This window comes from Streptomyces sp. NPDC016845, assembly GCF_044332585.1.
Lineage (GTDB): Bacteria > Actinomycetota > Actinomycetes > Streptomycetales > Streptomycetaceae > Streptomyces.
In genome coordinates this window covers 1-56651 of record NZ_JBIRPI010000004.1, presented here as the reverse complement: position 1 = coordinate 56651, position 56651 = coordinate 1, and the positions used below count along the sequence as shown (strand labels likewise).

Genomic DNA, 56651 nt, shown 5'->3' with positions numbered 1-56651 from the left:
TGCGCTGAGGGTCATGGCTGAGGGTCCTTTCGGGTGGGGTCGGCCGTGCCGGACGCGTAGGCGGTGCGGATGGCCGGTTTGACGAGCTTGCCGGACGCGGTGCGGGGCAGGCGCCGGGTGAAGATCACGGACTTGGGGATCTTGTACTTGGCGAGTCTGCTGCGCAGATGTGCGAGGAGTTCCGCCTCGTCGGTCTGGTGATCCGGTCGCAGGACGACGACGGCACGTCCTGCCTCGCCCCACGTGGCGTCCGGGACGCCGATGACCGCGCACTCGGCGACGGCGGGGTGCCCCAGGATCGCGTCCTCGACCTCGGCGGGATAGACGTTCTCACCGCCGGAGATGAACATGTCCTTCACCCGGTCGACGATGTAGGCGTACCCGTCCTCGTCCAGCCGGGCGATGTCACCCGTGCGCAGCCACCGGCCGTCCGGGGTGAAGGCGTCCGCCGTCGGTCCTGGCAGGTGCCAGTAGCCCGTCATCACGTGGGGCCCGGTGACGAGGATCTCGCCCTTCTCTCCGGCGTCCGCGTCCCCGCCGTCGGGCCGGACGACGCGGATGTCGGTGAAGAAGTGCGGTACTCCCGCGGAGCCGGCTCTGGCCGTGGTCTGTTCCCGGTCGAGGTAGAGGATGCCGGGAGAGGCCTCGGTCATGCCGTAGCCCTGGCCGAAGGCGAGGCCGCGGGCGAGGTAGGCGGCGATGGTGCGTTCGGGGACGGGTGCGCCGCCGCAGTTGAGGGTGCGCAGACTGGAGAGGTCCGCGCTCGCCCAGGCCGGTCGGGCGGACATGGCGTCGTACATGGTGGGGACGGCGAACATGTACGTCACACGGTGGACCGCGATGAGTTCGAGGACGCGGTCGGGGTCGAAGGCGCGCAGGAGGACGACGCGGCCGCCCTTGAGGAGGGTGGGCAGGCAGGTCATGTTCAGGCCCGCGGTGTGGAAGAGCGGCGCGGTCACCAACGTCACCTCGTCCGAGGCCAGATCGACGTCGATCAGGACGTTGACGCTGTTCCAGGTGATGTTCGCGTGGGTGAGGACGGCGCCCTTGGCGCGGCCCGTGGTCCCCGAGGTGTACATGATCATGCAGGGGTCGTCGGGAGACACCGGTTCGTCGAGGGGCGCGGCGTCCTCGGCGGCGAGGAGTGTCTCGTAGTCCGGAGCATCGTCCACGGGGGAGGTGAGTGGGATGCGGGCCACGGTGGGTTCCGGGGCGGCCGCGGCGGCGACTTCGGACAGTTCGCGGGCGTGGATCAGGACGGTGCTGCCGGAGTCGGCGAGCTGGTGGGCGAGTTCGGCCGCGGCGAGGCGGGTGTTGAGAGGGACGAAGACCGCACCGAGCGTTCCGGCGGCGAACAGCGTCTCCAGGAAGGTCGGATGGTTGGGGCCCAGATAGGCGACGCGGTCACCCCTGCCGATGCCCAGCGCGCGCAGGGCGTGGGCGAGTCGCAGCACTCTTGCGTGCAGCTCCCGGTAGGTCCACTGGCGGTCGTCGTGGACGACCGCGACGCGGTCCGGTGTCTTACGGGCCCGGCGGGCGGGCCAGGATCCGATGCCTTGGTCGCGCACGGTGGACCTCTCAATCCTTGGTGAGGCCGAGCAGGCGGGCCGCGTTCTCCTTGAGGATCTTCGGGCGGACCTCCGTCTTGATGTCGAGGGCGGCGAAGTCCGCGAGCCAGCGGTCCGGGGTGATCACGGGGTAGTCGGAGCCGAAGAGGACCTTGTCCTGGAGCAGCGAGTTCGCGTAGCGCACGAGCTGGGGCGGGAAGTACTTCGGCGACCAGCCCGACAGGTCGATGTGGACATGGGGTTTGTGCGTGGCCACCGCGAGAGCCTCGTCCTGCCAGGGGAAGGACGGGTGAGCCAGGATGATGCGCAGCTGGGGGAAGTCGGTGGCGACGTCGTCGACCAGCATGGGGTTGGAGTACTTCAGCCGGATTCCGCCTCCTCCCGGGACACCGGCGCCGATCCCGGTCTGGCCCGTGTGGAACAGGGCGGGCACCCCGAGCTCCTCGATGGCCTCGTAGAGCGGATAGGCGAGCCGGTCGTCGGGGGAGAAAGCCTGGATGCTGGGGTGGAACTTGAAACCGCGCACGCCGTGTTCGGTGACCAGACGGCGTGCCTCGCGGACGCCTGCGCGCCCTTTGTGGGGGTCGACGGAGGCGAACGGGATCAGGGCGTCGGCATGGGCGGCGCAGCTCTCGGCGATCTCTTCGTTGGAGATGCGCGGGTGTCCCGTGGCGTGTTCGGCGTCGACCGTGAACACGACGGCGGCCATGCGGCGTTCGCGGTAGTGGTCGGCCATCTCGTCGATGGTCGGGCGGCGGTGGCCGTGCGCCTTGAAGTACTTCTCGGAGGCGCCGAACAGTTCGGGGCTGAGCGAGCCGTGTCCGTCCTTGGAGATTTCGGCGTGCGTGTGCACGTCGATCGCCGTCAGCTTGTCCATGTCGAGCGCGCGGTCGGCCATGTCAGGCTCCCGGCGCGGTGGGGGCGGGGATGCCGTAGGTCTCGGGCTCCGCGCCGACCTCGCCGTGCCAGCGTTCGGCGATGCTCTCGGCGCTCCAGCCGCCGTCGGCGAACGCGACGGCCTTCTCCGTGGGATGCGCCCACAGGGCGAGGCGGTCGCCACCGATGCCGATGGCCTGTCCGGTGATGTCGCCGGAGACGTCGGAGGCGAGGAAGGTGATCAGGCCCGCGACGTCCTCGACCGTGCCCAGCCCTTCGTCCTTGCGCATCCACGCGGGAAGCGGGGAGCCGGTGCGTTCGGCGGCCTCGATGGCCGGGGCGAACGCCGGGATGGTCTTGGTCATCTCGGTGGCCGCGACGGGTACCACCGCGTTGACGGTGATGGCGGACCTGGCGAGTTCCATGGCCCAGGTGCGGGACATGGCCGCGATCCCGGCCTTGGCGGCGGCGTAGTTGGTCTGCCCGAAGTTGCCGCGCTGGCCGGCCGGTGAGGCGATGAGGACCAGCCGGCCGCCCTCGCCCTGTGCCCGCATCTGTACGGCGGCCGCGCGAGCGCAGGTGAAGGTGGCGCGCAGATGCACCTTGATGACTGCGTCGAAGTCGTCGTCGGTCATCTTCCACAGCACGCGGTCGCGGAGGATGCCGGCGTTGGTGACCATGACGTCCAGTCGGCCGAAGCTCTCCACCGCCCGGGAGACCAGGAGTTCGGCGGTGTCCGTCTCGCCGACGGCGGCGGTCACGCCGATCGCGCGGCCGCCGGTCTCCGTGATCGCGGCCACCGCCTGGTCCACCGCCCCAGGGTCGACGTCGTTGACGACCACGGCGGCTCCGGCCGCGGCCAGGGCGCGGACGTAGGCGAGTCCGAGCCCGCGCCCGCTGCCGGTGACGACAGCCACTTTGCCGCTCAGTTCCACGCGGTTGGACAGATTCATGGTGCTGGGTCCTTGTCTCGGGGTGTGGTGATTCCGCATGACGTTAGGCACTGTTGTGGCGGCGGTCAAGAAGTTGCCGAACATTGATGGCTGTCTAGACTGAGCGGCGTGACCAGCGCGCAAGCAGTGCCCGAGGAGGACGAGGAGAGCGGTACGTCGGCGCCGCGACCGCAGTCGCTGATGCTGAGCTTTCTTGGGCTGTACGTCCTCAAGGGCGGCGGCGCGGTGTACTCGGGCAGCGTCATCGACGTGTTCTCGCGCGTCGGTGTCTCCGAGGACGCGGTGCGCTCCACCCTGGCCCGGATGGTCAAACGCGATCTGCTGGCCCGGCACCGTGGCGGCCGGCGCATGTACTTCGCGCTGACCGAGCGGTCGTACGCCGTGCTGCGCGACGGGCATGAGCGTGTGTGGCGCGAGGGCGCGGTCAACCGCGCGTGGGACGGCTCGTGGACGTGGGTGGGCTTCTCGCTGCCCGAGGCATGGCGCAGCCGTCGCCACGAGTTGCGCTCCCGGCTGGAGTGGGCCGGGTTCGGCCCGCTCCACAACGGTCTGTGGATCGCGCCGGGGCGCGTCGACGTGAGCGCCGTGATCGACGGCCTGGATCTGGACGACTGCGTCAGCGTGCTGTGCGGACGCACGGCGGAACCCACCGAAGCGGGCCAGCTCGTGCGGCGGGCCTTCGACACGGAGGGGATCGCCGCGCGCTACCGCGTGTTCCTGGACCGGTGGGACCACCCGGATCCGCTGCCGGAGGCCGTGGACGACCTTGCGAGACAACTGCTCCTGCACACCGACTGGCTGCGGTCCGTGCGGTCGGATCCCCGGCTGCCGGCGGAGCAGTTGCCCGCCGAATGGCCCGCCATCCGGGCTGAGCAGGTCTTCCGGACACTGTCGGCCCGCTTCGACGCCCCGGCCCGGCGCCTTGTGGACGAGGTACTGGAGACCATCCCGGTCAACGCGGCGCGTTGACTCTCGGGTTCACATTTTGCGGCCGGCGGCCGGTCACAGAGAGGGGGCGAGCCGCGGCGCGCCGTCCTCCACGACCTGCGCCGCATCCAGGGCCAGCTCCTCGGCGAACCGTCCGGCGATGAGCTGGACACCGACCGGCAGCCCGTCCGCGTGCACGGCGGGCACGCTCACGGCGGGGAAGCCGAGAATCGGCACCGCGGCCATGGGCCACATCGCGGCGAGCATCTCGGATGCGCGCTCGGCTCCCTTGAGGTCGGCGTCCTGCTCGAAGGGCAGTTCGGCGGCGATGGGAGTGAGCAGGACCCGGTCGGTGCCGAGCAGCTCCTGGAGCCGGCCGATCAGTGAGCCGCGCCGGGCCCAGCCCTGGATGTAGGCGTCCAGGGTCGGGCGTTCACCCCAGACGTCGGCGGCGGCGGCGAAGGAGTACCTGAGCGAGGTGCGGATGCCCTCGTCGCCGACCTGCTCCACCAGGGGCACCACGGCGCGGAAGTCCTCGTAGATCAGCAAGGACCACAGACGGGCGGCCTCGGCGAGCACGGAAGCCGCCTCGAACTCCTCGACCTCGTACCCGGCCGCGGACAGGCGGGTGGCGGCGGCGTCCAGCGCGGCGTCGACGGCGGAGTGGTTGCGGACGGTGCCGATGTCGCGCACCAGGCCGACGCGGGGCTTCGCGCCGCCTGCCGGGCGGCCGGGTGCGACGGGGATGCCGAAGGGGTCGCGCAGATCGGGTGAGGTCATGACGTCGAGCGCCAGCCGGGCATCGGCCACGGTTCGTGCCAACGGGCCCTCGACGGCGCAGGCTTGGGCGGTGAGCGGGAAGTCGAGCCGGGCCGGGCCGTCCGGGGTCTCGATGTGCACGGGCGGCATCCATCCGGAGACCCGGCCCACAGTGGGGCGGACACCGACCACGCCGCAGCAGGCGGCCGGGTAGCGGATCGAACCGCCGATGTCGTTGCCCTGGGCGAGCGGCGTCATGCCCGCGGCGAGACTGCTGGACGCGCCGCCGCTGGAGCCGCCCGGCGTACGGTCGGCGTCCCAGGGGTTGAGGGTGCGCCCGTGCAGGTCGTTCGTGGAGAACCAACGGTAGGAGAAGGCAGGGGAGTTGCTGCGGCCGAGCAGGACGGCACCGGCCGTGCGCAGGGCCGCGACACACGCGGCGTCCTCCTTCGCCGGCGGTCCGGCGAGAGCCGCGACGCCATTGCTGGTGACGTGACCCCGCTGATCGGTATTGATCTTGGTGGAGACGGGGACTCCGTGCAGGGGGCCGAGCCGTTCGCCGGCGGCCACGGCCGCGTCGGCGCGGCGTGCGTCGGCCAGCGCCTCGTCGGGACGGAGGTCGACGAGGGCGTTCAGCCGCGGGTTCGTCTCTTCGATGCGGCCGAGACAGGACCGCACGACCTCGACGGACGAGACGTCGCCCGTGCGGATGGCGGCGGCCAGTTCGACGGCGGAGCGCTGCCACAGCGGGGCAGCGGGCTTCTGGGTTTCCATGATCGCCTCTGGGGATGGGGTGCCGGGGGCGCGGGACGGTGCCGCGGCGGCACGGACGCAGACATGACGGACACGGGCATGGAGAGGTGCTGGGGCCGAGGAGCCGCCAAGGGCGGCGAACGCTGTGATGAAACAGCGTTTTATTTCCGCTCACCCTGATGTCCGTGCCACGGCTTGTCAAGGGTCGAGGGGCGGTCTCAGGTCGTCGTCGGCAGGTCCGGTAGGCCCCGGCGGAGCATCTCCAGGACGGTCAGGGCGATGTGGGTGCCGCGTTCGGCGGGCCAGCTCTGCGGGTCCTCGAGGGTGGACAGCCAGTACCCGCGCAGCAGCAGGTGGAGAATGTCGCCCGCCTCCGCGGCGGACGGGAGGCCCGCCTCGGTCGCGAGCTCCCGGAAGCCCTCGCGATGGGCGCGCGCGGTCGAGTCGCGGACCTGCTCGACCTCCTTTCCGGCGGCCGGCCCCTCGCTGATGATTTCGAACAGCAGCCGGCGCATGACTTCGTCGTCGGCTGTCGTGGTGCACATCCAGCGCAGCAGCGCGGGCAGTCGATCGTCGTCGGCGGTGCCCTTGAGCGCCTCCTCCTCCTGGTGCCCCCATTCCTTGTCCGCCCGGCGCAGCGCGTTGGCCATGAGGGCCGACCGGCTGGGGATGTAGTTCGTGACCATCGCCGTGGATCCGCCGAGCCGTTGGGCGACGGCGCGGATGGTCACGGCCCGGACCCCGCGCTCGCGGGCGACCTCGATGGTGGCGGCGGCGATCTCGTCGAGCCGCTGGACCTCGTCTACCTCGATCGGCATGTCCTCGACCTTAAGGGGTGTTGACCTGATGGCGAACGGGTGTCATCTTGTCACGCAACAGCGTTATGCAACGCTGTTGTATCTCATCTGGCTGGAGACGCCACCATGCCCTTCATGTTCGAAAGGGTCGGCGCGGCGCCGCTCTCCGAGAACGCCCGGCAGTACATGGTCCGCATGCGCGACGGCGTGCGGCTCGCCACCGACGTCTACCTCCCCGCGCACCACCCCGCGGAGCAGAGGGACGCCGAAGCGGTGTTCCCGGCGGTGCTCGTCCGCCTCCCGTACGACAAGAACAGCCGGTACGTGTACTTCGACCGGATCGCCCGGCTGTTCACCACCCGCGGCTACGCCGTGGTGGTCCAGGACGTCCGCGGCAAGTTCCGCTCGGGCGGCCGGACCCTGCCCTTCCTGCGCGAGCCGCAGGACGGCTACGACTCCATCGACTGGATCGTCCACCAGCCCTGGTCCGACGGCCGGGTCGGCATGTTCGGTGACTCCTACTACGGCTTCACCCAATGGGCCGCCGTAGCCTCGGAACACCCGGCATTGCGGGCCATCGTGCCGCGGGTCACCGCCGCCGACTTCAGCACCATCTGGCGGCCCGACGAGCAGCCCGCGCCCGTCTGGCTGGAGGGCATCGAGTACTTCGCCCACCACTGGGTCGACCACGACACCTACGAGTACGAGGTCGACCGCCGCGCCCGCCCGCTCCTCGACCAGTTCGAGCAGGTCTTCGACGCCATCGGCGCCCGCTCCGCCTGGTTCGACCTCATGGCCCCCCGCCAGGCCGACCTGCCGACCCAGCCCGGCCTGCACCCCTTCGACGCCCGCCCCGTACCGGTGCTCCACTGCGTCGGCTGGTTCGACAACATCGGCGCCGCCCACATGCGGGACTACGCCGAACTGGCCTCCCGGCCCGGCTGGAACGCCCTGCAATACCTGTGGGCCGGAGCCATCGACCACGAGAACTACCGCCTGTCCGACGCCCCCGTCGCACCCGAGAACGACCACGGCCTCGACGAGAACGCCCTCGCCCGGATGCTGCCGGAATACGTCGGCCCGGCCCTCGACTTCTTCGACGTCTTCCTGAAGGGCGTGCGCCCGGCCGGCTCGCTGGCGAAGGTGAGCTGGGAACTCGGCCACGCGCAATGGCGGACCGCGTCGACATGGCCGCCGCCCGGCAGCACCACTCGCACCTACTGGCTCGACGAACCGGACCACGCGACCGGCGCCCTGCCCGGCGGTCTCCTCGCCGACGCGCCCACGGCCCGGGCAGCCGACGCGCACTGGATCCACGACCCGGACAGCCCCGTGCCCTCCCTGGTCGACGACTCGTTCGCCGTTCTGCACAGCCACCCCGACTTCGCGCCCGTCGCCGCCCGCCCGGACGTCCTCGCGTTCTCCGGCCCGGTACTCGACGAACCGCTGGACCTGGCCGGACCGATCGGCCTGCACCTGATGGTCACCGGCACCGCCCCCGCCTTCGACGTCTTCGCCAAACTCCTCGACCTGAACCCGGAAGGCGAGGCCCGGCTGATCGCCCGCGGACAGCATCACGTCACCACAGCCACAGCATCCGGCGAGATCGGCATCGACCTCGGACACACCGGATACCGGCTGCGCCGCGGACACCGTCTCGCGCTCATCGTGGCCGGCAGCGACCACCCGCTGTTCCTGCCCACCACCGGCACCGGCGAGAACCCCTGGACGGCCGTGGTCACCAAACCCGGCACGCAAGGGCTGCGCACCGGCGGCGGCCACGCGTCCCGGCTGACCGTCACGGTCGCACCGCCGGATGCCTCCTGACCTACCGGCCACGCCTCACACTCGTACGCCTTCCATCTCCTTCCACGCCCCGTCCATCCTCGCGAGGAGCTCCCTCATGACGGCTCCAAGAACCACCGCCCGCATCGGCGGCGCCCTGTGCGTCCTGCTGACGGCCGCCGCCTGTACGTCGGGCTCCGGCACCGCCCCGACGGCGCCGCGCGCCCCCCAGCTGTCCACCACGACGCCCAAGGCGACCGGCCCCGTGGACCAGGTCGACTGGAACCTGCCCATGGGCGAACCGACGACCCTGGACCCGGCCAAGGTCGGCGACTACTCGCCCAGCACGGTCGAGGCCAATCTCTGCGACCCCCTGCTGCGGCTCAACGCCGACTACTCCGTGGCACCGGGACTGGCCACCTCCTGGAAGCAGCGGAACCCCACGACCCTGGTGCTCGGCCTCCGCCGGGGCGTCCGCTTCTGGAACGGCCACACGATGACCTCCAAGGACGTGGTCGCCAGCCTGAAGCGCCAGGGCGAGCGGGCCACCCAGAGCGTCAACGCCTCGCTCCTGGCCAACGTGAAGTCCATCGAAGCCACCGGAAGCCACCAGGTCACGGTCGTCTTCAGAGCTCCTGACGAGCTGTTCCTCAAGGCGCTGGTCAACGGGTTCGGCGCGGTCAGCGAAGCCGCGTACCTCGACAAGGCCAAGACCTCGTACGGAACCGCCAAGGGCGGTCTCATGTGCACCGGCCCGTTCGAGCTGACCCGATGGAAGCCCGGCGACTCCATCACCGCCGAACGCAACCCCGACTACTGGGACAGCGCACTGAAGCCGAAGGTCAAGTCCCTGAACTTCAGGTTCATCACGGACACCTCCACGCTCACCAGCGCGCTGCTCTCCGGCCAGATCGACGGCAGCTACGAGATCAGCACCTCCACCGCGAAAGCCGCCGCCGACTCCGACACCGGAACCGTCTACTACGGCCCCTCGGCCCAGACCAACTTCCTCACCGCCACCCACCCCGCCTCCCCGCTCGCCGACGCCCACATCGCGAAGGCGCTCTCCCTCGTCCTGGACCGCGACGCACTGATCAAGAACGTCTACAACGGCGCGGCACAGAAGCTGAAGACCTTCATACCCCCACTGGTGTGGCAGAACAGCCCCGCCTCTGCCGCCTACGACAAGGCCTACGAGGCGCTCCCCGCCGTCCCCGCTCCCGACGTGAACCGCGCGAAGAAGCTCGTCGCCCAGGCCGACACCACCAAGCGGACACTCACCGTGGCAGCGGCCGCGGGCGACCAACAGTCCCTGCAGATCCTCACGTTCCTGCAAGCGGGCGCGAAGCAGATCGGGCTGAAGATCACCATCCGGCAGCTCCAGCCGACCCAGATGTCAGGGCTCTTCTACGACCCGTCCCTGCGCGAGGGCCTGGACGCGACCATGGTCCTCGGCTACGTCGAGATCCCCGACCCTCTGTCCTACGCGGCCCAGATGATGACGCCCGGATCGCTGTTCAACTGGTCCGAGTACGACAACAAGCAGGTCACCGCCCTGATGAAGAAGGCCCAGGGGACCCTGGACCCGGCCGCGACGGCGTCCCTGTTCAACCAGGCACAGGCGAAGTACGTCAAGGACTACCCCGTCCTTCCCATCGCCTCACCCTACGAGCGGCTGTTCGTGAACAAGCGCCTCAGCGGCCTGCCGGCGTCGTTCGCCTACCTGCACATGCCGTGGGCGGCCTACCTCGGCGGCACCGGCAAGGGGTCCTCGTGATCCTCCGGTTCGTCGCCCGCCGCGCGACCACACTCGCCGTCACCCTGCTGGTCGCGAGTGTCGTCATCTACGGCGCCCTGTTCCTCGCACCCGGCGACCCCGCCACCTTGCTGGTCGGCGGAGGCAAGCCGCCAAGTCCCGCCCTGCTCGCGGAGATTCACCACCAGTACCACCTGGACGAACCCTTCGTGCAGAGCTACTGGCGCTGGCTGGCCGCAATCGCGCACGGCGACGCCGGACAGTCCCTCAGCTACAAGGACTCCGTCACCCACCTGCTCGCCGACCGGGCCCTCAACACACTCTTCCTCATCGCCTACGCCACTGTGCTGATCGTCAGCTGCGGGGTCACCCTCGGCACCCTCGGAGGCCTGCGCGGCCGCTGGGTGGAGCACCTGACCACGGTGGTCACCACCACCCTCATGGCCGTACCCGTGTTCGTCTCCTCCGTCCTGCTGATCTGGTGGATGTCCGTACGCGTGGGCTGGTTCCCGGCCTACGGATCCGGCACCGGATTCACCGGCCGGCTCGCACACCTCACCCTGCCCGCCGTGGCACTCGCCGCCTCATGGATCGCCTACGTCGCCCAGGTCACCCGCTCCGCCGTCCGCGCGGAACTCGCCTCGGAGCACGTGCAGACCGCGCGCGGCCGTGGGATTCCCGAGCGCCTCGTCATCCGTAAGCACATCCTGCGCAACGCGTCCGGACCCGTCGTCTCGGTCTCCGGAGTCGCCGTCGCCGGCCTCATCGCCAGCTGCGCCATCGTCGAGCAGGCCTTCGGAATCAACGGCGTAGGGGCGCTCCTCGTGCAGAGCGCGGCCAAGCAGGACCTGGCCGTGGTCCAGGCCGTGGCGCTTGTGACGGTGGTCGCCTTCGCCGTGGTCAACACCGCGGTCGACCTCGTCACCGCTGCACTGGACCACCGCATCCCGCTGGGGGAGAGGGCATGAGCACCTACCACATCGCGTCAGCGCCCCGCGGCCGCACCGGCCTGGGGCGGCTGCGGACCCTCGCCCGAGGCGAAGCGGTCCACCTCACCGCGGGAACCGTCGTCGTGCTCGTCGTGGCCGCCGCCGTGTGCGCCCCCCTTCTCGCGCCGTACGACCCGAACGCCGTCGACCCCCTCGCCGTCTCACAGGGCAGCTCGGGCGCCCACTGGCTCGGCACCGACGACACCGGGCGGGACATCCTCTCCCGCATCCTGTACGGCGCACGGCCGAGCCTGCTGGCCCCGGCCGTCATCACGGTCGTCGCCGGAGCGGTGGGCACCGGGCTCGCCGTGGCCGCCGCCTGGCTCGGCGGCTGGTGGGACCGGCTGATCTCGGGACTCCTCGACGTCGTCTTCGGCTTTCCCGGCCTCGTCCTCGCGGTGGTCGGAGCAGCGGTGTTCGGGGCCGGACTCGACATCGCCGTCGTGACGCTGTCCCTGGCCTATCTGCCCTACGTCGCCCGCGTCGTCCGGAGCACCGCGATGCGCGAACGCTCCCTGCCCTACATCTCCGCGCTGGAGATGCTCGGCATGTCAGGCCCGCGCATCTGCCTGCGCCACCTGGTCCCCAATCTGCTGCCGCTCGTGCTGGTCCAGGCGACCACCGCCTTCGGCTACACGATGCTCGACGTCGCCGCGTTCTCCTTCATCGGCCTGGGCACCCAGCCGCCCACCGCCGAGTGGGGACTGATGGTGGCGGGCGGCGCCCCGGGCATCCTCGCCGGACGCCCCGAGCAGTCGCTGTACGCCGGTCTCGTGATCGTCGTCTTCGTCGTCGCCTGCAACGTCCTGGGCAGCGGCCTGTCCAGGCGGCTCCTGGGGGAGGACCGATGACCGACCGCCCCCTGCTCCGATTCGACAACCTGCACGTCACCCTGGAGGTGAAGGGCGAACCCCGCACCGTCATCCACCGCGTGGACCTCGACGTCCCGGCCGGCAGCGCGGTCGGCCTGGTGGGGGAGTCCGGCTCCGGCAAGTCCCTCACCGCCCGCTCGGTGCTGCGCCTCCTGCCTCCAGGCGCCCAGGTCAGCGGCGACATCAGTTTCGACGGTGCCTCCGTCCCCGCCATGACCCCGGCCGCGCTGCGCGCTCTGCGCAGCCGTGACGTCGCCATGGTCTTCCAGGACCCCCGGGCCCACATCAACCCCCTGCGTACCATCGGCGACTTTCTCACCGAAGGACTGGTCGCGCTGCAGAAGGTGGACAGAGGCAAGGCGGACACCAGGGCCGCCGCCCTTCTGGAGGAGGTGGGCATCGCCGACGCCGCGCGGCGCCTGCGCCAGCGCCCCGCCGAGCTCTCCGGCGGCCTGCTCCAGCGCGTCATGATCGCGTCGGCGCTGCTCGCGGAACCCAGACTGCTGCTCGCCGACGAGCCCACCACCGCACTCGACGTCACCACCCAGGCCGACGTCATGGCCGTCATCGACGAAGCCCGTACGCAGCGCGGCCTCGCCATGCTGTTCATCACCCACGACCTCGCGCTGGCCGCCGCCGTCTGCGACCGCATCGCCGTGATGTACGCCGGCTCGACCGTCGAGGAACTGCCCGCCGAGCACCTGTACGACGCCCACCACCCCTACACACGAGCCCTGTTGGCGTCCCGGCCCGATGCGGGCGCCGCGACCGAGCCGCTGCGCGCCATCCCCGGCAACCCCCAAGCGGCCTTCGAAGCCGGAGCCGGCTGCGCCTTCGCCCCACGCTGTCCTGAGGTCCAGGAACGCTGCACCAGCGAAGCTCCGGCCATGCGGCTCGTGGGAGACGCGCGTGCGGCCTGCCACTTCCCTCGATCCTTCGCCCCCGCGGACGGTCCTGCAGACAGGAGCAAGGACGATGCCTGACCCCGCAGGACCCGTCCTGGAAGCCGTGGACCTGTGCAAGTCCTTCGGTGACTTCACCGCAGTCGACGGTGTCACCCTGACCTTGGCGGTGGGAGCGTCACTCGCCGTGGTCGGCGAGTCCGGGTCGGGCAAGACCACCACGGCCCGCATGGTCGCCGGACTGGAACGACCCACCTCCGGCACCGTCCGATGGCACGGAGACGATCCCGGCGGTGACGCGGGACCCGTCCCCACACGCGGCGATCGCGCCCGCAACGTACAGATGGTCTTCCAGGACCCCTACTCCTCACTGGACCGGCGGCAACGCGTCGGCGACTGCGTCGCCGAGGCCCTCGCCCTCCACACGGATCTGCGCGCCGGTGCGCTCGACCGGCGGGTGGCCGAACTCCTCGGCCAGGTCGGCCTCGACGCAGGGCAAGCCCGTTCCCTGCCCCGCGCCCTGTCCGGCGGTCAACGCCAACGCGTCGCCATCGCCCGCGCACTGGCCGTCCAGCCTCGCCTTCTGATTCTCGACGAGGCGGTCGCCGCGCTCGATGTCTCCGTCCAGGCGCAGATCATCGCCCTCCTGCGGGACATCCGGCGACGGACGGACATCTCCTATCTGTTCATCACCCACGACCTGGGAATCGTGCGCCACATCTGCGACGACGTGATGGTCATGCACCAGGGGCGGGTCGTGGAGCGAGGGCCGACGGACGCCGTCCTCACCGAGCCTCGCATGCCCTACACGCGCAGTCTGGTCGACTCCGTCCCCCGGCGAGGATGGCGCCCTCGCCGCCGCACCACGTACCACGCCGACGCGGCCGCCCCGCCGTCCGGCTGAGCCCTCTCCCATGCCTTTCCATGCCTTTCGCTCACCAACAAGTCAGCTGACGGGTATCACCCCGAGCCGGCCCAGAGGAGTCACCACCCATGTCCTTCATCCCTGTCCTCACCTTCGCTTTCGAGATCCGGGCCGAGCTCGAACCTTCTCTGCACATCGGCCACGGTGACGGAGAGGCCACCGAGTTCACCCCGATCACCGGCGGCACCGTCGACGGCCCTCTGCTGCGTGGACGGGTCCTGCCCGGCGGCGGGGACTGGAGCAGCATGCGCGGCCGCGTCTGCCAGCTCGACGCGCGCTACCTGATCGAAGCCGAGGGCGGCGCCGTCATCGACATCGTCAATCGTGGCTACTACCACGAGGGTTCCGACAGCCCTGACCAGTACGACGACGGGCTCCAGGTCTCGCACGCGGGCATCTACTACCGGACCTCGCCCGTATTCCGCACGGACGCCCCGGCCCACCGCTGGCTTGCCGAATCCGTGTTCGTCGGACTCGCTCGGTCCGACGACGAGCAGTCCGTGTCCATTCGCATGTACGTCGTGAGGTAGGGCTACGGACGACGAGCGGCTGTGATCAGCAGGCAGCGCGGTTCCACCCTGTTCGGGCCGGTCGAGCCATCGGCGAGGAGCAGCGCCGCCGTGTCGTGAACGGCGCTGCGGACACCTCTTGTCCGTCAGCCCCGCTGCCCGTCGAGGTGGGTGCGGAGGAAGGTCGCGACGTCGTCCAGGGCCCGCGCGCCTTCGGCGAGGACGGCGGCGAAGCCCTGGAAGACGTGGGGTGCGCCCGGGAACGTCTGCAGGGTGACCGCCACGTCGTCGTCGGCGGCCTTGGCGGCCAGCCGGAGCGCGTCGTCGAGGAGGACCTCATGGCTTCCGGCCTGGATGAGCAGCGGAGGCAACCCGCGCAGGTCGGCGAAGAGAGGGCTGGCGAGCGGCGAGCGGGGGTCGGCGCCGGCGAGGTAGTCGTCGGCCCGGGTGGCCAGCGCCTGCCGGGTCAGGGCCGGGTCGAGGAAGGCCTTGGTCTCGTGGCTGCGGCCGGACTGGGTGAGGTCTGCCCAGGGGGAGAGGACGGCGGCTGCCGACGGCTGCGGCAGACCGGCCTCCTCGACCGCGACCAGCAGGGCCAGCGCGAGTCCGCCGCCGGCGGACTCACCGCTCACGGCGATCGCCTCGGCCGGGATACCGCGCTCCAGCAGCCCGCGGTAGGCGGCGACGGCGTCGTCGACGGCCGCCGGGAACCGGTTCTCCGGTGCGAGCCGGTAGTCAACGGTGTGGACGGTGGTGCCGGAGCGGCGGGCGATGTCGGCGGCCAGGCCGACGCTCGCGGTGGCGGAGCCGAGAGCGTAGCCGCCTCCGTGGAAGTACAGCACCGCCCCCGACGGCTCGCTGTCGCCCGCGGTGACCGCGAGGGCGGGGACGCCGCCGAGTCGGGCGGCCGTGGTGCGCACGTCCGCGGGAACGGGGTGGGCGGCGATCATCTCGTCGAAGACGATCCGCATCTTGTGCGGGTCGCCGCCCATGTCGAGCGGAGAGGTGCGCAGCATGTCGACGATGGCGCCGAGCCGGGTCTCAGTCATGGTGGTCTCGCTTTTCGGTGAGTGCGGAGGGGCTGGGCGGGGTCAGGCGCGGCGCAGTTCCAGGACTTCGCCGAATCCCATGCGGCGGACGAAGTCGGTGCGGGCCTCGGTGACGGCGGCGTTGGCCTGCTCGACGGTGGAGTTGGTCAGGTCGACGACGCTGCGGAAGGGGCGCTCGCCGTAGGGGAGGGCGAGGATGCGGGTGATCTCCTCGGCGACGACGACGGGGTCGGCGCTCGTGCCGGGCGTGAACAGGCCCGCGGTCGCCTCCTCGTTGCGGTCGACCAGCGGGTCCAGGCTCTTGTACGCCTCGGCCACGGCGGTGTCGGTGGCCCGGCCCGCCTTGGGGAAGTGGTCGGTGCCCTCGGTGAAGGCCCCCGGCATGACGATCACGGTCTCGATGCCGAACTGGGAGACCTCGTAGGAGGTGACCAGGGCGAGTGAGTCCATCGCGGTCTTGGAGACGACGTAGGGGCCGAGGAAGGGCGGGGTGGTGACGGACGTGGTGCTGCCGACGTAGAGCAGGGTGCCGCGGCCGCGGCCGCGCAGGTGGGGCAGGGCGGCGCGGTTGAGTCGCTGGACGCCGAGGGTGTTCACGTCGATGAGGTGGGCCAGCTCCTCGGCGGTGAACGCCTCCACGTAGCCGACCAGCAGGTGGCCGGCGTTGTGGATGACCACGTCGAGATCACCGCTGTCGGCGATCACCGTGCGGACGGCGGCGTCGGCCGACTCCTGGGAGGCGACGTCGAGTTCGACAATGCGGATGTCGACGTCTCTGGCTGCGGCGAAGTCGCGCAGCTCCTGGGCGCGCGGGGCGTTGCGCCCCGCGGGGACGCGCATCGAGGCGTAGACACGGTGTCCGGCGCGGGCGAGTGCCTTCGCGGTGAGGTTGCCGATCCCGGTGGCGGCGCCGGTGATGAGAACAGTGGACATGGGTTTCCTCCGTCGTGCGGTGGATGGTGCCGATGGTGTGGGTGGTGCCGATGTGAGGGCGGCTGGGTCAGGCGGCGCCACCGTTGGAGAAGAGCAGCTGGCCGTTGATCCAGCGGCCGTCGGGGCCGGCCAGGAAGGCGACCGCGCTCGCGATGTCCTCGGGCGTACCGAGCCGCTCCAGCGGGGCGGCGGCGGCGATCCGCTGGACCAGCTCGGGGCTCTTGCCTTCCAGGAAGAGCGGGGTCGCGGTCGGCCCGGGGGCGACGGCGTTGACGGTGATGTCCCGGCCCCGTAGCTCACGAGCGAGGATCAGGGTCATCGCCTCGACCGCGCCCTTGGTCGCCGCGTAGGCGCCGTAGGTCGGCTGCTGGAGCCGGGTGACGGAGGTGGAGAAGTTGATCAGCGCGCCGCCGGGACGCAGTCGGCGGGCGGCGAGCTGCGAAACGACGAAGGTGCCGCGCACGTTGATCCGGTGCATCCGGTCGAACGCGTCCAGGCCCATCTCCGCCACCGGCGCCAGCAGCATGATCCCGGCGGTGTTCACCACCACGTCCACTCCGCCGAAGCGCTCCTCGGCGGCATCGAACAGCCGCGCCATCTCCTCCGGTTCGGCGACGTCGCCCGGCTCGGCGAACGCCGTGCCGCCGGCCGCGTGGATCGACTCCACGACCTCCGCGGCGCGCGCCGCGGCTCCCGCGTAATGGACAACGACCGCGATGCCCGCATCCGCCAGCCGCCGCGCGACCGCGCCGCCGATTCCACCCGATCCGCCGGTCACCACGGCGACCCTGCGCCCGTCGCGGCTCGCGTTCGCCTGGTACGCCTTGTCCGTCTCGTCCGTCATCTTGTTCCTCCTGCACGCGCTCCGAGGCGTTTCCTCGGTGGCTTCACCCTTCGGCATGCAGGGGTTATATGTCGAATGAATCTTTGGCATTTAGAATATGCGCATGGTGCATATTGAACGGTCGGACCTGAACCTGCTCGGTCCGCTGGCCGCCCTGCTGGCGGAGCGGCACGTCTCCCGGGCCGCCGAGCTGGCCGGGATCAGTCAGCCGGCGATGAGCCGGGCCCTGCAACGGCTGCGGAACACCTTCGGCGACGAATTGCTGGTCCGCACGCCGGCCGGCTACCGACTCACCCCGCGTGCCGAACGCATCCAGCGCCGGCTCGGCGCGGTCATGCCGCAACTGGAGACGCTGTTCGCGCCGGAGACCTTCGAGCCGGCCGAGGCGGCCGAGGCGTTCCGGATCGCCGGGACCGACTACGCCTCGGTCTTCGTCCCCGCTCTCTTCCAGCGCGTCTTCCGGGACTCGCCGCGCTCCACCCTGAACTTCGCCAGTTGGCACGACGGTGTCTTCGAGGACCTCGACCACGGTTTGGTGGACCTTTCGTTCCACGCGACCAGGAAACTCCCCTCCGATCTCTCCGCGGGCTCCACCCCAGGTCTGCGCAACGAGCACCTGTTCGACGACCGGTTCGTGTGCGTCCTGTCGCGGGACCACCCGCTGGCCGACCGGCCGCGACTGACTCTGGACGACTACCTCGACTCCAGGCATGTGATCGTCGGCACCGTCGGCGGCCGGCAGACCGCGATCGACGACCTGCTGGACCAGCTCCGCAGACCGCGCCGGGCCGGGCTGTCCGTGCCCTACCACTCCGTGGCGCCCCTGGCGGTACCGGGCACCGGTCTCATCGCCACCCTTCCCCACCGCATCGCCGTCGAGCACGCGTCGGACCCCGCGCTGCGCACCCTGCCCGCACCGCGGGAGATCCCGCCGCTGCGCTACCACATGACCTGGCACGCCCGCCTCGACGACGACCCGGCCCAGCGCTGGCTGCGCGACACGGTCCGCAGTGTCCTCGCCGGGCCGCCCTCGTGACACCGTCGCGCCGCCGCTGAGACGGCCCCTCTGCCGAACGCCGGCGCGGGCGACCCTGGGGTCGCCCGCGCATGGATCGCGTTCTGCTGGTGACGCCTGCTTTCCGCGCATCGGGGCGCGGAACCGGCTCTCAGGTGACGATCGTGGTGACCGCCTCGAGACCATAGGTGCGGGCGTAGCCGTTCTCAGTGCCGACGAGGAGGTCGACGACGGTGAAGTAGCGGTCCCAGAACGGGGTTTCGCGCAAGACGTCGATGAGGCGGTGGTAGGCCTCGTGGTCGTCGGCTTCCCAGACCCAGATGTCGGTGACGCGGGTGGAGTAGAACTCGGTGTCGTAGAACCGTGAGCGGACGCCGGTGGTTCTGGCCTCGATCGCGGGGACGACCTGGGTGGTGAAGGCGGTGACGCGTTCTTCGGGGGTCATGGCCAGCCACTCGGGGGCGGTTTTGATCAGCATGAACGCGGTGACCGGGGGTGTCGTGGTCTCAGTGGGCATCGTGGGAGCCTCCTGCGAGGACCGCGGGCGCCAGTGTCCGGGCGCACCACTGGTGGAAGGTGGTCGGGGTGCTGGAGGCCGGGGTGCGGGTGACGCCCCCGTCGAGGCCTTCGTTCTTGGCTCGCTTCATGTCGACGATGCCCTGGGCGAATTCCTTGTCGAGGCCATAGCCGACGAGGCTGGCGCCAAGGTCGTCCAGCGGTTGCTGTTCGTAGCGGACGGGGCGGCCGAGGTGTTCGGTCATGATGCGGGCGAGGTCGTTGGGGGAAAGGTCCTCGGGGCCGAGGACCGGGATGTGGTCGTTGCCGGACCAGGTGCGGTGCACCAGGAGGCCGGCGGCGACCGCCGCGATGTCGGCGACGGCGACGAGCGGGGCCTTGTGGTCGGCGTCGACGGCGTCGGTGAACACACCGGTGTCGCGGATGGTGTCGGCGTCTTCGAGGAGGTTCTCGAAGAAGGACGGATTGGCCAGGGCGCGGTAGGACACGCCGGTGGCGGCGATGAGGTCGTCCATGGCGTGGGTGGCGGTGACGAGGCCGGCGCGGTGGGCGACCGGTGTGCCGTGGCCGAGCGCGGAGACGCCGACGACGTGGCCGACGCCGTGGGCGGCGAGCGCCCGCGCGGCGGGGCGGGTGAAGCCGCTGTAGGCGTCCTCGGGGGTCCGGGACGCGTCCGGCGGGACGAGCCAGAACACGGCGTCGGCGCCTGCGAAGGCGCGGTCGACGGTCTCGGCGTCACCGTGTGAGCCGGTGATCACCTCGACGCGGTCGCGCACGGTGTCGGCCAGGCGGGCCGGGTCGCGCACGATGACGCGCACCTGCTCGTGGTGGTCGGAGTCCAGGAGCAGGGGCAGCAGGTGGCTGCCGATGTTTCCGGTGGGGGCAGTGATGACGATCATCGCAACCTTCGGGGTCGTGCCGGATCGGGACACCCCCATCCTGAGAAGAACCGTGGTGTTGCCACAATGGGAAGGTGAGCACGGAGTCATTGCCTGAAATGGAATAACGCCAATGAGCAGTAGTTCTAGCGGTACGGGACCCGTCAACGATGCCAATCTCGCCGTCGCGTTGGACGCTTTGCTGACCGAGCAGAGCGTCACGCGTGCGGCTGCCCGGCTCCATACGTCGCCTGCCGCGATGAGCCGGACGCTGGCCCGGCTGCGGAGGATCCTCCAGGACCCTCTGCTGGTGCGGGCCGGGCAGCGCATGGTGCCTACTCCGCGCGCCCAGGCTCTGCGCGAGGAGACGGCCGAGGTGGTGCGCCGGCTCGGTGCGTTGCTCGCTCCGGGGGCGGGGGTCGATCCGGCCGTCCTGCGCAGTACGTTTACGCTGCAGGCGGCCGACCTTGTGGAAGCGGCGCTGGCGCCGGGGATGTCGCGGCTGGCGCGGGAAGAGGCGCCGGGGATCTCGTTGCGGTTCCGGGCCGAGGATCTGGAGGCCGGCCCGGCGCTGCGCGAGGGCCGGATCGACCTGGAGGTCGGGTCCATCGATCATGTCGACCCCGAGACGCAGGTCGAGGAGCTGGTCACCCTGCGGATGGCGGCGGCCGTCCGGCACGGACACCCCCTGGCTGAAGGGGAGTTGACCGCGGAGCGGTTCGCCAGCGCCGAGCATGTGGTGGTGAGCCGCCGGGGCCGCTTCGCGGGACCGCTGGACGCCGCGCTGGCCGAGAAGGGCCTGCGCCGACGCGTCACGGTCGTGCTGCCCAGCCATATGGCCGCGATGATCCTGTCCGCCCGCAGCGACTACGTGTGCCTGACGCCCACCGCGCTCGTCGGCGCCGCCGCCTCTCCCCTGACCGACGCGGCCACGGCCCTGGGGCTGCGACTCCTCGACATCCCACTGCCGTTGCCACCGCTCACCATCGGTATGGCGTGGCACCCTCGCCACGCCGCCGACGGGGGGCATCGCTGGCTCCGCGAAGCCGTTCGCCGCACCCTTCGCGTGCCCGGTTGAGGCGGTGAGGATGTCCGGTCTCATGTCACCCGGGTGTTCCGGGCATCGAGAACGCGCCAAAACTTCCGGACGGCGGCACTCCGGGTGACGCCCGTCCGTCACTGATTCATCATCTGCCACGCGAGCTCCAACTGCCTTATGTGCAAAGGAGATTCACCGTGGGACTGGACCGGCGAAGATCGGGCGTGCGCCACGCCCTGGGTGCGGCCTGCGCGGCCGCCGCCCTCGCCTTGAGCGGCTTTCAGGCGTTGCCCGCCGTGGGCGCGCCCTCGACGCCCGGAGCGGGGGCCGCGGCGAGCGGGACCGAGGCCCGTACAGCGGCCTGCGCCGACGGTGGTGACTCGGGCCCGCGCTGTGTCGTCGTGAAGACCGCGCTCGACAGGGCTCCCGCCAAGGGCGCGCGGGCGACCTTGACGGTGACCCTCGACGCGCGTATCGACATACCCGGGGCCGAGGTGCAGATCGATCTGCCCTCGGCCCTGCGCTTCACCGAGGCACCGGACGGCTTCGACATCGCCCGTCGCGCCTCCGCGCTCCCGGACAACGGCGGGTCCGTCAACCGGGCCACCCGAACGCTTGACCTGCGGGCCGACCGGACCGCCACCTTCCGCGTCCCCGTCGTCGCGGCCACAACGGGCGACGTGGCCGTGCGTACCCGCGTGCTGCCGCCCGAGGGGTACGGCGCCGGCGTCGAGGATCCGGCCCTGCTCACCGTCGGCGCGGACGCGGCCTCTTCGCGACTCGGCCTCGGCAACGGCCCGTACGCCACCACCCCGGTACCCGCCGCCGCCAAGGCCGCCGAGCCGCTGACGGGCGAGCCCACCGCGCGGATCGCCCCCGAGGGGCTGGCCGAGCCACACAGCGACGACGGTGCGCGGCGCACCGCGCAGTCCGCCGCCGGCCCCCTCACCTGCGTACGCGGCTCCTTCATCTACCACGACGAGGACGGGATATCGCGTCCGTCCGCCAACCTCCAGGTACAGGTCTGGGACGACGATCCGGCCAACAGCGACGACCTGCTGACCGTCGGTCTGACGGACGGCAGCGGCGCGTACCGGCTGTGCTTCGACAACGGTTCCGACGCTCAGGGCGGACAGGACCTCTACCTCAAGTTCGTCACGCAGAACGGCCAGTGGGGCGTGGAGCGGGACGACGACGACGTCTACGAGTTCCGTTCGGCGAACTTCGAGAACCGCGGCGACGGCACCACCACCAGCGTCGGCGCCCTCACGGCCACCGACGAACGGCTGCACGGCGCGCTGCGCGCCTACGACTTCGCCAACACCGCCTCCGAGTGGACCCCCGGCGACTGCTGGGACGAGCGTGACCACGACTGCCGCCGCACCGACATCAACTGGCACCCGGACGACGACCCGGGCGGCGCCTTCTACCGGCCGGGCGAGGACGAGATCTACCTCCCGCCGCAGGACGCCGACGACCGCAACGTCGTGGTCCACGAGATCGGGCACGCGGTCATGGACGACACGTACGAGGAGAACGACTTCGAGAGCCACTGCCCCGACCCGCACAACATCCGGCTCACCAGCCACGTGAACTGCGCCTGGTCCGAAGGGTTCGCCAACTGGTACAGCGTCGCCGTCTTCGGCAACCCGCTCTACGTGGACCGCACGGACACCAACAACGACACCAGCGGGTTCACGGTCGACTTCGAGAAGCACTCCTGGGACACCGGCGGCTGGGACGACGGGGACGCGGTGGAGGGCCGGGTGGCCGGTGCCCTGTGGGACCTGGTCGACACCGGCACGGAAGGCTGGGACCAGTACGGAGCGGGTCTCGCCCCGGTGTGGAACACCTTCCTGGACCACCGGGCGACGACCTTCCGCGCGTACTGGAACGCGTGGGTCGCCGACGGCCGCGAGGCGGGTGCCCCCACGCTCGGCAGCCTCTTCCAGAACACCATCGACTACGGCTTCCGTAACCCGCTTGCCAACCATCAGTCGCAGACCAGGCCGACACCGGAGCCCGCTCACAACTACCGGTTCGACACCACCCGGGTGTTCTGGTCCGTGGTGGCGCTCCGTCCGCCCACGAGCGCCGACTACGACCTGCGGCTCTACGACGACCAGGCGCAGAACAACCTGCTGACCGCGAGCCTGCTCGGCGCGGGCGTCACCGACTTCGTGGCGATCAACTCCAACCGGCGCCCCACAGGCGACTACTACCCGCGGGTGAACGTCGTGTCCGGCACCGGCGACTACCAGATCGAGGCCGACGAGACGGAAGGCGTCTTCAGCGGTTCGCCCACCGTCACCATGGGGGCCGACCGGCTGGCCGCCGTGTGGGACATCTGCCTGTCGGCGGGCGAGAAGGCGACGTACACCGTCACACCCTCGGGTGTCGGCCAGGACGCCGAACTGTTCGTCCTGGGCGCGGACCGGGGCGGCGCCGACCACGTCGTCGGCCGTGGCGGAGCCACCGCGACCGGTGACGCGGGCGGCCCCGGCGCGCCGGAGTCGGTCACCGTCGACCTGCCGGAGGGCTGTCACGGGCTCGTGGTCGTGAACAAGGCCGGCAGCGGTACGTACACGTTGACCAAGTCGTGAACCCCGTCCCGCCGGGAGCCCGGTCCCGTACTGTCGCGGGCCGGGCGACCGGCGGGCGGAACCGCCGCGTGCCGGCGCGACGTTCAAGAGATGTGCGACGTTCAATGGATGTGCGACGTTCAAACGCGGTCCGCCGCCCCTCCGCTCTGGTCGCAGGCCTGGTGGGGCTGCTCATGGCGGGCGGTGTTCCAGGCCTGACGGCGTGCGGTTCGGGCGGTCCGGGCCAGGACGCCGGGGCGCCGCCCCGGCCGACCGGCCGCGGTGAGCTGGCCGCCACTGTCCGGACGATCCCCGGCACCCCGTCCCCGGCCGTGCGTGCGGCGCTGCCCGACCTCGCGCTCTACGGGGAGCGCGACGTCATCGTTCCCGGCCGGCCGGCGGGGTCGCTGCTCAAAGCCACCGTACGGCGAGTCACGGACATGAAGGCCGACACCCTCTACGCCGACATGTACGCGACGGCACACCGCTCGGCACCCGAGCCGGACGTCGTCGACGGAAGCACGCTCGCCGTGACGGTCGCTCGTTCCGGCGCCCCCGGCAGCCGTCTCCATACCTACCGGCTCCCGCTGCCCGACGACGAGTTGGACGCGTTCCGGGACCGGAACGACTCCTCCGGCTGGCCCGCGGACGCGTTCGCGGGCCCGAACCGTCCCTACCGGCCCGCCCGCCTCGCCGTGTTCGCCCGCCCGTGGCCGGACGCCTCCGCCGCAACCCGCCCATGGCCTCTCGGTGACCCGACGACAGGCACCGAGACGCCGGAGGGCACCTGCACGATCCTCACCGGGACTCGTCTCACGCGCGCCGAACGCCTGGCCACCGAAGCCGGACCGGGGGTGGTGTGGACGTATGCCGGCAGGCGCCTCCAGCTCACGTTGCGGCCATTGCTGCCACATGAACGGGGGTGCGGAGACCTGGGGGCGGGACCGCCGCTCTGACTCGACCGGACGGCGAGAACCGCGCCCTCCGCCGCCGCCCAAGAGCGTTGAGGCAGGGGGCGATCCACGTCTAGGAAGGCCGGTGCCGGTGCCGATGGGGGTGCCGGTGCCGGTGGAGGGACAGACAGGCGCGATGTCCACGGCGCTGGAGTCTCCCCGCTCAGCGAAGACCGCGCTCAGCGAAGACCGCGCTTCTCGCGTTCGGCTTCGATCAGCTCCGCCATGAGTTCCTCCGGGTCCACTCTGTACTCGGTGTCATCAAGGGCGTCGTACTCCTGGGTGCTCAGCGGTAGGCCAATCTCGGCGAGTTCGGCGGCCAGTTGTGTGAACGCGATTCGCACGTCGGGCTCATCCTGGTAGCTTGCCCGCTCGGCAGCGGCCCCCTCGGTCAGGGTGAGGCCGACCGGACTCCAGAAGGTGAACTCGGTGTCCAGCCCTGTGAGACGCCAGGCACGGTCCGCGGGTTCGCCGGGGTGCAGCCAGTAGCCGATCCACCCCTTTCCGCCCTTCGCCACGAGCTTGACGTACTTGGCCATCTCCGCGGCTGCGGCGTTGACGGCCTGCATCTCAGGGTCCGCGAGTTCCTTTTCGCTCAGATAGCTGGTGTCCAGCAGCGGGTGGACCTCTCCCGCCTCGAAGAAGTCGAGGTCGAGAAGGCGGGTGAAGTCGGTGCGGCCTTCCCACTGAGCCACCAGCAGAACGCGCAGATCGTCGGGTATCGGACGGCCGTCCAGCCGCTCGCGGGAGAACTCGGCGAGCCGTTCGTCGTACATCCGCCTTCTCCAGAGGTCGAAGCAAGATCCTCACGTCAACGTAACAGCGGTGTCTGACACGAGGCCGGGTATGCCGGCGACTGCCGACCTTCTCAGCAGAGAGGGTGTCACCATCACCCTCACCATCTGTCTCGCCGGCGAGGGCGTCCGCGCTGGAGAGTCGTGAGCGCTGACGTTTCGCTGCTACCACATGCCGTCAACGAACTCCTCGAGCATGATGGTCCATTCCGACTCCTCTTCGCTGAGGGGAAGGGCATCGAAGGCGTTGACCGCACCCTGGAACCGGGTGGCGAGCGCCTCGGTGTCGCCTCCCTGGTCGTATGCGTCCAGAAGCTTGCGCAGTTCCGTGAGGGTGAAGGCCAGTGACTCCACATCGCGGTGCAGAGGAGTGCTGTCGTCCTCCCCTTCGGCATAGCCGTGCACGGTGCCGGTGGCCGGGTCGACGGTGATCAGGGTGGAGCGCAGGTAGCCGAGCACCTGCCAGTGCCGGCGGTCAGCGGGGTACTCGAGTTCGTCGAGGTCGAAGAGGGGGCCCAGCTCCGTGGGGTCGACTTCGTTCTCCTCGATGCCGACATCGGCGCGGGCGCCGAAGAGGCTGTTGTGGGGAAGACCGACGCTGCTCAGGAAGTCGGCCGTCTCGGGCGTGAAGAGGGAGTGCGGAGGCCGGGGGAAGTAGACGACGCCGTCGAGTCCATGGACGCGTACGAGGTCCGCGCTGGTCACGGTGTGCCTCATCGGCGTTTCCTCCGTTTCTTCCCGTGCGCTTCCTGCAAGGCTTCTCGAAATTCCAGGTGCTCGTCGTTCTGGGTCTTCGGCTTGCTCTGATCGTAGGTGGCCGCGTGTGTGACTTCGAGGCTCGGGTTGTGGGGCAGGAAGAAGTGCCCGAGCCAGACATTGCATCTGGGGTTTTTCTGGCACGGCGAGCGTTCGGTGAACACCTCGCTGAGGTTCGCCTGCAGCCCGCGGTGGATCAATGGGCGGCCGATCATGCGCTCGGAGTGGCCGATCTTCGAGCTGCGGCCTGTGAGGATGGACTCGTAGCCGCTCTGCGGGTCGATGTACCGGCCGGCGGCGTAGTTCTGGCCGCCGTAGTGGTTGTGTGCCTTGCGGGCGAGCTGGGTGGCGTGGGCCAGGTCGCTGGTGTCAGGGTCGATCTTCTGGGAGGTGACGACACCTTTCGGTTCGCCCTTGCGTTGCACGCTTCGTTTCTCGGCCCTGGTCTGCGGGCGCCACACCGTCCCGTCGGGCTCCAGGAGGCTGACCAGGCGTATGCGGTCGTCCGCGTCCAAGCCCTTGGCTCCCTTGACCGGTATGGTGCCGTCCGGCATCAGCCGGTCGACGGTGCCGTCGTCGTTCAGTATGTACATCCGGACTTTCTTGCGGACCTTCTTCTTTTTCTTCTTCGCCCCCTCCTGCGCTGGGCCCTCAGCGGTGGAGGCGCCTGCGGTCCCGTCCGCCGTCGGCGGAGTGGACGTGGCGCCTCCGGACCGGCGGCTCCGGAGCCGCGCGATGCCCGATGCGAGGGCTTTGGTGCCCGCACCCGTCACGAAGCCGGTGCCCGCACTTTGCAGCGACGACGACCCCGCGGCCTCCATGATGACCAGCAGGGGGTTCTCGGCGGCCCACGTCCGGTCGTCCAGGATCGCGGACACGACACCCGACGGCAGGCCCTCGATCGCCTCGCCGAGGGCCTCCGCCAGGCCGGCCCCGGCGACCTCCCCGAGCCGGCCGGAGCGGGCTGTTCTGGTCATCGCCTGGATGGCCGACGCCTTGCCGAGGCGCTCCAGCGCCGGTCCGGCGAACTTGGCGCCGGCTGCGGCGATCACTGCTTCCGCCAAACCCTGCGCAAGGTCTGTCCCGGCTTGCTCACCGCCATAGGCGGCGCCCTTCATGCCCCGGTTGAGGGCGATGCTCGCTGCCGTGGTGGCGACCGCGCCGATCACGGCGCTCATGACGGCGGTGCTCGTGCCGAAGTAACCGGCGGCGGCTACGACCACCGCGGGGGCCGCGGCGCCCCCGGTGAAGACGATCGCCGCGGCAGAGGTGACGACCGTACCGATGGTCACGACGGTGTTGATGACGGCGTCTGTGACGGCGTCCTGCTGGGCCCGGCGATGTTCGATGGCCTTGGTGCCGTAGCCGGCCCAGCGTTCGAAGCGTGCCCGCGCCGCCTGAACGCGGTCGTCGGTCGCGCCGGGCTGGACGAGCAGAGCCTCGTACAGGTCGAAGGCGTGCTGAGCCGTGTCGACGGTCGCGATCAGGGCCCGGGTCTCCTCACCGGTCCAGTCGCCCAGTGGGCCGGTGCCGTGCTCGGTCTCCCATGCGCGGCGGGCCCGCAGATAGGCCATCACTTCCTGCGGCGTACCCGACCCGCATTCGAGCAACAGGAGCATGTCGGCCTCGTCGCGGTCGGACAGGTCCCAGGCGAGGTCTACTGCCAGGTGGCTCTTAGTGTTGAGGTGGTACTCCGCGACGATGGCCGCGAGTTCCTGCTTGGTCTTCCCCTGGAGAACCCGGCGGATGGTGTCCTCGTTGGTGCCGGCCCCGTAGATCGCGTACTGGAGCTCCTTGGCGTCGGACGGCTTGCCGCCGGTTTCGACGCGCTCAGCCGCCTCGGCCTGCGAGTTGCCCGCCAGATCCCAGGCGAGCATGAACTGGAACGCGCCCGTGAAACTGGCTGCGTCGTAGGCGGCCCGCAAGTCGGCCATGTTCTTCTTCGCGGCAGCGTGGACGGCGACGGACAGGCCCTGCTCGAGGTGGCGACGCGCCGCCTCACGCTGGTCGGGCGTCATGGCCGCCGTGCGCCGGGCGAAGTCCAGCCTCAAGTCGCGCTCGACCTCCTGCTCGGCGCGCTCGTGCTGCGCCCGCAGAACGGCGTTGATCTTGTCGTCGTCGGCCCAGAGGATCGACTCGTGCTCGATCTGCAGCTTCGCCGCGTCGATCGCGGTGCGGTCGACGGCCTGTTGAGCGAGGACGAGTCCGAGTTCACCGTCCTCGAGGTCGTTCTCGAACCGGGCTCCGAGTGCGGCTTCGCCGCCGCCGTAGTGAGCGCCGTACGCGGTCTGGACGGCAGCGGTCCGGCGCCTGATCTCCGCCTCGATCTCAGCGGTCGTCATGTGCCGGTCCGCGCCCTTCGCCTCGACCTCGTCCCGGATCTGGGTGTAGACCGCATTGATCGCGGGCAGCCGGGTGCCGGGCCCGCTCATCGCCTCGTCGAGCGCGATCGCGTCCGCTCTCGCGATGTCACCTGCCAGCAGCGCCTGGGCCTGGGCAAGGTCGTTGCCCCGCAGCTCCGAGCCGAGCTCCTTCAGCAGGCCGATGCCGTACGTCTTCTCGTAGGCAACGACGATCGCCTCACGCTGGGCGGGCGTGGCGGTGCGCAACGCCTGCGTGATGGTCGCCTCTTCGGTCCCCGGCCCCGCTACCGCGTCGGCGATCGTGGCGACCGCTCCGGCGATGGGGTCGCCGGAGAGCAGCTTGTCGGCCCGGTCCTGCTCGGACCCGGCGACGTCACTGTTGATGTCGTCGTCCATGTCCCGCTCGAAGATGGCGGTGTAGGCCTTGCGCACCGCGGCGATCTGCACGGGGGTCCGTCCACCGATGGCGCTGAAGAGCAGCGGTTCGTCGGTACCCGAGCCTTTCACCGCGCGGCGGATGTCCCAGGTCAGATGGCCCGCCTGGAACGCCGGGTTCTGCTGCCGTCCGAGCGCGTCGAGGTCCTCCCAGGCGAGATCCTTGATCGCCTGGGCCTCGATCCGCCGGGTGAGCTCGGGTACGCGGCGGGCACGGATCCTCGCGACGACTCCAGTGGCGACGGCACCGATCGAGTCCTGGCCGCCGGACGCCAGGTAAGCGACCACGACGGTCCGTTGCTCCTTGTTCAGCCGGGCCATCTCGCCGACCACCGCCTGCCGGTTGCCGGCGGCGATCTGCTCGTGCACCTCGCGCAGCATGTCGAGGTCGGCGGCGACCGTGTCGCGGGTCTCGGCGTCGCGCTGTGCCTCCCACGCCTCGGTGGTGGACCTGGACTGCACGAGCCAGTCGGAGACGAGGTCGAACAGCCGCTCCCACCAGCCACGTTCGCGGCACTCCTGACGGGCGGCCCAGTCGCGGACCTGATCGCGGCTGCTCGTGGCGACGACCCAAGCGGACGCGGTCAGCTTCCTCGTCTCCTCACCGGCTTCCCGGGTGAGGCGCGCGACGACCGCGTCGATCTCCAGGCTCTCCTGCTCGGCCCAGTCACGGGCCGCTCCAGACTCCGTACCGGTGCGCGCCCGGTCATACGCCTTGCGTTGATCGTCCAGCCGGCGCAGCTCGCCGGCCCGGATCTCGTACGCGGCGCGCAGCCGGGCGACGGCAGCCGCAGCGCGGTCGGTGACCCGCCGCAGATAGCGGTCGCGGGTGGCTTCGATACCGGTCGGGTCCGCACCGCCGGTGACCGCCTGCTGTTTGAGGCCGGCCTCCTCGTCGGCGGCGCTGCGGGCCGCGCCGATCCGCGCGCTCTGATCGGCGGAGCGACGGTGCACGTCACCCGTGGCGATGTCGGCCCGCAGACTCAGCTGGTCGGAGATCGCCTCGTCCTGCCGCAGGAGCTGTTCGCGGGCGGCGAGCATCTTCGCGTTGAGCGTGGTCTCCGCGATGCCCGCCGCCGCGGCTGTGCCCCGTAGCTCGATGTCGAGGTTCTCCTGCTCGAGGGCGCGAAGCTGTTGAGCGATCGGCTGTAGCGCGGCCACCTGTCGGCCGGGATCGAGCGTCGAGGTCGCGGCGGTGAGGAACTCCTGGACGTGCTCGGACGAGGACGCGAGGATCCGGGCGACCACGTCACCGACTTCGGCCGCGTCCACTGGCGGCAGCGGCTCCAGGGCGGCGACATCCCGGCTGGTCACCACTGTCGGAGGCAGCGGGCGGATGAAGCCGACGGACACAGGACCGACCGCGGCGATCCTGGCGTCGACGTCATCGGCGTCGGCACCGGTTGCGGGGATGCCGGTGAGCAGGGGGCTCGGGCCGAGTGCCGAGGGCTGGACGGTGACCGGGGTCGGCGAGGCGGGCTCGGCGGGTGCGGGGGAGGGAAGCGGCTTGGGCGGCGGGAACGTCTGGTCGGAAAGGCGAACGTGCCCGGTCGCTTCGACGGCGTGCACGGCGTGGTCGGCGTCGGTGGTGTCGAGGGTGGTGTCCTTGTCGCCGGCCTTGGGGACAGGTGGCATCTGCCGCCGGACCTGTTCGCTGTAGTCCGTCCGGGCGGCCGCTCGTCGCCGCTCCAGAGCCTGCGCTCGCTGGGCGAGTTGCTCGGGGGTGGCGGCGGGGGCATCCAGGTCCGAGGCTCTGACGGCGAGGGTGGCCGCATCGAAGTCGGCTGACCAGGCGACGAGTTCCGCGTCGCCCTCGGCCGCAGGCACAGGCGCGGGTGCGCCGGTACGGAGTTCGCCACGCGTCGGGGAGGGGCCGGGTACGCCAACGGCGGCCTTTGCCGGGGCGGGTTGAGGGGTTTCTGCCGAGGGCACCTCGGCCGTGGCCGTCGCGCCGGGTGCGCCGGCCTCCGGTGTGAGCGACGCACCAGGCGTGGCGTGGGCAACGGCGCGGGGCGGATACGAGGGGTCGGGCAAGGGGGCGGGAACGGAGCCGGGTACGTCGCTGGAAAGCAGGCTCGGAGGGGATGAGAAGTCCGGCGTGCCGGCGTCATCGGCCGGGTGCCGGCCGGGGTCGGCAGGCGCGGGTGGGATTTCGGGGGGCGAGGGCGGCATGCCACCGGGCGCCGCGATGCCTGTCTGCGCGGACAAGGCCGGCGGAGGCGGCTCGGGGGGCTGCATGGCCACCGACACCCCACCGTTGCCGAGACGTCGTTGCAGGTCCGCCGGTGTGCCAGTGGTGATCTGAGCGGGGCCTCGCCGTGCCTCACGCGACCGTGTGGCAGCGCGTGGCACGGGTTTGGGGCGAGCCGAGCCCATCAGGACGGCTACGCTTTGGCCGCGGACCCGGACGGGGACGAAACCGCGGACGCGCGCAGCGGGTTCACCCAAGCCCGGTCGTCGAGGTTCGGCTCCTGGTCCTCCTTGCAGTAGCCCCTTTCGTCCAGACCGACGCTGCCGAGCAGGATCCAGCACTTGCCGCCGTCGCATCCGTGGCAGTCGTCACGCTCCTCGGAGGCCCGGCAGACATCGCCGGGCAGCGCCTCCAGTTCGTCCTGGGTGACGGCCTTCACCATCACGTGCTCCCGGACCCGGCGGCAGTCGGAGTGCTCGTCCTCAGTGGCGCAGTCGCAGGGCTTCTCCTGCGAGGTGGCTCGCCGTAACAGGATGAAGACCTCGTCGGGTGGGGCCCCGTAGCCGCAGGCGTCCGGGGCCAGGTCGAGCTCGACCGGCCTGCACAGTTCCAGCGGATAGCCGTGGCAGTCGATGGCGATGCCCCGGTCGACGACGAGCACTGTGGCCGGCCGATCACCGGCGGGCTTCTTCAGCCGCAGATCCAGGCCGCAGACCACGCCGCAGCCGAAGTACGCCCGCAGTACGGTCTTGAGCAGCGAGGCCGCGTAGCGCTGAGCCGTGTCCAGATCCTCGGCGGTCACGACCATGCCGTCGCGGAACCGGACGCTGTCGGTGCCGGTCGGCCTCGTCCGCTCGGGGAGCGTGCCGCCGCGCTGGTGTTTCCTCATGTCCTTCTTCCGATCATCGGTGATAGGAGCGCCGAGGACTGACCTGGAACGCCGAGACGAAGTCGGCGCCGGGCCGGGCGGACCCGCGGCCGCGAGCGCCGACCGGCCGCGCGTCGAGCATCCGGTCGCATGCGTCGCGCAACAACTGGCCACGCATGGTCAGTTCGAAGTGCGACCCCTCGAACAGGTTGGACCGGCTGCCGGTCACCTCGGCCTGGAGCCAGTCGCGGGTGGGGCGCAGCCGTACCCCCCGGGCCAGCTTTCCGTCGCTGTCGAGCGGTTCGACGCCAGGGAGCCAGTCGCCGGGGTGGCGCTCCCATTCGGTGGGGACCCGGCGCGGCTCGCTGTAATCGACGTCCGGATGCGCGATGACGGCCGTCAGGAAGACGCTCGCCTCGTGCAGGGTCGCCACCTGCACCGGGCGGGTGAAGCGGATCTCGAAGCCTCGGGTCATCTGCTCGCGGAAGTCGTCCCAGGGCACCTTGCCGGACCAGCCCCGGTCGATCCAGTGCTGCCAGGAGATCTGCTCGACCCCGGGCCCAGCGATGTCGCAGTCCTTGGCCAGCTCGTACAGCAGGGGGTTGCGATAGACGAGCGGGCGCACCCGACAGGTTCCGTCCTGTACCGGGCAGAAGCCGTACCGCGGCCGGTGGCCCCGCTCGACCCGATGGCCGGCAGCACCGTGGTCGTGCTCGTCGGCGCGGCGGTTGGCGTGATCGCAGATCCGCAGGCAGGCGATCGGCACGCCGACCTCGGGGTCCGGGTCGTACACCCAGGTGTCGGCGGGGGCCGGTACCAGTCGGCCGGGCCGACGCCGAAGCCAGTCGACATCCTCACTGACCGGCACGGTGTCGTCGACGTCACCGGGCAGCGCGCCGGTCCGGCGGCACAGGTATGCGCTGTGGCTGACGCACCCGCCCAGCGGGTGCTCGGGGCAGCTCTGATCTGCGGCGACGCAGCCACGCCGCAGAGTGAAGACCACGCCTTCCGTATGCCACTGGGACTGTTCGGAGCAGGGCGAGCAGTCGTCGGTCGCCGGTGGCTGAGCGGCGTAATGCACGCTCAGCGTGTGGAAGCCCTCGTGATCCGGGTGACGTCCGGCGAGAGCGTCGAGATGAACGCGGCCGCCGGGCCAGTAGAGCATGCGGCCGTGCCGGTCCAGGGCCAGCCCGGCGGTCACCTCGAGGCAGTCGTGCAGGGGCAGACGGTTGTTGTCGCCGATGACCGGGCCGAGACCGATGACCGCGCCGTAGCCGTGGATTGCCTGATTGAGCAGGCGGCGCCGCCGCGTTTCGTCGTCGAGACCGGCGTTGAGCTGTTCGGCGGTCAGCGACTGCCGGGGTGTGAAGTGCGGCCGATGAGACCATGCGGTCTGGTCCACGGGACTACTCCTTTGCGCGAAGGGGCGGCGGTCAGTCAGGCCGGGGTCCGGCGTCGAGCCGGGCGCCGCGGTCGAGGACGGCGGCTCGCGGGGCGGGCACGGCCAGCGGCCAGCGGCCGAGCCGGGTGGTGGACCCGAGCCGTCGGTCGAGGTCGCTGTGCAGGCGCGGGCCGAACCCGGGGCCGTCGGTGGTGGGCAGCAGCCGGACCCGGCAGTGGGCGGGGACGAACGTGGGCAGCAGCCGGTCGATGAGCGACGCCAGTTCCGGCGCCTGACGCAGCTCGATGGTGAGGAGCGAAGCGTGCTGGGCGAGCAGCAGCCGGGGATCGGGGCAGCAGGGGCGCAGGGCGGCGGTGCCGGCGACCATCCGTCCGGCTCGGGCGGGCTCCGGCCGCTGGGCAAGGGCGACCGTGTCGTGACCCAGCCGCGCCGGTGACGCTCCGGCTGCCTCGGCGCGCGTGGGACCGAGGACCCAGCCGGCCGCGCTGTCGGCGGAGTCGTGCACCGTGGCGCGACCGTCGGTGACCAGGTCCAGCAGTAGCTGTAGCCCGTTGCGGGTGCCGCGCTGGGCGAGCAGGGTCCCGGCTTCGCTCAGCAGGGCGCGGCGGACCGGCGCGGGCAGATCGCCGAGCGGGGGGAAGCCCAGTTGGCTCAGCAGGTAGGCGGTCCAGTCATCGGCGGCGGTCAGCGGGTCGAGGCGGTCCGCCAGCGTCGCCAGCACCTCGTCGAGGCCGTCGAGGAGGACCTCGTAGGGCGCCAGGATCCGGCGCAGCTGCGGGGTCGATCGCGGGTTGTCGCGATACAGCGCCGGCAGGCTCTCCAGGTAGCCGGGCGTGGAGTGCCCGACACGCAGGCGGGTCAGGCTCGGCGGGGTGCGTCCCGGCGGCGTCCGCAGACGGATCCGCAGCCAGAGAGTGTCGTGTTCGACCTCGTCGAGCAGGGCGGCGAGGCGCTCTTCGGCGCCGTCCTCCGTGCCGGGGTAGAGGACGGGTCCTGGTTGCCACGGCAGTAGGCGCTCCAGGTCGGCGACGACGGTCGAGGCCATCGGCCTGTCGAGCAGCCGGCCGGCCCGCCGGACGATGACCGGGTCGTCGGTGGACGCCCAGCTCAGTTCCATCGCGGTCCCGGCGGGCAGGGTGACGTCGGCCTCGGCCCGGTTCCAACCGCCCGGTGGGCCGGGCGGAGCGAGCAGGGCGGGGGTGATGAAAGTGGAGTGCCGGTCGCCGGGGGTCGTGCCGTGCGGCACGATGCGGCCGATGCCCCGGCTGCAGGCGAGCACCAGCGTCGAGGTGAGCGCCTGCGGTCGGCCCAGCGAGGCCGGGAGCCGCAGTTGCTGGTGGTCGTCGATCTCGCCGTCGGTCAGGCTGATCGCCTGGTGGACGACGGTTCCGGCCGGATCGAGGCGGGTCACCAGATGGATGTGGTCGTCGGCGGCGAGCAGGGTGGGCCGCTCCTTGTGCACCGGGTCGAGGGCGAGGCGGGTCACGGTGTCCGCGCGGGGGTCGACGATGAGAGCGGTGACGGTTTCGAGGGGGTCGATCAGTATGAGCCGGGTCCGGTCGCCGTTCGCGGCGAGGCGTAGGTTCCGGCTGGTGGCGTCGATGTCGATCGGGTTGCGGCAGGGGCGGCCCCACCGGTCCAGGTGGCGCAGCTGCCAGTGGCCCGCGGCGTCGGTGGCGGTGAGCCACAGGTCGTCGTCGACGGCTGTGATGTCGGAGATCCACCAGTCGTCGTCCACGGCCGCCGGGCTGAGCCGCTGGAGGGTGACGCTGTCGTAGCGGTCGAGGCGCGACCCGGCGAGGACCCATAGGACGGTGCGGCCGGCGGTGAACCGGCGGGGCGGGCGGCGGCCGGGCAGGGTGCCGCGGTCGATCAACGCCCACGGCGTCCGGTGGATCAGCTCGCGGGTGTGCGGCCGCAGCCAGAGTTCGCCGTGGGTGGTGGCGGCGGGCAGGACGCCGGTGTCGGCGGTGCCGGCCCCGGGCAGCGGTGCGACAGCCAGTGGTGCCGGGACCTGGAGCCGGTTGTCGCGCACGGTGAGGCTGTGCCGGGCGCCGGCGGCCCACTGCGCGGTCGTGTGGAAGTCGACGAGCATGGCCTCAGCCCCCGCCCGGCTCGACGGTTATCTGGATGGCGGCGGCGGTGATCACACCGTCACGGGGCGTCGGCACCGGGGCGTCGCCGGCAGCCGTACCAGCGGGCGCGAGGCGGGTCAGCGGGATGTCGGCGACTCCGGGGACGCCGGCCGCGACGGTGGTGACCTCGATGGCGGTCAGCTCCCGGCCGAGCGGTCGTTCGTCCGGAGACAGCCGCGCGCGCAGGGCTTGTTCGACGGCTGTACGGACTGTCGCGCCGGCCGCGCCCGGCTGCGGGACGATGGTCAGCCACAGGTCCGCCGGGATCTGGATGGGCTGCTGGACCAGGAGGCGTTCGCCGAGCAGCCGCCGAGGAGCCAGCCGGGCCCTGATCTCGGCGAGATGGCGGCCGGGGTGCGGTGCCGGCGCTGCCCGCTCGCTGTGGTGGGGTACGACGACGAGGGCCCGCACGCCATCGACGCGGATCCCGGGAAGCCGCGGGTCGTGTCCGGCGAGGACCTCGGCCCGGCGTACGGCCATGCCGGGCAAGGTGAGCGCGGCTTTGATGAGCTCGTCGTCGGTGAGCAGGGCGGTGCGGTGGGCGGCTGCGGCGCGAGCGGCGCGGGCGGTCTCGTCGAGGGCGGTGACGTCTTGCCCTCCGGTGAGGGCGTGCCGGTTGCGGGCGAACCGGGTGCCGTCCGCGTCGAGGGCCGGTACCGACCAGATCAGGCCGGGGCGCAGATTTCCGGCCGGTCCGGCGGTGAGGGCGAGTTCGGTGTGGCTGATCTGTGCGCCGGCGGCGGGCCGGCGGCCGTTGATCCCGTTGCCGAACAGGATCGAGCCCGGCCGCACCACGTAATGGGGGTCGGTGGGCCCGGACCGGGAGAGGTCGGTGGTCTGCGCCCAGCGTTCGCCGTCGATGTCGATCTCCAGGGCGGGGCCGTCCGCCCGGCCGCGCGGGAAGACGAGTCCGGTGGTGTCGAACGCGATCCGCTGGTCCGGCAGCCCGGTCCCGCGCTCCTCGAAGGGCGCTTCGTCCAGACGAGCGCGTTGTGCCACCGGCAGGACGTTGATCTGGACCTCGCGGAGCTGAGGGGGGACCGGGAAGAAGCCTTGGGCGAGGGAGAGCTGTAGTCGGCTGCCGCCCGCCGCGGGCTGCCGGGGGATCGCCAGGACGACCACGCCGGTGCGGGAGAGGCCGGTGGTGCCGTCGTGCAGCACACGAACCTGTGTCCAGTCGGATGCGCCGGTGCGGTAGGAGTAGCGCACCGGGCCCCATGGCCGGTCCGTGCTGTCCGGGGGCGCGCCGGGCGGCGGGAGGAGGTCGATGCCGAGCGCGACCGGTGTCTCCTCGTCCGCCGCGTGGAGCGGACCATCGAGGAGCAACTGCAGGGCGGGGCCGAGCACAAGGGCGCCGTCGGCGGAGCCGGGGGCCGGCAGCGCCACCTCGCCCCCGGCGGTGGTGAGGATGGCGCCGGTGATGGTGGCCGGTGGCAGGAAAAGGGTGTGTTCGAGGGAGAAGGCCAGTTCGGGCTGGGCCTGGCAGGTGACCGTGGTGCCGGCCGAGAGCCGACGTCCGGCGGTGATCGGGCGGATGGGCCAGAGCAGACCGCGGGCGGGCGCCGGAGCGCCGGACCGTTGACCCAGCAGGGCGGCGAAGGCACGGCGGTGGCGTCCGCCGACGAAGCCGGTGCGGTAGACCTGCTGGTCGACGATCCAGGCGAGCAGGTCGACCAGGGTCATACCGGGGTCGTGCAGGTTGTGGTCGGTCCATATGGGGGCATAGCGGGGGATCACCGCGCGGGCCTGCTCAAGGAGCTGGTCGAACTCGATGTCGTCGAGAGCGGGTACGAAGGCGCTGACGGGGTCGGTCATGGGGGGCCCTCCGTGGCGGTCACGACGACTGTGATGGCGGCCGCCTCGGTGCAGATCAGCGCGGCGGGGGGCAGAGGGCCCGCGGGGGTGACAGTGACCTCACGGACCCGGTCCAGGCCGGGAACCGCGGTGAGGGTGCGCAGCAGGTCGCCGCGGTTCGGACGACGGCCGAACGGCCAGCCTTCGCCGGTCGGCCCGCCGTTGATCGCGTCGAGGAAGGTGAGCAGGGCTTGCCGGGCGTTCTGCTGGACCTCGGCGAGACGGTCGCGGGGGGCGGTCAGCCGGGCCGTGACGAAGGTGCGGGCCCAGGCGGGTCCGGTGACCCGTAGCGATGCCTCGGTGAGGCCGCCCCAGCCCGCGTCGCGGACAGCGGCCGCGACGGCGTCGCGCTGGGCGAGGGTGGGGGAGGGGCAGCGGTCGCGTCCGCGGACCGCGATGGCGACCCGGACCGGGTCACCGGGGCGGGCCGGGGGAGTGCAGCGGGCACGGACGATGTCGGAGGATGAGGAGACGGCCACGGCCTCGACGTCGGCGCTGGTCAGCGCACGTCCGGCGTGCCGGAGCCGGTGCGGGGCAGTGGCGAGCAGCGACCCAGCGGCGGGCACGCTGAACCCGCCGGCGGTGTCGACGGGCAGGGCGACCGTCTCGACGCCTTCGACGGCGGAGATCAACCGGGCCGGCGACCACGCGTCGAGGTTGCCCTCGGGGCCGCCGCCTTGCCGGTAGCGGAAGCAGCGGATGTTGTCGCGTCCGGCCGGGGGGATCCTGCCGGTCCGGCCGTCGCCGAAGCGCAACTGTCCGGTGGCAGGGTCGAGCAGGTACACGCGGGCGTCGCCGTGGTGGCCGGTGAGAGTGTCCACCCGCTGCCACCGTACCCAGGAGCCCGGGAAGCGTTCCGGGTCGGTGCTGACGAGCGGTTCGCCGTCTTGTTGTTGTCCTGGTTGTTGTCGCGCACGTCGCTGTCGGAGCTGGGTGAGTTCCTCGTCGCTGAGTTCCTCGCGGATGCGCAGTTCGACGCTGTCCGGCAGCACGTGCGGCTCGGCCAGCCGCAAGGTGAGAGCCGGTTCGCCCGGGCTGGAGCCGACGATCTCGTTCGGCATGGTGCGGGCGTGGGTGATTCCGGTGGCGTTCAGCAGCAGGCGGTGCACCACCGGAGCCCAGGTCGTGGCGGTGCCGGCCGGACGCAGGCGGAGCCAGACACGGTCCTGGCCGAAGAGGTGGGCCGGGGCGGGGTCGGCGTCGAAGGTGATGGTGATCAGGCCGCGGCGGCGCAGAGCTCTGGTCCGGTCGTCCACGGGGAGCGATCGCCAGCTGTCGGGGGTCCGCAGATCGGCCAGCAGTGCGGTGTCGCCGTCCTGGTCGTCGGCGTCGGCGAACAGGGTGACCGGGCCGACGCCGGGCGCGGCGGTGAGTCCGGCGAACAAGGCTCGGCCGTCGGTGAGCGCGGACGACCCTTGGAAAAGGTCGAAGCGGGCGGCGGCGGTGGCCGCGGCGGCGGTCTCGTCGCGGACGTCGAGGTTGTTCTCCACCAGGACGGTCTCCGGCGGGATCCGGTCGGAAAGGACGAAGGCGGCCTCGACGGCCAGGATTTCCGGGGGGTGCAGGTCGGTGGTGTCGGTGGTGACGGTCTGCGTCCGGGTGTTCTTGTCGAGAAGGGTCTCCTGGACGACGTACTTGGGCCGGCCGTAGTCGCCGCCGATGAGGCGGGCCCGGATCCAGTGGTCCTGTCGGCCGCCGATCTCGGTGGTCCGCAGTTCTCCGGGCACGACGAACTCGATGTCGCCGCTCGTGGAGAGGTGCTGGGTGTGGTCGACGAAGCCGTCGTCCAGAACGCGCCAGCCGTGGCCGTCGAAGAATTCCCAGGAAAGTTCCGGGTTCTCGTACCCACGGGCGAACGCGTCCACGGTCCAGGCGGGTTGTCCTGGTGTGCCGAGCACGACGACGCGGCCCTGCCGCGGTGGCGCGGTGCCCCAGCCGTTGCCGAGCTGGGCCCAGACCGTGTTGCCCCTGCTTTGCCGGCTGCGGATCGTCGGGGCGTGCGGTACGACGGGAGCGCCGAAGTCGAGGGTGGTGGGCAGCCCGCCTCGGGGGCCGGTGTCGAGTTCGACCAGCGTGCGCAGGTCGGCTCCGGTGATCTCGCGCTGTTGCAGCTGTACGGCCGGCGAGTAGGGGGGCGCCGCGTCGTTGCCGGTCACCCCGGCCGAGAGCCGGGCGACGCGCCCGGCCAGCACCTCGATGACTCGGTAGCTCGTGTTACCGATGATCAGCCGCTGGCCCTTGCGGGTGGTTCCGGTGTCCTCGGCGTCCAGGCGCAGCCGGGTCCGGTCGTCGGTGTCGGCGAAGCCGCCGGTGAAGGGCGGGGCGGTGGGCCGTGCCAGGCGCAGCAGACGTACGGTCATCTGGGCCGCGAGGGGCCGGTCCACCTGGTAGACGCGGACGTCGGCCTCCTTGATGCGACAGGTGAGACGAGCCATGACGGACGCGGCCGGGTCGTCCGGTATCGCGGTCAGTTCCGCGTGGTGAGCCACCCGCTCCCGGTCGAGCGTGATGCTGTCGTGCAGGGTGTAGTCGGCCAGGGGGACCTTGATCGGGGTGCGCATCAGGCGTTCGCCGCTGCCCGGGATGATCAGTTCGGTGGTCCGGCCGTCGCCGAGCAGCAGCGGGTTGCCGGTGACGTCGACGTCGGCCAGCGGGACGGGTACAGAGCGGTCCGCGCCGAGCCAGAGGAGCGCCTCGGCACGGTCCGGGGACAGCCCGGCGGTGATCGGCTGCCCGCCGATGCCCAGTGGCGCGGCGGGGTTGCTGTGCAGCCCGGAACCGGCCCGCAGCAGGATCTCTGTCGGATGGTGTTCGCAGACGGCTCCGTCGTGGCTCAGCCCGTGCAGACGGAGTTCCTCCCCGTAGCGCGCGGCGTAGGCGACCCAGAGGCGGGTCTGGCCGTCGACCGAGTAGCGGGTGGCGGCCGGGTGTACGTCGTGGGCGGCGGCAGCACCGGAGCCGCCGAGATTGGTCCAGGCGAGGTCGAGTGGGGCGTGTGCCGGGGAGAGGCCGAGCCAGAGACCGCCGCCGCTGTCGATCGCCGTCACCTCGAGGCCGGCGTCGGGCGGGGTGCGTGGCCAGCCGTTGTCCTGCACAGGCGCCAGTCGCCAGTTCCCGGTGAAATCGGGTGCGGCGTCCAGGGCGTGCCATCCGCCGACCGCCCGGCCCAGATCGTCGACTGCCAGGGCGTGCAGCCTGTCCTGCGCGATGTCGAGCAGCACCGCTCCGGGTTGACTGGGCACGACCACCGGGCGGGGTGCGGCGCCGTTCAGCGTCGGCAGCTTCTGCCAGCCACTCGTGTCGACGGCGGCCGGTGCCACGGCCGTGGGCCGCTGGACGCGGGCGGCCCAGAGACCGCCGAGACGGTCGCGGACCACCACGAGGTCGACGTTTCGCCCGGCCAGGCCGACGCCGGCCGGGGGCCCGCCGAGCAGCAGTTGCCGACCATCGCCGACGGTACTCAGCCGCTGCCAGTGGAAGGTGCCGACGGGGTCGCGGTGGAGCAGGTGCAGGTAACCGTTCCGGCCGGCACCGTACCCACTGTCGTCGGGTGTGCCGGTGGTGATGTCGAAGCTGGTCAGCGACGCATCGGCCAGGGTGATGGCCAGGGTGGCCCGGGCACCCCGTTTGGACAGTGCCTCGGGTGCGGCCAGGGCGAACTCGTCGAAGCGCAGTGGTTCTGGGCCGAAGGGGTAGAACCGTCGGGTGGTGGAGAGCGGGGTCCCGTTGTGGGCGGCTCTGGTGATGGACCGGCTGACCTGCTCGGGCTCGGCCGACGGCGGTGCGGTGGCGGAGGCGACGCCGAGGCTCAAGCGAGAGGCGCTGGTCGCGTCGGTGACAGCTCCGGTCAAGGAGGCTCGCAGCCAGCGGCTGCGGCGGCCGGCGACCTCGGTCTCGTCGACGGTGCCGGGCCAGCTCTTGGCGAGAGCGAGTTCGCCGGCGTCGGCGCCGATCAGATCGAGGTCGTGCCAGGCCGGGTCGGTTTGGTTCTCGGCGGTGCCGAACACCGCCCAGGTCAGGTCGAGTCCGGCGAGGCGGCGGGCCAGGCTGCCTGGGGCGAGTCGTACCGTGACAGTGGCGGGCTGCTCGAGTTTGAGCAGTTCCGTGTGGCCGAGATAGAAGGCGTGCCGTTGCCGGTCGCGCAGGGTGAACGACTCCAAGGCGTCGGCCCGGGAGGCCGTGGTCCCGGCAGCGGCGGCGGCCGGCAGCGGGTCGTCCAGGATCACCAGCCCGTTGCCGTCGGTGGTGGCGATCCGATGGATCTGGCCACCGATGCGCAGCAGGTCGCCGGTGGCCAGGCCGGCGGCGGGGCTGAGCTGCACGGTGGTGCTGTGTTCGGCGGCGAACGTGACGAGGCTGTAGTCCTGGGGGCGTATGGGGGATGGCTGGGCGGTGGCGACCAGTGCCGGGCCGGGTTCGATGCGGTCGGTGGCGGGGTCGAGGGTGAGCAGTGTGTCGATCTGTCCGGGCACCACGCGCAGCCCGTGGACGGTTTCGAAGGTGATGTCGTTGCCGGCACTGATCTGGGTGCGTGCCTCGGCGAACACGGCACGGGGGTGGTTGGCGGCGAGCGCCAGCACCAGCATGCCGGTGGCGGCACGTGGCGGAGCCGGAGCCAGGCCGAGGAAGTCGAAGAAGGCCAGGACGTCGCGTTCGGCGGTCCGGTCCAGGCGTCGAGTGGTCTGCTCGGCGAGCCGGGCGGCGATCTCCAGCAGGGCGGTGCCGAAGTCGTCCCGGCCGCCGCTCGGCGTCCAGCCGGGGGTGAGCGCCGGCGCGAGCCGGCGCAGGTAGTCGCGCAGCGCCGCCACCCGCCGCCGGTCGGTGGCCGGATGGGCGTCGTCGAGGGGGAGGTCGTCAGCGGTCACCGGCTTGCCGATTCCTGGAAGTAGAAGGGGTAGACGACGTTGCCGGGCTGGTTGGTGGCCCGGACCTCGTAGTGGACGTGGACCTCGAGGTGACCGAGGTCGAGCCGGCCGGTGTCGACGCGGACGTCCCGCACGTCGACGCGGGCCTCGTGGTCGCGTAGAGCTTCGCGGACGGTGGCCGTGATCTCGGCGATCCGCTGGGTGGTGATGGCGGCGAACACCAGGTCGTGGATGCCGCAGCCGAAGCCGGGGCGCATGACCCGTTCACCCTTGGCGGTGCTGAGGATGATCAGGATGGACTCTTTGATGTCCTGCTCGTAGGTGGCGCGCGCGATCAGGCCGGTGCCGGGTTCGAGGGTGACCGGGAAGGCCCAGCCGACCCCTAGGAACTCGCGGCCCAGTCCTGCTTCGTCGCCGGCCATGGTCAGCCGATCAGCACGGTCGGTTCACCGGCCGCGATCGCGTTGGGCGGACCGATCTCGATGACATGGTCGCCGAGCCGGGCGGCCGGCAACCCGCCGATCAGCACGGTGGTGCTGCCCATCGCGATGACTCCTCCGACGTGTGGTTTCGGTCCGTCGGAGAGCGGACAAATGTGGGTGTCGCCGCCGGAGCGCCAGGCGGGCCGGCCACCGATCAGCACGGTGGGGCAGCCCGGTCCCGGGCTGAGCGGGGTGCCGTGGCTGGTGGTGTCGGTGACGCGGGCCGCCGGTTTTCCCATGACCGTCCCCCTAGTTGATCTTGACGAGTGTGCCGTTGATCGTCAGCGTTCCGGATGACTTGACGGTCATCGCGGCGGTGGCTTCGATGGAGACGCTGGCTGCCCGGAGGGTGAGTTGCTGAGCGGCCTTGATCTCGATCGTGCCGGACGAGGCGGTCAACGTGATGACGTCACTGCTGCCGTCGTCGATGGTGATCTTCTGCTGGTCGAGCAGGATCCGTTTGCCGTCGGCGAGGCCGACCTCGACTTCGGGTTCGGCCTTGTCGTCGTTGAAGCGGACAGTGTGCCCGGACCTGCTTTTGATCATCCGGGTGTTGTTCTGCCCGTCGCTGTTGTTCTGCGGTGGGAGCTGTTTGTTGTTCCACAGCATGCCGAGGACGTAGAGGTGTGAGGGGTCGCCGTTCTCGGCGGCGACCAGTACCTCGTCGCCGACCTCGGGGACGAAGTAACTGCCGCGCCCGCTGCCGGCCATCGGCATGGCGGCTCGCGCCCAGAAGCTGGTGCCGCTGCCGGCGTGCCAGGGCAGCCGCACACGGACGCGGGCCAGGTTGTCCGGGTCCTTGTTGTCGGTGACCTCGCCGACGGCCAGCCCGGCGAGGAACCCGTCGGACTCGCGCTCGGACTCGGCTGGATGGCGCCACAGTTCGTTCATCACACCGTCGTCTCCTGAATCTTGAAAAGGGTGCGGTAGCCCCCGCCGTCGATTCGGTGGGTGGCCTCACCGAGGTAGTAGGTCTTGCTGAACGCCGGACCCAGCCCGGCGATCGTGACGTTGGTGTCCGGCAGCAGCTCGGGCAGTCCGACCGACTCGCCGCCGCCGGTGAGGAAGGTCTGCGCCCGTTCCTCGAGGATGGCCTTGGCGCGGGCATCGGCCTCCGACTGAGTACGCACCGCGGCGCGCGAGTTCAGTACAGCGTCCTTGCCGAAGGCGGTGACGATGCGTTCGCCGCCGCTTCGCGCCCGGGTGTCGCGGCCACTCTCCTGGCCGCGCCGGGCCTTGCCGACGATCGCCGCGCCGGTGGTCACCGACCGGCCGTGCACGCGTACCTCGGAGACCTGCCGGGTCAGGGACACCTCGGGACTGAAGCCGAGCAGGCCCCGGCCCCATTCGAGCTCCACCACGTCGGCGAGGTCGTTGCGGCGCGGACCGAAGTACAGGGTGCGGTCACGTTCGTAGAACGTCACGCCGTTGCGTTCGGCGAGCTTGAGGATGAACGCCATCTCGCTCTCGTTGTTCTGGTCGATGCACGCCATGACCGGGGTGGTGGTCCGGACATCGGCGCGGATACCGGCGGCACCGGCCAGATCTCGCACCGCGGTGCTGTCCGGCTTGTCCTCCCAATGGCGACTGGCCTTGCCGACGGTCAGCGGATAGAGGCCGTCGTAGCCGCTGATCGTCAGCTCAGGGGTGCCGCCGGCTCCGAAGTCGGTGGTGATCTCGGTGAGCAGTCCGGTCAGCATCGGTCGCAGGTCGCCGCGGTCGCCGTAGCCCATCGAGATCTCCACGGTGCTGCCGAACCGGAACAGTTCGAGCAGGTCCACGCGTCGCCGGCGGCGGGTGGCCAGGAATTGACGGGCTTCCCAGTCGAAGGCGTTCGTCACGGTGAAGGTGAAGTGGCCGGCCGCCTTCTCCCTGAGGTCGACGCTCACCGTCGAGACCGCCAGGAACAGGTCCCGCAGCACGTCCTCGCCGCCGATCCGGATGGCGAACGCCGGCACGTAGAAGCCGTCGTGCCGCTCGTCAAGCTGCTCAAGTCGCATCGTCCACCTCCCGCCGCCGTTCGTCGTCGAGCGGTGGCAGCACCAGCACCCGTCCCGGTTCGATGCGCCGGGGGTCGTCGATGTCGTTGGCCCGGGCGATCACCCTCCAGAACCGGGGTTCGCCGTACTCTCTGGCGGCCAGCAGCCAGATGCTGTCGTGGGACTCGAGGACCCGCCGCTTGGTCCGGTCCGCCGAGTTGCGGCGTGGCTCCCGCAACTGTTCGGTGATCGGCCTGTACTGCTTGAAGGTGACCGTGAGGGTGGCGCGGACCGGGGTGCCGTCGGAGCGGAACATGGTGAACCGCTGACTGATGCGTTCGACGACGGCGGTGAACTGGAAGACCCCCCAGTGGAACTTCACCTGAGGCGGGGCGTGCAACGTCCCGTCGATGGAGAGCAGGGCGGTCAGTGGTTCGGTCGCGTCGAGGACGTTGCGGCCGCCACCGTCGGTCCACGTGTCGAAGAACAGATCCATCGACAAGACCTGGGTGTTTCCGTTGATGAACTGCAGGATCGGGTTGGACAGGCCGGGCGCCGCGATCTCGGTGAACGAAGCCGAGTATTCGACGTTGTACTCGGAGGGGTTGAACAGCACGGGGATCTCGGTGCCGGCGCCGCGCCCGTTCAGCGGGGTCACTGTCGCTTTCGCCAGTTCCTGAGCCATCTGCGTTCACCCCCTCCCGCGGCGTTCCTGCTCGATGCGCATCTGTTTGGTGAAGCGCCGCCACAGGTCACGGCTGAGCGCGTCCATGTCGATGGCGGGCCGGTCCGCCCGCGTGGCGGGCTGGTGCGGGCGTGGGGCCGTCGACGGCGTGGTGGGCTCGGCCGGCAGGGTGCGGTGCACCAGCGGGGCCGGGTGGTGAGGCGGCGCCGGGACTGTCGCCGACGAGGCGGGTCCGGTAGGGGAGAGGCGGCCGGGCGCGGCGACGGGAGAGCGGTCCAGGCTCAAGGGACGAATTAGGGTGAGGGCCCAGCCTGTTGGGGGGTGGGTGGCCAAGGTGGTGAGCGGGGACTGTGACGGGGCGCGGGTCCGAGGTGGGTCGGCAGCGGGGCTGCGCGGTGGGTGTGTGAGACGGAGATGGGCGCTCCACGCTTGTCGTGCACGGTGTGTTGTGGCGGGGGTGTTGCCCGGCTGTTCCCGGGGGTGGGCCGGGGCGACTGTCACGGGGGTCGGGCGGGGCAGTCGTGGTGTCCGGCCCGATTCGCTGTCGGCGGTGGCGGGTGGCGGGTGATGGGGCGCGGTGGTCCAGGAGTTCCGTACCAGTGGACTGCTGCGAACCGCTGTCAGGGCCGGTGCCGGTAAGGCCGACGAGGCGCCGGTACGGGAACGTCCACGTTCGAGCGCGTCGAGGGTGTCGCCGAGCCGGCCTGGTTGGGTGAGGGGCCGGTGTCGGCGCGGGGCCGCACCTGGCGGTGTGGGATCGGTCGGGGAGGGGCGCCTGGCCGCCGGGGCGGGGAGACGGATCGGATTCCGCAGACGACGCATGGTGAGGTTCGAGCCCGTCGGAGGATGGGTGGCCAGGGTGGTAAGCGGGGTTTGCGACAGGGCGCGCTTTTTAGGTGGGTCGACAGCGGGACTGCCAGGTGGGTGCGTGGGGGAAGTACGCGTGCTCCTCGCTTGCTGTGCGTGGTGCGTGGTGGCCGGGGTGTTGCTCGGCTGTTTCCGGGGGCCGGCCGGGAGAACGGTCCAGGGGGCCAAGCCGGGCAGTCGTGGTGTCGAGCCCGATTCGCCGTCGGCGGTCGCGGGGCGCGGGTGGTGCGGTGTGGCGGTTCGGAAGGTTTGCATTGCTCCCCACCGCGTGCTTGCCGCTGTTCGACGGGCTGGCGGGGCGCTGGCGGGGAGCGGCCCACGGCGGGCCAAGGCTTCCGGCCGGGGCGGAGCGGGCAGAGCGGCCGTGAGGCGCGGCCGGCCCGTGAGTATGCGCCGATGCAAGGCCTGCGGTGAGCGCGGAGCGGGCGGAGTCGGCAGCGTGGTCGGTGAATCCGGGGTGGCCGAGGGTGCCAGGGTGAGCTGGGGCCATGCGGCGGACGACGCACGTGCCGCCGCTCGTCGCGACACGCGCGTGGCGGGCGGTCGCAGGCTTGGAGCGCCGGACGTCTGCGCATGACGGGACCGGGCTCGGGTCGCCGTGGTGAGCTGCCGGAACGGGACCGCGACGGTGCGTCGCACGACGTGGAGCGAGGGACCGGGCGCCGGGTTGCCGGGCAGCGGGCCTCGCCCCGTACTCCGCAAGCCCGGAGGGCCGATCGCGGCCGACGGCTGGATCGGCCGGAGCACCTCTGTGATCTGCTCGGTCAGTTGCAGCCGGAGAGTGAACCGCACGGTCATCTTGACCTTGGCGCCGTCGGCGCAACGGTGGGCCGGCGCGGGTGCCGGCGCGGTGCGGAAGATCAGTGCGAGTGGGCGATGGCCGCGCCGACGGCGGGAGGTGACGCGGGGCGTGCCGGTGGGGACCCGCATGGGTGCGGGGCGCAGCGGCAGTCGGCTGATGGTCATTGGCGGGTGATCCCCCGGTGGACCAGCTCGACCGACTCGGTGGCCACGGCGTCGGCGAGGGCGTCGAGTTCGGCGCCGACCCACCGGGCCGGGTACGCGTCGAGGCAGATCCACCGCCACGCCTCGGCGCGGTTGTCGTCGAGCAGGATCACCGAGACCGTGCGGCGTTGGACGCCGCCACCGATCACCTGCTGGTGCCAGTCCCAGAGCGTGGTGTCGGCCAGGCCCCGCTTGAGCACCAGCGGCGGGTAGGTGGTGACGCCGGCGATCTGGTGTTCGAAGTCGTTCACGCCGCCCTCCCGATAGGGCTCGGTCCGGGTCTGCCGTTCGATGCCGGTGATGGTCTGGAAACCGGCGACGGTGGTGCCGTCGGCCTCCACGACGAAGCGGAACCCGCGGTACGGGTCGGCACGGACCATCGCTCACCTGACCCCGATGTCGAAGAGGCCGACTTCAGCGCCGTTGAGCCGCCGATTGATCTGCGAGATCTCCTCGCACCACTGCCGCCGTTGCCGGTGCTCCAGCGACATCAGCTCGGCGTGCGGCCAGTGGAAGTGGTAGGCGATGAAGGCCATCTCCGCGTAGAGCTGATCGACCGGGTACGCCCTCATCGGGCGTCGCCCACCAGCGGGAAATCCGGCACCACGCCCGGGGCGGCGTCATCGTCGTTGAGCGATTCGTAGAGTTTCTGCAGGTAACTGAGGTCGCTGGCGAACAGGCCCTCGATCACTTTGGTGTTCACATCGGGCAGCGCCCCGAGCCTGGTGATCACCCTGGCCAGTACGATGATGGTCAGGTAGGCCGGGTTCTGCTGCACCCGCGGATCCTTCAGCGGCAGGATCTCGTCAGCCCCGGTGGCCAGTCGCATCACGCCGTCGGTGTGCAGCCCGCCATCCTGGTCCAGATAGCCCTTGGGCAGGGTGAAGTTGACTTCCGTGGAGAACATGGGACACCCCTTCTACGGGAGGATGCGTCTGCTACGCGATGCGCCGGATTCCCTCGTTGCACAGTTCGAGGGTGTCGATGGCCACCTCGTTGCCGGTGCCGTTGAGGTCGGTCGGGTCGTACTTGCACGGCCAGGCCCGGGTGATCTCGAAAGCCGCGCGGTCCTGACCGGCCTCGTCACGGATGTGGATGACGACGGTCTTGCGGATGTCGTCGAGAGGTGTGGCGCCCTGGGCGACCTCCTGATGCCAGTCGGCCAACTCCATGGAGTCGGTGATGCCCCACTTGCACGTGATGTTGGCGTACTTGACCAGACCGTTGAGCTTGCGCACGGTCGGAATCTCGTCGCCCTCGCGGTACTCGATCGGGTCGTTCGACAGGTCGCCGATGGTGACCTCGGAGAAGCCGGCCTGGGAGAGCCCGTCGATCTCCAGGGAGAAGCGGAAGTTGCGGAGCGGATCCGGGCGGGTCACGACTTGGCCTCCTGAGTCTTCTGGAAGATTCGGAAGATGACGAACTCCGCCGGGCGGACCGGTGCGACACCGATCTCGATCACCAGCATGCCGTTGAGAATCTCCTGCTCGGTCATGGTCTCCCGGCCGACGGCCACGGAGAACGCCTCCTCCTCCTTGTCGCCGAAGAGCGCGCCCTCGCGCCACTGGCTGCGCAGGAACAACGTGACGGTCTGTTTGACGCGGGCCCAGAGCCGGGTGTCGTTGGGTTCGAAGACGACCCACTGGGTGGAGTTGTAGATCGACGCCTCGAGGAAGATGAACAGACGCCGGACGCTGACGTACTTCCACAGCGGGTCGCTGGACATGGTGCGTGCGCCCCAGACCCGGATGCCACGGCCGGGGAAGCGGCGTATGGCGTTGGCACCCTGCGGGTTGAGCACCTCCTGGGTGCGCTGGTTGATGTCGTATTCGAGGTCGATCGCACCGGCGATGACCTCGTTGGCCGGAGACTTGAAGACGCCACGGGTGTTGTCGGTGCGGGCGTAGATGCCGCAGACCGCGCCGCCGGGCGGAATCTTCTTGCGCATGCCGCTGCGCGGATCGCTCACGTAGATCCACGGATAGTAGAAGGCGCCGTACCGCGAGTCGGTGACCTGGTCACGGGGGGCGATGGCCTGGGCCGACGCCTGATCGGGCAGCGCGTCGACCACGGCGATCCGGAACCGGTTGCGTTCGCAGTGCGCGACGACCAGGTTCGCGGTGGTGTAGTCGCAGCCGGGGGCGTAGACGATGGCCACCGAGCGGAACTGGTCCAGGTCGAGCGCGGCCAGGCCGGTGGGCCGGGTGGGGTCGGGGTCGCCCTCGAAGTCCGGTGGGACGAGGGCGTCGCCCGCACTGCCGCCGTCGAGGCGCTCGGCGGCCGGCTGCGGGAGCGCCGCGCCCTCCGGCGCCGCCACCTCGACCAGCACAGAGTTAAAGTTGTTGATCCGTTTGGCGAAGTAGGACGGGGAGGCCGGGTCGACGCTGAGGTCGTCGAAGTCCTCCGAGACGGTGGGCAGCACCTGGGCGGTGTCGATGCTGTCGGCGTCGCCCGGGACGTTGCGCGGGTCGGCCCAGTAGTCCAGGCGCAGTCGGAACCCGATCGGGTCGCCGTTGCCGTCGCGGGTGGTGCCGGCCAGAATCCGGACCCACACCTGGTTGTAGGACTCGCCGGGGCCGAGCGCGGTGATGGTGATGTCGCCGAGAACCCGCTCGGCGGTGCCGGCGTCGGCGCCGGTGACACGGGTGATGAAACAACGGCGGCCACCGTTGTCGAAGAACGTCTTCACCGCGTACGGCATGTACTTGCCCGGGTGGAAGATGTCGCCGAAATAGCGGACGAACTCGCCGTAACTCGTGACCAGTCGCGGCAGCCGGGGTCCGCGGAGGGTCTCACCGAGGAAGGCCGCGGTGCTGGTGGCGACGCCTTCGATGGGCCGGGGGCCGCGTTCGATCTCCTCGATGTAGACACCTGGCGCCAGGTACTCGGGCATGTCACTCCTCCTCTCCGTCGGGCGTCTGGCTCTGCGGCTCGTCCGGTGGGGAAACCGGTGGCGAAGGCGGCGTGTGATCCTCCGGCAGCGACGTCTTCCCCAGTTGGTCGCGCAGCCGGGTCTCGCCGTTCTTGATGTGGTCGTCGAGAGCGGCCTTTGCGTCGGTGTACGCCACTTTCGCGTCGGCGACAGCGCGTTCCTTCCCGACCAGTTCCGCTTCGGCCTCGCCCTGGTCGTCGAGCGCCTCGAGCAGCCTGTCCTGCAGCCCGGCCGGCTCGATGACCTCGGGCTCGGCGTTCAGCCGGTCGGTGAAGTCGCGGATGAGCAGCAGGTAGGCGAGGGCGTACTGGCGTTCGTTGCCGATCTTCTCGATCTCGTCGCGGCTCGACTTGAGCGTCGTGTGTCGGGCGGTGACCGAGGCGGCAAGCTTTCTGTACTGTCCGGCCAGGTCGGTCTTCTCCTTGACGGCGATCTTGGCCGCGTCCCGGACGTCTTCGGCGGTCCGCAACTCGTCGGCCTTCGCCTCGGCCGCCAGACGCAGTTCGTGCCGCTTGGTGTCCAGGGCGGCGCTCCCCTTCCGTACCTCGTCGGCAACCGAATTCAGCAGGTCCTCCAGAGCTGTCTTCTCGGTCCTGCGGAATTCCTCGAAGGACCGCTGGTTGCGCAGCAGGTCCGGATGGGCGGCCTCATAGGTCTTCTGGTTAGCGTCGATCTCCCGTTGGGCAGCGCGCAGGGCGGCCAGCCGGGTCTCGGTGTCGGTGACCTTGTCGTCCGCGGTCGCCTTGGTCCTGCGATCCTCGGCAGCCTGCCTCGTCAGCTCGTCGATCTTCGAGTCGATGACGGTGGTCTCGGGATCCGTCACGGCCGGGCTCTCCTTCCGATCTTGTGGGTGAACGCCGGGAGGGTGTCACCGTCCAGGTCGATGTCGGCCGAGAAGGTGTGCGTCCGGCCGTGTTCCAGGTCGACGAGCAGGGCCCGGGCCCTCTCGAAGCGCAAGTGGGTGCGCACCGGGGCGGGCTCGCCCATCGCGAGCTCGGTGATGCCGACAGCGAGGGCGAACTCCCCGCGCTCGTCCGTGATGGCCGGGAACTGTCGGCCGGCGACGTCGGCCGGCGGCTCGGCGGTCACCGTGAGGCCGGCCGCGGGCACCCGGACGCCGGAGGCGCCCCCGGAGCGGATCACGGTGCCGCGGACCAGCACGGAGACATCGCCGAAGTCGGCGTCCGGCCGCCGCTGCAGCGCCTCGACCCGCAGGCGGCCGTCGCGCGAGGGCCGGAACGTGATCAGGTCCGGATCCCGGTATCCGGCCCGTGCGGCCGTGACCCGGAACGTCACATCCTCGTCGGCCGGGTGGTTGAGCAGCACGAACAGGCCGCTGCGGTTGCGGATCGTGCGGACCGGGCGGGGTGCGCGCCGGTTCGAGTCCCACAGTTGTACCTCGACGTCGTGCAGTACGGTCCGGCGCGTCAGGCCGTCGATGAGGTGGACCACGGCGGTCACCACGTCGACGCGGTCCCGGTCGAAGACGATGTCGTTCATGGCAGCACCGGTCCTGGCTGCATCGGGCCCTGCCGGTCGGTGCGCCTGACCACCGGCGCGCCGGTGACCGGCGGGTCGACCTCCACCGTCACCGGGCTGACGAGATAGACCATCGAGGTCCGGTACGAGGTCTGGGGAAACAGCCCCCACACCCTGCTCAGCTCCTCCATCGAGTACGGCTCGACGGTTATCCGGGCGTCCTCGACGAAGGGCCGTTCATGGAGCGCTCTGACGGCCTGCCCGAGGGTCACCAGTTCGTCCGGGTCGGCATTGCCGTTGCCGCCGACTCCCGCCGTCCGGAACACCGACAGCAGGTACCGCAGGTCCAGCGGCAGCGCCTCGGCCTCGACCAACGGGCCGTCCGGGTCGCCGGCGGGGGACACGTAGCGGGGCTCGTTGCGCATCGTCTGGTTGGCGGCGACGTGGAAGAGGAACAGGCACAGCTTGCGGGTGCCGACGTCCTCGGCGACGGGCGGGCCGATGTACACCTCGTCGGTGCCGATCACCGCGGCGAGCCGGGCCTGTAGCACGCGCGTCACCCGGTTGATGGCGGTAGCGGTCATGAGGGCACCGCCGGTTGCCTCGCGAGGTCCCGTTCGGCGCTCAGCATGCCCATCTTGTGCAGTTCGCGGCGGGTGGCGATGAGGACCGAGTCGGGGCTGATCGGGCCACCGCCGGACGCGGCGAGGAACGCGGCGTGCAGCGCGATGCTCTGAATGCTGCCGCCGGGGATCGGCAGGCGGTTGGCCAGCGAGCGGACATCGAGACCGGGGGCGAGCGGCGCGTCGCCGGGGATCGCCTTGCGCCAGATGCTGCGGCGCTCGGCGGCGTCGGGCATGGTGAAGTCCACGACGAACCGCAGTCGGCGCACGAACGCGCCGTCGATGTTCTGCTTCACATTGCTGGTCAGGATCGCCAGGCCGCGAAAGGATTCCATCCGTTGCAGCAGGTAGGCGACCTCGACGTTGGCGTGCCGGTCGTGCGCGTCCTTGATCTCGGTGCGCTTGCCGAACAGCGCGTCGGCCTCGTCGAAGAGCAGGACCGCCCCGGCCCGCTCGGCGGCGTCGAAAACGGCCTCCAGGTTCTTCTCGGTCTCGCCGATGTACTTCGAGATGGTCTTGGACAGGTCGACGTGGAACAGGTCGACGCCGAGTTCCCTGGCGATGATCTGCGCGGCCATCGTCTTGCCGGTGCCGCTGGGACCGGCGAACAGAGCGATCACGCCGTGCCCGTACGGCAGACGGCCCGCGAAGCCCCATTCGTGCAGGACCCGGCCGGCGTGCAGCACGTGCGCCGGGATCGCTTTCAGCAGGCCCTTGCGCTCCTCGGCGAGCACGATGTCGTTCCACCCGTACACCGGCTCGACCTGTCGGACACCCGGCGGAAGCCCGGTCCGCGACAGGTCCCGGGCAGCGCGTTGCACCTGGACGACTTGGGGTTCGCCGTCGACGTGGCGGGTGGTGGCCAGGATCCGTTCCATCTGCTCGGGGTCGATCAGGGAGGTCGCCGCGAGCCGACGGATGCCGGCAGGGCCGAGGTCCAGGCCCGCACGGGTGGTGGCGCCGCTCCACCAGCGGGCCCGTTGCGCGGTGGTGACGACGGGGGCGCGGAGCGGCAGGGCAGTGGGAAGGTCGCTGTCGGTTGCCACGAGCCGTATCGTCTCGGTGGCCGTGACCAGCCGGTGGTGCTCGGCCGGACCGGCTCCGAGCAGCATCAGGCCGCTGTCGGTGAGTCGGCTGAGCACCGACCAGTCGGCGACGGCGTCGTCTCGCGCCTCCACCGTCGCGAGGTCACCGATGATCAACGGTACGTCGATCGAGGTGGCCACCCTCTCGAACCAGCCGCCGGCGTCGTCCAGCCGGACCACGGTGTGCCGGCGCAGCCGTTCGGCCACGGCGGTCTCCTCCGCGGACAGCTCGATGTCACCGCCGGGCGGCCGGTAGCGAGCGCCGGTCGCCGCGGCGGCCTCGTCGGCCGACGGCGCCAGCAAGTGGGCGACTACCGCGCAGGCCGGGGCGATACCGGCGTCGACCGTGGGAGCGACGGTGGTGTCGGGACGCAGCAGACCGGCCCCGACCATTGAGGTGTACGCGGTGCGTCGCAGGTCCCAGGCGGTGGCGGGGTGCGGCATCAACTCGGCCAGCAGAGTCAGGCCAGGCCGACGGCGGTTCAGGTCGTCCTGCAGGACCCCGATCACCGTCGAGTACCGGCCGTCCAGCTCGGGCGCCAACACCATGAGCAGCAGCCGCAGTTCACTGTCGCGCAGCGCGAAGGTCTCGGCCACCCGGGCGATCCTCGCCGGCAGGGCGCTGCGGGTGCGGATCAGCATGTCGTCGGCTTCGGCCTGACGGGTCGCCACGTCAGCCGCGGCGTCCGGGGCGATGCCGAGCCTGCCGAGCGCGTCGCGCGGTGAGACCGACCAGCCGGGAACGCCGGAGGCCCCGGGCCCGACGCGGTGCAGCAGGCACCGCCCCAGGCTGAGGTCCAGCCAGGCGGTCAGCGGTGTCAGGGCCACCGAATCGACCGGCGGCGACGGCGGGTACATGCCGGAAAGAGTGAAGCGCGGGACCGGCCGGAGCCATGGGCCGTTGGATCCGGTGAGGGTTCAGCGCGGCAGGGCCTCGTACCAGGAGGCCGCGTCGGAGCGGCCGGTGAGGCGAAGTTTCTCCAGAATGTTGTGGACGTGGTTCTTGACCGTGGAGAGCTCGATGAACAGTCGTCGGCCGATCTCGCGGTTACTCAGTCCTTCGGCGAGCAGCCCGGCGATCTCCCGCTCTCGCGGAGTCAGCGGCTGGGCCGCCGTGACGCCGCGCCGCTCGTCACCGAGGGCGGCGAGCCGGCGGAAGAGCTGCCCGGTGATCGACGGAGAGCAGGCGACAACGCCTTCGACGACCTGGCGAAGCGTCTCGACGAGCCGGGCCGGATCGTCCTCGAGGGGCACGCACGCCGCCGCCCCGGCCTCCAGACAGGCGATGACGTCGCCGTCGCGTTCCTGCACACCGATCGCGACGGTCTTGATCCCGGGCAACCCGGTGGTCAAGGAGCGCAGCGAACCCACAGCATCGGCCGAGGCCACGTCGACCAGCACGATGTCCGGGCCCAGCCGACGGATCCTGGTGAGACCTGCGGCGTCCGCGCAGGCGTCACCCAGGACGACGACCTGCGGCCGGCCTGTCAGCACCTCTCGGATCGTCTCGCGGTGGAGCCGGACCGGACCGAGTATGGCTACCCGCATTGCTGCATCGTTGCCGTCCCGGGGCAGGCCCGCCATGGTCCGGCGGATCCAGAACCGGGACCAGGGTCGGTTCGTGCACGCGCAACTGCGCCGGGTCCGTTCAGGAAACTGTCCCGACCAGCATCTACGTGCAACAGCGTATTTCGTGACCCCGCGATGACTGGCCAGTATGAGGAAGGAGATATGTCCAGGATGGCAGGTCATGAACGTAGTGATCATTGCGGCAGTGCGCCTCTACCGGGACGGTCTGGCCGACGTCCTGCGGCAACACGGAACGATCACGGTGGCCGGGACAGCTGCCAGCGGACCGGCCGGCGTCGAGTGCGTCCAGCGCTGCCGGCCAGATCTTGTCCTGGTCGACACATCGACCCCGGGCGGCGCCGATATTCTGGCGGATTTGCGGGCGGTGGCCCCGGGAACGCGCGTGGTCGTGCTGGGCGTGGTGGAGACCGCAGCCGAGATCCTGCAGTGCGTCGAGGCCGGTGCGGTCGGTTACGTGCCGCGCGACGGGTCACTCACCGACCTCATCGCAACACTGGAGCGCGCCGGGAAGGGCGAGGCTGTGTGCCCGCCGGACATTCTGGCCGAATTGCTGCGCCGGGTCACCGAACTCACCGGCGGCGGCCCCTTCACCACCGACGGCAGTGATCAGCTCACCAGCCGCGAGCTGCAGGTGGTCCGCCTGATCGAGAACGGGCTCACCAACAAGGAGATCGCCGACCGGCTCTCGATGGCTGTGCCGACGGTCAAGAACCACATTCACAACGTCTTCGACAAGCTGCAGATCCGCCGCCGTGCCGAGGCCGCCGCCTGGGCCCGCCGTCACTACCAACGGGAACGGACCTGAACCCCGTTCTGAACCTGCTGCACCATGGTGGAACGTCCCCCCGACGCGGACACTGCGGAGACACTTCCGGGCAGAACAGGACTGGCGTGCGACAGGTGACCGTTCTCCTCGACCTTCAGGGCGTCCTCGGTGGCGTGGTGGGAGCGCTGTTGGCGGACGCGTACGGTCCCGGTGCCGTACGGAAGGTGCCCCCCGGCGTGCCGCTCGACGAGGCGGTTGCCGGTGCGGGCGTGCTGATCACCTCCTTCGGCGGCGAGGCGGAGCCGGCCTGCGTGCCCCCGTCGCTGCTCCGTCTGTTGCTCGACCATCCGCACCTGCGGGTCCTGGTGGTCGAAGGGGACGGCCGCACAGGTTCGCTATGGCAGCTGCGCCCGCGTCGGATCGCCCTCGGTGAGCTTTCGCCGCACCAGCTCATTCAAGCCGTCGGTGAGCACCCGCCGGAGAGATGAGTGAGGTGCGTCGAGCTATGTGACGCATACGTTCTGAGTAGTCGTCGTGGCGGGCGGCCTGTCCTCGGCGGCGGCACGGGCCGCAACAGCTCGGGACGCGCACGTACGCGGCTGAGCACGACCCCCGACCCCACCTGACTCACCACCCGACAACACCCCGACAAGCTCAGTAACGGTAGTTCGTTAAATCCGGTGGTCGTCTGGGTTGACGGCGGTGCGGGTTGGCCGTAGGCCGGTAGCAGGTGTCAACTGCTCTGCTGGGAGCCGATGATGACTGCTCGCCGTCCGTGTCCGCCTGCGCCGGGGCCGTTGGAGGAGTACGCGGCCCGGTTCGACGACCTCTTCTTCAGCCTGGCTCAGCGGCGGGGTTTTCGCGAGTATCTGACCGGGCTGCTGGCGCCGCGGGAGCGGAACAAGACGATCACGTGCCTGGCAGGGGCTGAGCCGGTGGCCGGTGCGGGGATGCCGGGAGTGCAGCGACTGCAGTTCTTCCTGTCCGAATCTCCATGGGAGGCCGAGCAGATCAACGACCGGCGGCTTGAACTGCTGCACGAGCAAGCGGCAACCGCTCCGCACGACGGCGGGGTCATCGTGATTGACGACTCCGGGGACCGCAAGGACGGCACGGCAACTGCCAACGTGGGTCGGCAGTGGCTGGGCCGGCTGGGCAAGACCGACAACGGCATCGTCACGGTGACCACGGTGTGGACCGACGGGCGTGTCTACTACCCGCTGCACGCACAGCCGTACACGCCCGCACATCACTTCACTCGCGGCCGGTCCGATCCGGCCTTCCGCACGAAACCGCAGATCTCCGCCGCTCTCAC

General features: G+C 70.8%; 50 protein-coding genes (1 of these 50 running past the window's edge). 15 read left to right on the top strand and 35 right to left on the bottom strand.

Annotated elements, in window-relative coordinates; genetic code table 11:
• The 4 genes in view from ACH4RC_RS13435 to ACH4RC_RS13420 are tightly spaced (at most 10 nt apart) and all read right to left on the bottom strand, a layout consistent with a single transcriptional unit that may run on beyond the window.
• Positions 1–15, bottom strand: partial view of a MaoC family dehydratase gene (locus tag ACH4RC_RS13435; RefSeq protein ID WP_398199348.1) — the start only. 444 nt of this gene lie to the left of the window's left edge; the window shows 15 of its 459 coding nt (coding positions 1–15); it begins with the start codon at positions 13–15; the stop codon falls past the left edge of the window.
• Complete coding sequence (locus ACH4RC_RS13430) at positions 12–1568, bottom strand: long-chain fatty acid--CoA ligase (protein WP_398199346.1); 1557 nt, start codon at positions 1566–1568, stop codon at positions 12–14. The genes ACH4RC_RS13435 and ACH4RC_RS13430 overlap by 4 nt, the downstream gene beginning before the upstream one ends.
• 10 nt (positions 1569–1578) lie before the next feature.
• The gene (locus tag ACH4RC_RS13425) at positions 1579–2466 is read right to left on the bottom strand and encodes an amidohydrolase family protein (RefSeq protein ID WP_398199343.1); all 888 of its coding nucleotides are present in this window, start codon (positions 2464–2466) and stop codon (positions 1579–1581) included.
• A gap of 1 nt (position 2467) precedes the next feature.
• Positions 2468–3397, bottom strand: coding sequence for an SDR family NAD(P)-dependent oxidoreductase (locus ACH4RC_RS13420; protein WP_398199340.1), 930 nt, complete (start codon positions 3395–3397; stop codon positions 2468–2470).
• 108 nt (positions 3398–3505) lie between these two features.
• Here ACH4RC_RS13420 and ACH4RC_RS13415 point away from each other — a divergent pair, with 108 nt between their 5' ends.
• A complete protein-coding gene (locus ACH4RC_RS13415; protein ID WP_398199338.1) occupies positions 3506–4366 on the top strand; it encodes a PaaX family transcriptional regulator C-terminal domain-containing protein in 861 nt (286 codons plus the stop codon).
• Between the two features lie 33 nt (positions 4367–4399).
• Here the strand turns inward: ACH4RC_RS13415 and ACH4RC_RS13410 are convergent, their stop codons facing one another.
• Together ACH4RC_RS13410 and ACH4RC_RS13405 are read right to left on the bottom strand one after the other, a co-directional pair.
• On the bottom strand, positions 4400–5857 hold the full coding sequence (locus ACH4RC_RS13410) for an amidase (protein ID WP_398199336.1): 1458 nt from the start codon (positions 5855–5857) through the stop codon (positions 4400–4402).
• A 197-nt stretch (positions 5858–6054) separates the two neighbouring features.
• Entirely contained in the window at positions 6055–6654 is a 600-nt protein-coding gene (locus ACH4RC_RS13405; RefSeq protein WP_398199333.1) for a TetR/AcrR family transcriptional regulator, read from the bottom strand.
• 114 nt (positions 6655–6768) lie between these two features.
• Here ACH4RC_RS13405 and ACH4RC_RS13400 point away from each other — a divergent pair, with 114 nt between their 5' ends.
• The 7 genes from ACH4RC_RS13400 to ACH4RC_RS13370 all read left to right on the top strand — a co-directional run bounded on the left by ACH4RC_RS13400 (position 6769) and on the right by ACH4RC_RS13370 (position 14392).
• Positions 6769–8460, top strand: coding sequence for a CocE/NonD family hydrolase (locus ACH4RC_RS13400; protein ID WP_398199330.1), 1692 nt, complete (start codon positions 6769–6771; stop codon positions 8458–8460).
• 76 nt (positions 8461–8536) lie between these two features.
• Positions 8537–10195, top strand: coding sequence for an ABC transporter substrate-binding protein (locus tag ACH4RC_RS13395; RefSeq protein ID WP_398199328.1), 1659 nt, complete (start codon positions 8537–8539; stop codon positions 10193–10195).
• A complete protein-coding gene (locus tag ACH4RC_RS13390) occupies positions 10192–11142 on the top strand; it encodes an ABC transporter permease (RefSeq protein ID WP_398199326.1) in 951 nt (316 codons plus the stop codon). Before ACH4RC_RS13395 ends, ACH4RC_RS13390 begins: the two co-directional genes overlap by 4 nt.
• Complete coding sequence (locus ACH4RC_RS13385; RefSeq protein ID WP_398199323.1) at positions 11139–12014, top strand: ABC transporter permease; 876 nt, start codon at positions 11139–11141, stop codon at positions 12012–12014. Before ACH4RC_RS13390 ends, ACH4RC_RS13385 begins: the two co-directional genes overlap by 4 nt.
• Positions 12011–13018 (top strand): ABC transporter ATP-binding protein, encoded by a 1008-nt coding sequence (locus tag ACH4RC_RS13380; RefSeq protein ID WP_398199321.1) that lies wholly within the window; start codon positions 12011–12013, stop codon positions 13016–13018. Before ACH4RC_RS13385 ends, ACH4RC_RS13380 begins: the two co-directional genes overlap by 4 nt.
• On the top strand, positions 13011–13841 hold the full coding sequence (locus ACH4RC_RS13375; protein WP_398199319.1) for an ABC transporter ATP-binding protein: 831 nt from the start codon (positions 13011–13013) through the stop codon (positions 13839–13841). Before ACH4RC_RS13380 ends, ACH4RC_RS13375 begins: the two co-directional genes overlap by 8 nt.
• 89 nt (positions 13842–13930) lie before the next feature.
• Positions 13931–14392 (top strand): DUF3237 domain-containing protein, encoded by a 462-nt coding sequence (locus tag ACH4RC_RS13370; protein WP_398199318.1) that lies wholly within the window; start codon positions 13931–13933, stop codon positions 14390–14392.
• 125 nt (positions 14393–14517) lie between these two features.
• On the opposite strand, the gene ACH4RC_RS13365 is transcribed toward ACH4RC_RS13370, so the two are convergent.
• The 3 genes from ACH4RC_RS13365 to ACH4RC_RS13355 all read right to left on the bottom strand — a co-directional run bounded on the left by ACH4RC_RS13365 (position 14518) and on the right by ACH4RC_RS13355 (position 17197).
• On the bottom strand, positions 14518–15420 hold the full coding sequence (locus ACH4RC_RS13365) for an alpha/beta hydrolase fold domain-containing protein (protein WP_398199316.1): 903 nt from the start codon (positions 15418–15420) through the stop codon (positions 14518–14520).
• A 42-nt stretch (positions 15421–15462) separates the two neighbouring features.
• A complete protein-coding gene (locus tag ACH4RC_RS13360) occupies positions 15463–16353 on the bottom strand; it encodes an SDR family NAD(P)-dependent oxidoreductase (protein ID WP_398199314.1) in 891 nt (296 codons plus the stop codon).
• Between the two features lie 67 nt (positions 16354–16420).
• The gene (locus tag ACH4RC_RS13355) at positions 16421–17197 is read right to left on the bottom strand and encodes an SDR family oxidoreductase (RefSeq protein WP_398199313.1); all 777 of its coding nucleotides are present in this window, start codon (positions 17195–17197) and stop codon (positions 16421–16423) included.
• 103 nt (positions 17198–17300) lie between these two features.
• Between ACH4RC_RS13355 and ACH4RC_RS13350 the strand changes: the two genes are divergently transcribed.
• Positions 17301–18233, top strand: coding sequence for a LysR family transcriptional regulator (locus tag ACH4RC_RS13350; RefSeq protein ID WP_398199311.1), 933 nt, complete (start codon positions 17301–17303; stop codon positions 18231–18233).
• 130 nt (positions 18234–18363) lie between these two features.
• Here ACH4RC_RS13350 and ACH4RC_RS13345 read toward each other — a convergent pair whose 3' ends face one another.
• Entirely contained in the window at positions 18364–18729 is a 366-nt protein-coding gene (locus ACH4RC_RS13345) for a darcynin family protein (protein WP_398199309.1), read from the bottom strand.
• Positions 18719–19627: an NAD(P)H-binding protein gene (locus ACH4RC_RS13340; protein ID WP_398199306.1), complete on the bottom strand. Its 909-nt coding sequence runs from the start codon at positions 19625–19627 to the stop codon at positions 18719–18721. The genes ACH4RC_RS13345 and ACH4RC_RS13340 overlap by 11 nt, the downstream gene beginning before the upstream one ends.
• 112 nt (positions 19628–19739) lie before the next feature.
• On the opposite strand from ACH4RC_RS13340, the gene ACH4RC_RS13335 reads away from it, so the two are divergent.
• The 3 genes from ACH4RC_RS13335 (at position 19740) to ACH4RC_RS13325 (ending at position 24183) form a co-directional block, all read left to right on the top strand.
• Complete coding sequence (locus ACH4RC_RS13335; RefSeq protein ID WP_398199304.1) at positions 19740–20684, top strand: LysR family transcriptional regulator; 945 nt, start codon at positions 19740–19742, stop codon at positions 20682–20684.
• Positions 20685–20842: 158 nt separating this feature from the next.
• The gene (locus ACH4RC_RS13330; protein ID WP_398199302.1) at positions 20843–23248 is read left to right on the top strand and encodes a hypothetical protein; all 2406 of its coding nucleotides are present in this window, start codon (positions 20843–20845) and stop codon (positions 23246–23248) included.
• 110 nt (positions 23249–23358) lie between these two features.
• Positions 23359–24183 carry a hypothetical protein gene (locus tag ACH4RC_RS13325; RefSeq protein WP_398199300.1) on the top strand — a complete coding sequence of 275 codons (825 nt, stop codon included), beginning with the start codon at positions 23359–23361 and terminating at the stop codon, positions 24181–24183.
• A gap of 176 nt (positions 24184–24359) precedes the next feature.
• Here the strand turns inward: ACH4RC_RS13325 and ACH4RC_RS13320 are convergent, their stop codons facing one another.
• The 24 genes from ACH4RC_RS13320 to ACH4RC_RS13205 all read right to left on the bottom strand — a co-directional run bounded on the left by ACH4RC_RS13320 (position 24360) and on the right by ACH4RC_RS13205 (position 54528).
• Positions 24360–24956 (bottom strand): hypothetical protein, encoded by a 597-nt coding sequence (locus ACH4RC_RS13320; RefSeq protein WP_398199298.1) that lies wholly within the window; start codon positions 24954–24956, stop codon positions 24360–24362.
• A 183-nt stretch (positions 24957–25139) separates the two neighbouring features.
• Positions 25140–25691 (bottom strand): SUKH-4 family immunity protein, encoded by a 552-nt coding sequence (locus ACH4RC_RS13315; protein ID WP_398199297.1) that lies wholly within the window; start codon positions 25689–25691, stop codon positions 25140–25142.
• Positions 25688–30355: a nucleic acid/nucleotide deaminase domain-containing protein gene (locus ACH4RC_RS13310; protein WP_398199294.1), complete on the bottom strand. Its 4668-nt coding sequence runs from the start codon at positions 30353–30355 to the stop codon at positions 25688–25690. Before ACH4RC_RS13310 ends, ACH4RC_RS13315 begins: the two co-directional genes overlap by 4 nt.
• A gap of 557 nt (positions 30356–30912) precedes the next feature.
• Positions 30913–31608 (bottom strand): hypothetical protein, encoded by a 696-nt coding sequence (locus ACH4RC_RS13305; RefSeq protein WP_398199291.1) that lies wholly within the window; start codon positions 31606–31608, stop codon positions 30913–30915.
• A gap of 13 nt (positions 31609–31621) precedes the next feature.
• Positions 31622–32989: a hypothetical protein gene (locus ACH4RC_RS13300; protein ID WP_398199288.1), complete on the bottom strand. Its 1368-nt coding sequence runs from the start codon at positions 32987–32989 to the stop codon at positions 31622–31624.
• A 31-nt stretch (positions 32990–33020) separates the two neighbouring features.
• Positions 33021–35084, bottom strand: coding sequence for a hypothetical protein (locus tag ACH4RC_RS13295; RefSeq protein WP_398199285.1), 2064 nt, complete (start codon positions 35082–35084; stop codon positions 33021–33023).
• Between the two features lie 4 nt (positions 35085–35088).
• Entirely contained in the window at positions 35089–36939 is a 1851-nt protein-coding gene (locus ACH4RC_RS13290; RefSeq protein WP_398199283.1) for a hypothetical protein, read from the bottom strand.
• Complete coding sequence (locus ACH4RC_RS13285) at positions 36936–41843, bottom strand: baseplate J/gp47 family protein (protein WP_398199280.1); 4908 nt, start codon at positions 41841–41843, stop codon at positions 36936–36938. The genes ACH4RC_RS13290 and ACH4RC_RS13285 overlap by 4 nt, the downstream gene beginning before the upstream one ends.
• Positions 41840–42265: a GPW/gp25 family protein gene (locus ACH4RC_RS13280; RefSeq protein WP_398199278.1), complete on the bottom strand. Its 426-nt coding sequence runs from the start codon at positions 42263–42265 to the stop codon at positions 41840–41842. Before ACH4RC_RS13280 ends, ACH4RC_RS13285 begins: the two co-directional genes overlap by 4 nt.
• A 2-nt stretch (positions 42266–42267) precedes the next feature.
• Entirely contained in the window at positions 42268–42564 is a 297-nt protein-coding gene (locus tag ACH4RC_RS13275; protein WP_398199276.1) for a PAAR domain-containing protein, read from the bottom strand.
• A gap of 10 nt (positions 42565–42574) precedes the next feature.
• Positions 42575–43216, bottom strand: a complete 642-nt coding sequence (locus ACH4RC_RS13270; protein WP_398200471.1) for a phage baseplate assembly protein V — start codon at positions 43214–43216, stop codon at positions 42575–42577.
• Positions 43216–44325, bottom strand: a complete 1110-nt coding sequence (locus tag ACH4RC_RS13265) for a phage late control D family protein (RefSeq protein ID WP_398199274.1) — start codon at positions 44323–44325, stop codon at positions 43216–43218. The genes ACH4RC_RS13270 and ACH4RC_RS13265 overlap by 1 nt, the downstream gene beginning before the upstream one ends.
• The gene (locus ACH4RC_RS13260) at positions 44315–44989 is read right to left on the bottom strand and encodes a peptigoglycan-binding protein LysM (protein ID WP_398199271.1); all 675 of its coding nucleotides are present in this window, start codon (positions 44987–44989) and stop codon (positions 44315–44317) included. Before ACH4RC_RS13260 ends, ACH4RC_RS13265 begins: the two co-directional genes overlap by 11 nt.
• A 6-nt stretch (positions 44990–44995) precedes the next feature.
• Positions 44996–45274: a hypothetical protein gene (locus tag ACH4RC_RS13255; RefSeq protein ID WP_398199268.1), complete on the bottom strand. Its 279-nt coding sequence runs from the start codon at positions 45272–45274 to the stop codon at positions 44996–44998.
• Between the two features lie 1544 nt (positions 45275–46818).
• Positions 46819–47241, bottom strand: a complete 423-nt coding sequence (locus ACH4RC_RS13250; RefSeq protein ID WP_398199266.1) for a phage tail protein — start codon at positions 47239–47241, stop codon at positions 46819–46821.
• Positions 47242–47244: 3 nt separating this feature from the next.
• Positions 47245–47433: a DUF6760 family protein gene (locus ACH4RC_RS13245; protein WP_398199264.1), complete on the bottom strand. Its 189-nt coding sequence runs from the start codon at positions 47431–47433 to the stop codon at positions 47245–47247.
• On the bottom strand, positions 47430–47768 hold the full coding sequence (locus ACH4RC_RS13240; RefSeq protein WP_398199261.1) for a hypothetical protein: 339 nt from the start codon (positions 47766–47768) through the stop codon (positions 47430–47432). The genes ACH4RC_RS13245 and ACH4RC_RS13240 overlap by 4 nt, the downstream gene beginning before the upstream one ends.
• A 31-nt stretch (positions 47769–47799) precedes the next feature.
• Positions 47800–48240, bottom strand: a complete 441-nt coding sequence (locus ACH4RC_RS13235; protein ID WP_398199259.1) for a phage tail protein — start codon at positions 48238–48240, stop codon at positions 47800–47802.
• Positions 48237–49754 carry a phage tail sheath family protein gene (locus ACH4RC_RS13230; protein ID WP_398199257.1) on the bottom strand — a complete coding sequence of 506 codons (1518 nt, stop codon included), beginning with the start codon at positions 49752–49754 and terminating at the stop codon, positions 48237–48239. Before ACH4RC_RS13230 ends, ACH4RC_RS13235 begins: the two co-directional genes overlap by 4 nt.
• A gap of 1 nt (position 49755) precedes the next feature.
• A complete protein-coding gene (locus ACH4RC_RS13225; RefSeq protein ID WP_398199254.1) occupies positions 49756–50616 on the bottom strand; it encodes a hypothetical protein in 861 nt (286 codons plus the stop codon).
• A complete protein-coding gene (locus ACH4RC_RS13220) occupies positions 50613–51293 on the bottom strand; it encodes a hypothetical protein (protein WP_398199251.1) in 681 nt (226 codons plus the stop codon). The genes ACH4RC_RS13225 and ACH4RC_RS13220 overlap by 4 nt, the downstream gene beginning before the upstream one ends.
• Complete coding sequence (locus tag ACH4RC_RS13215) at positions 51290–51856, bottom strand: DUF4255 domain-containing protein (RefSeq protein WP_398199249.1); 567 nt, start codon at positions 51854–51856, stop codon at positions 51290–51292. Before ACH4RC_RS13215 ends, ACH4RC_RS13220 begins: the two co-directional genes overlap by 4 nt.
• Positions 51853–53838, bottom strand: a complete 1986-nt coding sequence (locus ACH4RC_RS13210; RefSeq protein WP_398199246.1) for an ATP-binding protein — start codon at positions 53836–53838, stop codon at positions 51853–51855. Before ACH4RC_RS13210 ends, ACH4RC_RS13215 begins: the two co-directional genes overlap by 4 nt.
• A gap of 60 nt (positions 53839–53898) precedes the next feature.
• Complete coding sequence (locus ACH4RC_RS13205) at positions 53899–54528, bottom strand: LuxR C-terminal-related transcriptional regulator (RefSeq protein ID WP_398199243.1); 630 nt, start codon at positions 54526–54528, stop codon at positions 53899–53901.
• 202 nt (positions 54529–54730) lie between these two features.
• Between ACH4RC_RS13205 and ACH4RC_RS13200 the strand changes: the two genes are divergently transcribed.
• The 3 genes from ACH4RC_RS13200 to ACH4RC_RS13190 all read left to right on the top strand — a co-directional run.
• A complete protein-coding gene (locus ACH4RC_RS13200) occupies positions 54731–55375 on the top strand; it encodes a LuxR C-terminal-related transcriptional regulator (RefSeq protein ID WP_398199241.1) in 645 nt (214 codons plus the stop codon).
• 86 nt (positions 55376–55461) lie between these two features.
• Positions 55462–55824: a hypothetical protein gene (locus ACH4RC_RS13195; RefSeq protein WP_398199238.1), complete on the top strand. Its 363-nt coding sequence runs from the start codon at positions 55462–55464 to the stop codon at positions 55822–55824.
• Positions 55825–56133: 309 nt separating this feature from the next.
• A partial coding sequence (locus ACH4RC_RS13190; RefSeq protein ID WP_398199236.1) for a transposase occupies positions 56134–56651 on the top strand: 518 nt, incomplete at its 3' end.

Bases quoted from the DNA above. Each gene is read 5' to 3' on its own strand.
- ACH4RC_RS13275 (WP_398199276.1), bottom strand. From the start codon at position 42,564: ATGGGAAAACCGGCGGCCCGCGTCACCGACACCACCAGCCACGGCACC.
- ACH4RC_RS13380 (WP_398199321.1), top strand. From the start codon at position 12,011: ATGACCGACCGCCCCCTGCTCCGATTCGACAACCTGCACGTCACCCTG.
- ACH4RC_RS13345 (WP_398199309.1), bottom strand. From the start codon at position 18,729: ATGCCCACTGAGACCACGACACCCCCGGTCACCGCGTTCATGCTGATC.
- ACH4RC_RS13360 (WP_398199314.1), bottom strand. From the start codon at position 16,353: ATGTCCACTGTTCTCATCACCGGCGCCGCCACCGGGATCGGCAACCTC.
- ACH4RC_RS13245 (WP_398199264.1), bottom strand. From the start codon at position 47,433: ATGAGGGCGTACCCGGTCGATCAGCTCTACGCGGAGATGGCCTTCATC.
- ACH4RC_RS13365 (WP_398199316.1), bottom strand. From the start codon at position 15,420: ATGACTGAGACCCGGCTCGGCGCCATCGTCGACATGCTGCGCACCTCT.
- ACH4RC_RS13395 (WP_398199328.1), top strand. From the start codon at position 8,537: ATGACGGCTCCAAGAACCACCGCCCGCATCGGCGGCGCCCTGTGCGTC.
- ACH4RC_RS13350 (WP_398199311.1), top strand. From the start codon at position 17,301: ATGGTGCATATTGAACGGTCGGACCTGAACCTGCTCGGTCCGCTGGCC.
- ACH4RC_RS13250 (WP_398199266.1), bottom strand. From the start codon at position 47,241: ATGGTCCGTGCCGACCCGTACCGCGGGTTCCGCTTCGTCGTGGAGGCC.
- ACH4RC_RS13200 (WP_398199241.1), top strand. From the start codon at position 54,731: ATGAACGTAGTGATCATTGCGGCAGTGCGCCTCTACCGGGACGGTCTG.
- ACH4RC_RS13355 (WP_398199313.1), bottom strand. From the start codon at position 17,197: ATGACGGACGAGACGGACAAGGCGTACCAGGCGAACGCGAGCCGCGAC.
- ACH4RC_RS13205 (WP_398199243.1), bottom strand. From the start codon at position 54,528: ATGCGGGTAGCCATACTCGGTCCGGTCCGGCTCCACCGCGAGACGATC.
- ACH4RC_RS13420 (WP_398199340.1), bottom strand. From the start codon at position 3,397: ATGAATCTGTCCAACCGCGTGGAACTGAGCGGCAAAGTGGCTGTCGTC.
- ACH4RC_RS13425 (WP_398199343.1), bottom strand. From the start codon at position 2,466: ATGGCCGACCGCGCGCTCGACATGGACAAGCTGACGGCGATCGACGTG.
- ACH4RC_RS13340 (WP_398199306.1), bottom strand. From the start codon at position 19,627: ATGATCGTCATCACTGCCCCCACCGGAAACATCGGCAGCCACCTGCTG.
- ACH4RC_RS13240 (WP_398199261.1), bottom strand. From the start codon at position 47,768: ATGTTCTCCACGGAAGTCAACTTCACCCTGCCCAAGGGCTATCTGGAC.
- ACH4RC_RS13260 (WP_398199271.1), bottom strand. From the start codon at position 44,989: ATGGCTCAGGAACTGGCGAAAGCGACAGTGACCCCGCTGAACGGGCGC.
- ACH4RC_RS13405 (WP_398199333.1), bottom strand. From the start codon at position 6,654: ATGCCGATCGAGGTAGACGAGGTCCAGCGGCTCGACGAGATCGCCGCC.
- ACH4RC_RS13335 (WP_398199304.1), top strand. From the start codon at position 19,740: ATGAGCAGTAGTTCTAGCGGTACGGGACCCGTCAACGATGCCAATCTC.
- ACH4RC_RS13220 (WP_398199251.1), bottom strand. From the start codon at position 51,293: ATGAACGACATCGTCTTCGACCGGGACCGCGTCGACGTGGTGACCGCC.
- ACH4RC_RS13290 (WP_398199283.1), bottom strand. From the start codon at position 36,939: ATGACCGACCCCGTCAGCGCCTTCGTACCCGCTCTCGACGACATCGAG.
- ACH4RC_RS13210 (WP_398199246.1), bottom strand. From the start codon at position 53,838: ATGTACCCGCCGTCGCCGCCGGTCGATTCGGTGGCCCTGACACCGCTG.
- ACH4RC_RS13400 (WP_398199330.1), top strand. From the start codon at position 6,769: ATGTTCGAAAGGGTCGGCGCGGCGCCGCTCTCCGAGAACGCCCGGCAG.
- ACH4RC_RS13280 (WP_398199278.1), bottom strand. From the start codon at position 42,265: ATGGCCGGCGACGAAGCAGGACTGGGCCGCGAGTTCCTAGGGGTCGGC.
- ACH4RC_RS13215 (WP_398199249.1), bottom strand. From the start codon at position 51,856: ATGACCGCTACCGCCATCAACCGGGTGACGCGCGTGCTACAGGCCCGG.
- ACH4RC_RS13385 (WP_398199323.1), top strand. From the start codon at position 11,139: ATGAGCACCTACCACATCGCGTCAGCGCCCCGCGGCCGCACCGGCCTG.
- ACH4RC_RS13265 (WP_398199274.1), bottom strand. From the start codon at position 44,325: ATGCGACTTGAGCAGCTTGACGAGCGGCACGACGGCTTCTACGTGCCG.
- ACH4RC_RS13270 (WP_398200471.1), bottom strand. From the start codon at position 43,216: ATGAACGAACTGTGGCGCCATCCAGCCGAGTCCGAGCGCGAGTCCGAC.
- ACH4RC_RS13410 (WP_398199336.1), bottom strand. From the start codon at position 5,857: ATGGAAACCCAGAAGCCCGCTGCCCCGCTGTGGCAGCGCTCCGCCGTC.
- ACH4RC_RS13370 (WP_398199318.1), top strand. From the start codon at position 13,931: ATGTCCTTCATCCCTGTCCTCACCTTCGCTTTCGAGATCCGGGCCGAG.
- ACH4RC_RS13315 (WP_398199297.1), bottom strand. From the start codon at position 25,691: ATGAGGCACACCGTGACCAGCGCGGACCTCGTACGCGTCCATGGACTC.
- ACH4RC_RS13375 (WP_398199319.1), top strand. From the start codon at position 13,011: ATGCCTGACCCCGCAGGACCCGTCCTGGAAGCCGTGGACCTGTGCAAG.
- ACH4RC_RS13305 (WP_398199291.1), bottom strand. From the start codon at position 31,608: ATGAGGAAACACCAGCGCGGCGGCACGCTCCCCGAGCGGACGAGGCCG.
- ACH4RC_RS13230 (WP_398199257.1), bottom strand. From the start codon at position 49,754: ATGCCCGAGTACCTGGCGCCAGGTGTCTACATCGAGGAGATCGAACGC.
- ACH4RC_RS13320 (WP_398199298.1), bottom strand. From the start codon at position 24,956: ATGTACGACGAACGGCTCGCCGAGTTCTCCCGCGAGCGGCTGGACGGC.
- ACH4RC_RS13295 (WP_398199285.1), bottom strand. From the start codon at position 35,084: ATGCTCGTCGACTTCCACACGACCGCGCAGTGGGCCGCCGGCGCCCGG.